This window comes from Mycobacterium colombiense, from assembly GCF_003284935.1.
GTDB classification, from domain to species: Bacteria; Actinomycetota; Actinomycetes; order Mycobacteriales; family Mycobacteriaceae; genus Mycobacterium; species Mycobacterium arosiense_A.
The window spans coordinates 113,811-169,388 of the sequence record NZ_QMEV01000003.1; the positions used below are offsets into that span (position 1 = coordinate 113,811).

Annotated in this window: 57 protein-coding genes and 3 pseudogenes (2 of these 60 running past the window's edge); 37 read left to right on the plus strand and 23 right to left on the minus strand. The window is 67.6% G+C overall.

What is annotated here, in order from left to right; all coding sequences use genetic code 11:
* The 3 genes and pseudogenes from DQP57_RS02555 to DQP57_RS02565 all read left to right on the plus strand — a co-directional run.
* Window positions 1-349, plus strand: partial view of an ATP-binding protein gene (locus tag DQP57_RS02555; RefSeq protein WP_112631419.1) — the 3' end only. It extends 3,014 nt beyond the left edge of the window; the window shows 349 of its 3,363 coding nt (coding positions 3,015-3,363); its start codon lies off the left edge, out of view; its stop codon occupies window positions 347-349.
* Between the two features lie 97 nt (window positions 350-446).
* On the plus strand, window positions 447-851 hold the full coding sequence (locus DQP57_RS02560; RefSeq protein WP_112631421.1) for a hypothetical protein: 405 nt from the start codon (window positions 447-449) through the stop codon (window positions 849-851).
* 121 nt (window positions 852-972) lie between these two features.
* Window positions 973-1,539 (plus strand): annotated as a pseudogene (locus DQP57_RS02565) (SDR family NAD(P)-dependent oxidoreductase); the annotation flags it as partial.
* A 163-nt stretch (window positions 1,540-1,702) separates the two neighbouring features.
* Here the strand turns inward: DQP57_RS02565 and DQP57_RS27075 are convergent.
* A complete protein-coding gene (locus DQP57_RS27075; protein ID WP_112631423.1) occupies window positions 1,703-2,011 on the minus strand; it encodes a hypothetical protein in 309 nt (102 codons plus the stop codon).
* 206 nt (window positions 2,012-2,217) lie between these two features.
* Here DQP57_RS27075 and DQP57_RS02575 point away from each other — a divergent pair.
* Window positions 2,218-2,926 (plus strand): annotated as a pseudogene (locus DQP57_RS02575) (DUF899 domain-containing protein).
* Window positions 2,923-3,396 carry an SRPBCC family protein gene (locus DQP57_RS02580; protein WP_112631424.1) on the plus strand — a complete coding sequence of 158 codons (474 nt, stop codon included), beginning with the start codon at window positions 2,923-2,925 and terminating at the stop codon, window positions 3,394-3,396. Before DQP57_RS02575 ends, DQP57_RS02580 begins: the two are co-directional and overlap by 4 nt.
* Before the next feature lie 12 nt (window positions 3,397-3,408).
* Here the strand turns inward: DQP57_RS02580 and DQP57_RS02585 are convergent, their stop codons facing one another.
* Window positions 3,409-4,194, minus strand: a complete 786-nt coding sequence (locus tag DQP57_RS02585; RefSeq protein WP_112631553.1) for an ArsR/SmtB family transcription factor — start codon at window positions 4,192-4,194, stop codon at window positions 3,409-3,411.
* A gap of 64 nt (window positions 4,195-4,258) precedes the next feature.
* Between DQP57_RS02585 and DQP57_RS02590 the strand changes: the two genes are divergently transcribed.
* The 6 genes from DQP57_RS02590 to DQP57_RS02615 all read left to right on the plus strand — a co-directional run bounded on the left by DQP57_RS02590 (window position 4,259) and on the right by DQP57_RS02615 (window position 10,082).
* Window positions 4,259-4,702: a nuclear transport factor 2 family protein gene (locus DQP57_RS02590; RefSeq protein WP_165821735.1), complete on the plus strand. Its 444-nt coding sequence runs from the start codon at window positions 4,259-4,261 to the stop codon at window positions 4,700-4,702.
* 60 nt (window positions 4,703-4,762) lie between these two features.
* Window positions 4,763-6,085, plus strand: a complete 1,323-nt coding sequence (locus DQP57_RS02595) for a cytochrome P450 (protein ID WP_112631426.1) — start codon at window positions 4,763-4,765, stop codon at window positions 6,083-6,085.
* 273 nt (window positions 6,086-6,358) lie between these two features.
* Entirely contained in the window at window positions 6,359-7,822 is a 1,464-nt protein-coding gene (locus DQP57_RS02600) for a biotin carboxylase (RefSeq protein ID WP_112631557.1), read from the plus strand.
* A complete protein-coding gene (locus tag DQP57_RS02605; protein ID WP_112631428.1) occupies window positions 7,819-8,997 on the plus strand; it encodes a serine hydrolase domain-containing protein in 1,179 nt (392 codons plus the stop codon). Before DQP57_RS02600 ends, DQP57_RS02605 begins: the two co-directional genes overlap by 4 nt.
* Window positions 8,998-9,125: 128 nt before the next feature.
* The gene (locus DQP57_RS02610) at window positions 9,126-9,479 is read left to right on the plus strand and encodes a DUF732 domain-containing protein (protein WP_430917718.1); all 354 of its coding nucleotides are present in this window, start codon (window positions 9,126-9,128) and stop codon (window positions 9,477-9,479) included.
* Between the two features lie 45 nt (window positions 9,480-9,524).
* The gene (locus tag DQP57_RS02615; RefSeq protein WP_165821736.1) at window positions 9,525-10,082 is read left to right on the plus strand and encodes an FKBP-type peptidyl-prolyl cis-trans isomerase; all 558 of its coding nucleotides are present in this window, start codon (window positions 9,525-9,527) and stop codon (window positions 10,080-10,082) included.
* Between the two features lie 30 nt (window positions 10,083-10,112).
* Here the strand turns inward: DQP57_RS02615 and DQP57_RS02620 are convergent, their stop codons facing one another.
* Both DQP57_RS02620 and DQP57_RS02625 read right to left on the minus strand, forming a co-directional pair.
* The gene (locus tag DQP57_RS02620) at window positions 10,113-10,556 is read right to left on the minus strand and encodes a limonene-1,2-epoxide hydrolase family protein (RefSeq protein WP_112631434.1); all 444 of its coding nucleotides are present in this window, start codon (window positions 10,554-10,556) and stop codon (window positions 10,113-10,115) included.
* 98 nt (window positions 10,557-10,654) lie between these two features.
* On the minus strand, window positions 10,655-10,846 hold the full coding sequence (locus tag DQP57_RS02625; protein WP_165821729.1) for a SpoIIE family protein phosphatase: 192 nt from the start codon (window positions 10,844-10,846) through the stop codon (window positions 10,655-10,657).
* A 17-nt stretch (window positions 10,847-10,863) separates the two neighbouring features.
* Here DQP57_RS02625 and DQP57_RS02630 point away from each other — a divergent pair, with 17 nt between their 5' ends.
* Window positions 10,864-11,517 carry a heme oxygenase (biliverdin-producing) gene (locus tag DQP57_RS02630; protein ID WP_112631438.1) on the plus strand — a complete coding sequence of 218 codons (654 nt, stop codon included), beginning with the start codon at window positions 10,864-10,866 and terminating at the stop codon, window positions 11,515-11,517.
* Window positions 11,518-11,585: 68 nt separating this feature from the next.
* On the opposite strand, the gene DQP57_RS02635 is transcribed toward DQP57_RS02630, so the two are convergent.
* Together DQP57_RS02635 and DQP57_RS02640 are read right to left on the minus strand one after the other, a co-directional pair.
* Window positions 11,586-12,347: an SDR family NAD(P)-dependent oxidoreductase gene (locus DQP57_RS02635; protein ID WP_112631440.1), complete on the minus strand. Its 762-nt coding sequence runs from the start codon at window positions 12,345-12,347 to the stop codon at window positions 11,586-11,588.
* A complete protein-coding gene (locus DQP57_RS02640; protein ID WP_205869011.1) occupies window positions 12,328-12,561 on the minus strand; it encodes a hypothetical protein in 234 nt (77 codons plus the stop codon). The genes DQP57_RS02635 and DQP57_RS02640 overlap by 20 nt, the downstream gene beginning before the upstream one ends.
* 284 nt (window positions 12,562-12,845) lie before the next feature.
* Between DQP57_RS02640 and DQP57_RS02645 the strand changes: the two genes are divergently transcribed.
* From DQP57_RS02645 to DQP57_RS02655, 3 genes are all read left to right on the plus strand, one after another.
* Window positions 12,846-13,529, plus strand: a complete 684-nt coding sequence (locus tag DQP57_RS02645; RefSeq protein WP_112631442.1) for a GAP family protein — start codon at window positions 12,846-12,848, stop codon at window positions 13,527-13,529.
* A 52-nt stretch (window positions 13,530-13,581) separates the two neighbouring features.
* On the plus strand, window positions 13,582-14,349 hold the full coding sequence (locus tag DQP57_RS02650) for a class I SAM-dependent methyltransferase (protein ID WP_112631444.1): 768 nt from the start codon (window positions 13,582-13,584) through the stop codon (window positions 14,347-14,349).
* Window positions 14,350-14,441: 92 nt separating this feature from the next.
* Window positions 14,442-15,899 (plus strand): aldehyde dehydrogenase family protein, encoded by a 1,458-nt coding sequence (locus DQP57_RS02655; RefSeq protein WP_112631445.1) that lies wholly within the window; start codon window positions 14,442-14,444, stop codon window positions 15,897-15,899.
* A gap of 5 nt (window positions 15,900-15,904) precedes the next feature.
* Here the strand turns inward: DQP57_RS02655 and DQP57_RS02660 are convergent, their stop codons facing one another.
* Both DQP57_RS02660 and DQP57_RS02665 read right to left on the minus strand, forming a co-directional pair.
* Entirely contained in the window at window positions 15,905-17,140 is a 1,236-nt protein-coding gene (locus DQP57_RS02660; RefSeq protein ID WP_112631447.1) for an osmoprotectant NAGGN system M42 family peptidase, read from the minus strand.
* A gap of 81 nt (window positions 17,141-17,221) precedes the next feature.
* Window positions 17,222-18,103, minus strand: a complete 882-nt coding sequence (locus tag DQP57_RS02665) for an HpcH/HpaI aldolase/citrate lyase family protein (RefSeq protein WP_112631449.1) — start codon at window positions 18,101-18,103, stop codon at window positions 17,222-17,224.
* Between the two features lie 184 nt (window positions 18,104-18,287).
* Here DQP57_RS02665 and DQP57_RS02670 point away from each other — a divergent pair, with 184 nt between their 5' ends.
* The gene (locus tag DQP57_RS02670) at window positions 18,288-19,211 is read left to right on the plus strand and encodes a class I SAM-dependent methyltransferase (RefSeq protein WP_112631451.1); all 924 of its coding nucleotides are present in this window, start codon (window positions 18,288-18,290) and stop codon (window positions 19,209-19,211) included.
* A 32-nt stretch (window positions 19,212-19,243) separates the two neighbouring features.
* On the opposite strand, the gene zwf is transcribed toward DQP57_RS02670, so the two are convergent.
* A complete protein-coding gene (zwf, locus tag DQP57_RS02675) occupies window positions 19,244-20,740 on the minus strand; it encodes a glucose-6-phosphate dehydrogenase (RefSeq protein ID WP_112631453.1) in 1,497 nt (498 codons plus the stop codon).
* Between the two features lie 134 nt (window positions 20,741-20,874).
* Here zwf and DQP57_RS26770 point away from each other — a divergent pair, with 134 nt between their 5' ends.
* Window positions 20,875-21,057 (plus strand): hypothetical protein, encoded by a 183-nt coding sequence (locus tag DQP57_RS26770; protein WP_197497982.1) that lies wholly within the window; start codon window positions 20,875-20,877, stop codon window positions 21,055-21,057.
* Between the two features lie 31 nt (window positions 21,058-21,088).
* On the opposite strand, the gene DQP57_RS02680 is transcribed toward DQP57_RS26770, so the two are convergent.
* The 3 genes from DQP57_RS02680 to hrpA all read right to left on the minus strand — a co-directional run bounded on the left by DQP57_RS02680 (window position 21,089) and on the right by hrpA (window position 27,699).
* Complete coding sequence (locus DQP57_RS02680) at window positions 21,089-22,066, minus strand: hypothetical protein (protein WP_112631455.1); 978 nt, start codon at window positions 22,064-22,066, stop codon at window positions 21,089-21,091.
* Between the two features lie 91 nt (window positions 22,067-22,157).
* On the minus strand, window positions 22,158-23,633 hold the full coding sequence (locus tag DQP57_RS02685) for an FAD-dependent monooxygenase (protein WP_112631457.1): 1,476 nt from the start codon (window positions 23,631-23,633) through the stop codon (window positions 22,158-22,160).
* Window positions 23,634-23,787: 154 nt separating this feature from the next.
* Window positions 23,788-27,699, minus strand: a complete 3,912-nt coding sequence (hrpA, locus tag DQP57_RS02690) for an ATP-dependent RNA helicase HrpA (protein WP_112631459.1) — start codon at window positions 27,697-27,699, stop codon at window positions 23,788-23,790.
* A 138-nt stretch (window positions 27,700-27,837) separates the two neighbouring features.
* Here hrpA and DQP57_RS02695 point away from each other — a divergent pair, with 138 nt between their 5' ends.
* The 4 genes from DQP57_RS02695 (at window position 27,838) to DQP57_RS02710 (ending at window position 30,900) form a co-directional block, all read left to right on the plus strand.
* A complete protein-coding gene (locus DQP57_RS02695) occupies window positions 27,838-28,860 on the plus strand; it encodes a YihY/virulence factor BrkB family protein (protein WP_112631461.1) in 1,023 nt (340 codons plus the stop codon).
* A 59-nt stretch (window positions 28,861-28,919) separates the two neighbouring features.
* Window positions 28,920-29,693, plus strand: coding sequence for an enoyl-CoA hydratase/isomerase family protein (locus DQP57_RS02700; protein ID WP_112631463.1), 774 nt, complete (start codon window positions 28,920-28,922; stop codon window positions 29,691-29,693).
* A gap of 78 nt (window positions 29,694-29,771) precedes the next feature.
* Entirely contained in the window at window positions 29,772-30,131 is a 360-nt protein-coding gene (locus DQP57_RS02705) for a DUF3253 domain-containing protein (RefSeq protein WP_240631654.1), read from the plus strand.
* Between the two features lie 106 nt (window positions 30,132-30,237).
* Window positions 30,238-30,900: a cutinase family protein gene (locus DQP57_RS02710; protein WP_165821738.1), complete on the plus strand. Its 663-nt coding sequence runs from the start codon at window positions 30,238-30,240 to the stop codon at window positions 30,898-30,900.
* A gap of 6 nt (window positions 30,901-30,906) precedes the next feature.
* Here the strand turns inward: DQP57_RS02710 and DQP57_RS02715 are convergent, their stop codons facing one another.
* Complete coding sequence (locus tag DQP57_RS02715; protein ID WP_112631467.1) at window positions 30,907-31,566, minus strand: IF2 family translation initiation factor; 660 nt, start codon at window positions 31,564-31,566, stop codon at window positions 30,907-30,909.
* A 27-nt stretch (window positions 31,567-31,593) separates the two neighbouring features.
* Entirely contained in the window at window positions 31,594-32,151 is a 558-nt protein-coding gene (locus DQP57_RS02720) for a CsbD family protein (protein WP_112631469.1), read from the minus strand.
* A 275-nt stretch (window positions 32,152-32,426) separates the two neighbouring features.
* Here DQP57_RS02720 and DQP57_RS02725 point away from each other — a divergent pair, with 275 nt between their 5' ends.
* The 4 genes from DQP57_RS02725 to DQP57_RS02735 all read left to right on the plus strand — a co-directional run bounded on the left by DQP57_RS02725 (window position 32,427) and on the right by DQP57_RS02735 (window position 33,870).
* The gene (locus DQP57_RS02725) at window positions 32,427-32,681 is read left to right on the plus strand and encodes a hypothetical protein (RefSeq protein WP_112631471.1); all 255 of its coding nucleotides are present in this window, start codon (window positions 32,427-32,429) and stop codon (window positions 32,679-32,681) included.
* Window positions 32,682-33,094: 413 nt separating this feature from the next.
* The gene (locus DQP57_RS26775) at window positions 33,095-33,316 is read left to right on the plus strand and encodes a DUF6480 family protein (protein WP_165821730.1); all 222 of its coding nucleotides are present in this window, start codon (window positions 33,095-33,097) and stop codon (window positions 33,314-33,316) included.
* Window positions 33,317-33,406: 90 nt separating this feature from the next.
* Window positions 33,407-33,622, plus strand: a complete 216-nt coding sequence (locus DQP57_RS02730; protein WP_112631473.1) for a DUF3072 domain-containing protein — start codon at window positions 33,407-33,409, stop codon at window positions 33,620-33,622.
* Window positions 33,619-33,870, plus strand: a complete 252-nt coding sequence (locus tag DQP57_RS02735) for a hypothetical protein (RefSeq protein ID WP_112631475.1) — start codon at window positions 33,619-33,621, stop codon at window positions 33,868-33,870. The genes DQP57_RS02730 and DQP57_RS02735 overlap by 4 nt, the downstream gene beginning before the upstream one ends.
* Window positions 33,871-33,902: 32 nt before the next feature.
* On the opposite strand, the gene DQP57_RS02740 is transcribed toward DQP57_RS02735, so the two are convergent.
* The 3 genes from DQP57_RS02740 to DQP57_RS02750 form a co-directional block, all read right to left on the minus strand.
* On the minus strand, window positions 33,903-34,748 hold the full coding sequence (locus DQP57_RS02740; RefSeq protein ID WP_112631477.1) for an MOSC domain-containing protein: 846 nt from the start codon (window positions 34,746-34,748) through the stop codon (window positions 33,903-33,905).
* Between the two features lie 60 nt (window positions 34,749-34,808).
* Window positions 34,809-35,582, minus strand: coding sequence for a C39 family peptidase (locus tag DQP57_RS02745; protein WP_112631479.1), 774 nt, complete (start codon window positions 35,580-35,582; stop codon window positions 34,809-34,811).
* A 136-nt stretch (window positions 35,583-35,718) separates the two neighbouring features.
* On the minus strand, window positions 35,719-37,098 hold the full coding sequence (locus DQP57_RS02750) for a PPE family protein, SVP subgroup (RefSeq protein ID WP_112631481.1): 1,380 nt from the start codon (window positions 37,096-37,098) through the stop codon (window positions 35,719-35,721).
* A 467-nt stretch (window positions 37,099-37,565) separates the two neighbouring features.
* Between DQP57_RS02750 and DQP57_RS02755 the strand changes: the two are divergent.
* Together DQP57_RS02755 and DQP57_RS02760 are read left to right on the plus strand one after the other, a co-directional pair.
* Window positions 37,566-38,733, plus strand: a pseudogene (locus DQP57_RS02755) (glycosyltransferase).
* 60 nt (window positions 38,734-38,793) lie between these two features.
* Window positions 38,794-39,837, plus strand: coding sequence for a class I SAM-dependent methyltransferase (locus DQP57_RS02760; protein ID WP_112631483.1), 1,044 nt, complete (start codon window positions 38,794-38,796; stop codon window positions 39,835-39,837).
* A gap of 14 nt (window positions 39,838-39,851) precedes the next feature.
* On the opposite strand, the gene DQP57_RS02765 is transcribed toward DQP57_RS02760, so the two are convergent.
* Both DQP57_RS02765 and DQP57_RS02770 read right to left on the minus strand, forming a co-directional pair.
* The gene (locus DQP57_RS02765) at window positions 39,852-41,342 is read right to left on the minus strand and encodes an FAD-dependent oxidoreductase (RefSeq protein ID WP_112631561.1); all 1,491 of its coding nucleotides are present in this window, start codon (window positions 41,340-41,342) and stop codon (window positions 39,852-39,854) included.
* A gap of 62 nt (window positions 41,343-41,404) precedes the next feature.
* Window positions 41,405-42,247, minus strand: a complete 843-nt coding sequence (locus DQP57_RS02770; protein WP_112631485.1) for a hypothetical protein — start codon at window positions 42,245-42,247, stop codon at window positions 41,405-41,407.
* A 156-nt stretch (window positions 42,248-42,403) separates the two neighbouring features.
* On the opposite strand from DQP57_RS02770, the gene DQP57_RS02775 reads away from it, so the two are divergent.
* From DQP57_RS02775 to katG, 3 genes are all read left to right on the plus strand, one after another.
* Window positions 42,404-43,690, plus strand: coding sequence for a L,D-transpeptidase (locus DQP57_RS02775; protein WP_112631487.1), 1,287 nt, complete (start codon window positions 42,404-42,406; stop codon window positions 43,688-43,690).
* 90 nt (window positions 43,691-43,780) lie between these two features.
* Window positions 43,781-44,221, plus strand: a complete 441-nt coding sequence (locus DQP57_RS02780; protein ID WP_112631489.1) for a Fur family transcriptional regulator — start codon at window positions 43,781-43,783, stop codon at window positions 44,219-44,221.
* A gap of 48 nt (window positions 44,222-44,269) precedes the next feature.
* Window positions 44,270-46,510, plus strand: a complete 2,241-nt coding sequence (gene katG / locus DQP57_RS02785) for a catalase/peroxidase HPI (protein ID WP_112631491.1) — start codon at window positions 44,270-44,272, stop codon at window positions 46,508-46,510.
* A gap of 75 nt (window positions 46,511-46,585) precedes the next feature.
* Here the strand turns inward: katG and DQP57_RS02790 are convergent, their stop codons facing one another.
* A complete protein-coding gene (locus DQP57_RS02790) occupies window positions 46,586-47,404 on the minus strand; it encodes a DUF1906 domain-containing protein (RefSeq protein ID WP_112631493.1) in 819 nt (272 codons plus the stop codon).
* A gap of 321 nt (window positions 47,405-47,725) precedes the next feature.
* On the opposite strand from DQP57_RS02790, the gene DQP57_RS02795 reads away from it, so the two are divergent.
* From DQP57_RS02795 to DQP57_RS02805, 3 genes are read left to right on the plus strand one after another with little or no spacing between them, the layout of a single operon-like run.
* Window positions 47,726-48,976 carry a glycosyltransferase family 4 protein gene (locus DQP57_RS02795; protein ID WP_112631495.1) on the plus strand — a complete coding sequence of 417 codons (1,251 nt, stop codon included), beginning with the start codon at window positions 47,726-47,728 and terminating at the stop codon, window positions 48,974-48,976.
* Window positions 48,970-49,728: a class I SAM-dependent methyltransferase gene (locus tag DQP57_RS02800; RefSeq protein WP_112631497.1), complete on the plus strand. Its 759-nt coding sequence runs from the start codon at window positions 48,970-48,972 to the stop codon at window positions 49,726-49,728. The genes DQP57_RS02795 and DQP57_RS02800 overlap by 7 nt, the downstream gene beginning before the upstream one ends.
* Complete coding sequence (locus tag DQP57_RS02805) at window positions 49,715-50,791, plus strand: prenyltransferase (RefSeq protein ID WP_112631499.1); 1,077 nt, start codon at window positions 49,715-49,717, stop codon at window positions 50,789-50,791. The genes DQP57_RS02800 and DQP57_RS02805 overlap by 14 nt, the downstream gene beginning before the upstream one ends.
* Window positions 50,792-50,803: 12 nt before the next feature.
* Here the strand turns inward: DQP57_RS02805 and DQP57_RS02810 are convergent, their stop codons facing one another.
* Entirely contained in the window at window positions 50,804-51,466 is a 663-nt protein-coding gene (locus DQP57_RS02810; RefSeq protein ID WP_112631501.1) for a class I SAM-dependent methyltransferase, read from the minus strand.
* Window positions 51,467-51,585: 119 nt separating this feature from the next.
* On the opposite strand from DQP57_RS02810, the gene DQP57_RS02815 reads away from it, so the two are divergent.
* The 3 genes from DQP57_RS02815 (at window position 51,586) to DQP57_RS02825 (ending at window position 53,862) form a co-directional block, all read left to right on the plus strand.
* The gene (locus tag DQP57_RS02815) at window positions 51,586-52,284 is read left to right on the plus strand and encodes a cutinase family protein (protein ID WP_205869012.1); all 699 of its coding nucleotides are present in this window, start codon (window positions 51,586-51,588) and stop codon (window positions 52,282-52,284) included.
* 154 nt (window positions 52,285-52,438) lie between these two features.
* Window positions 52,439-53,125, plus strand: a complete 687-nt coding sequence (locus tag DQP57_RS02820; protein WP_112631505.1) for a TetR/AcrR family transcriptional regulator — start codon at window positions 52,439-52,441, stop codon at window positions 53,123-53,125.
* Between the two features lie 95 nt (window positions 53,126-53,220).
* On the plus strand, window positions 53,221-53,862 hold the full coding sequence (locus DQP57_RS02825; protein WP_112631507.1) for a carboxymuconolactone decarboxylase family protein: 642 nt from the start codon (window positions 53,221-53,223) through the stop codon (window positions 53,860-53,862).
* Between the two features lie 45 nt (window positions 53,863-53,907).
* Here DQP57_RS02825 and DQP57_RS27080 read toward each other — a convergent pair whose 3' ends face one another.
* Together DQP57_RS27080 and DQP57_RS26550 are read right to left on the minus strand one after the other, a co-directional pair.
* Entirely contained in the window at window positions 53,908-54,363 is a 456-nt protein-coding gene (locus tag DQP57_RS27080; protein ID WP_240631655.1) for a hypothetical protein, read from the minus strand.
* 180 nt (window positions 54,364-54,543) lie between these two features.
* Window positions 54,544-54,747 (minus strand): hypothetical protein, encoded by a 204-nt coding sequence (locus DQP57_RS26550; protein WP_133259216.1) that lies wholly within the window; start codon window positions 54,745-54,747, stop codon window positions 54,544-54,546.
* Between the two features lie 257 nt (window positions 54,748-55,004).
* On the opposite strand from DQP57_RS26550, the gene DQP57_RS02835 reads away from it, so the two are divergent.
* Window positions 55,005-55,578, plus strand: partial view of a glycoside hydrolase family 16 protein gene (locus tag DQP57_RS02835; protein WP_112631509.1) — the 5' portion only. 275 nt of this gene lie beyond the right edge of the window; 574 of the gene's 849 nt are visible here — the first part of the coding sequence; the start codon lies at window positions 55,005-55,007; the stop codon falls past the right edge of the window.

The following is a 55,578-nucleotide window of genomic DNA, read 5'->3' on the forward strand; positions in this document are numbered from 1 at the left end:
GGCCGGGGCGTTGAGCTTCAACCTGGCCAATCCCGAAAGTGCCGACAACAAGCCGGTTTTCGCTCAGCTGATGCTCGATGAGGCGTTTTCCAAGTCCGACCCGCAGTTCGCTCAGCAGGCTTTGCAGGCGTTCCGCAAGTTCGGCTTCCAGCTCGTCATCGTGGCGACCGTGCAGAACGCCACCACCATCCAGCCCTACATCGACAGTGTGGTGATGGTGTCCAAGCGCGAAGCCACCGGCCGCAACTCGCGCCCGGTGGCGACGGTGACCACGAAGACGATCACCGACTTCGCCGCGTTGCGGCACGAGATGCGGACGTCGGCGGCGCTGGTCCCGGCCGGTGTGTGATGCGCTAACCCCTTGTTGGGATCGGTAGCCGCGCCAAAGCGCAAAAATTTCGCGAGTTTCGGCGTTGAATTTCCGATACCTGCGAAAGGGCACTGCTGTGGACATCCATCGAGTGGCGAAGAAAATCGTTGGCGCGGCGCTGTTGTCGGGCGGTGTGGCGGTGACCGGGCTGGGGCTCGCCCTCGGTCCCGCACAGGCCCAGCCGGGTCCCGTGCCGCAGACGCATGGCTTCGCGCCCGAAGACGGGCCGGTACCACCGGGTGCAAGCGGGCCATACACCTGTTGCCCCGAAGACCAGAAGACCGGGCTGCACCCGCAGACCGGCCGCGGTTGCCCGGGAACGCAAGTCGACTGGGACGCCAGCCAGTGCCACACCTGGTACGGCGTCGTCTGGGGGCACGGAAACGCGGCCCCCGGTGTCTGGGAGGGTGGTCCCCCGCCGCCGGAGGCGACGCGCAAGCCGTGGTGCGGGTTTCCGTTCATGTGCTCGGGAACGCCGTGATGTGCCGGTTGGTTCGGAGCAACGCCCGCGGCACTAGGCGGCCCACGGCCGCTTAGTTTCTGCGCCACGCGGGATCTACATCTTCGACCGCTTCAAACTGCCGTTTGATCTAGGAGGATGTATGAGCATCGCTGGCAAGACCGTTCTGGTGACCGGCGCCAATCGGGGCATCGGGAAGGCCCTGGTCGAGGAGGCGTTGCGTCGAGACGCCAAAAACGTGTACGCCGGCACCCGGCGACGGGCGGTGCATCCGGACCCGCGGGTGATCGCCGTGAGCCTGGACGTGACCGACGCCGCGCAGATCGAGCAGATCGCGATAAAACTCGAATCCCTCGACATCCTCGTCAACAACGCCGGCGTGTCGCTCTATGACGACCTGAGTGATCGCGCGGTGCTCCAACAACACCTCGCCGTCAATCTCTTCGGCACCTCCGACCTCACTCAGGCCTTGCTGCCGTTGCTCATTCGGTCTCGGGGTGCCATCGTGAACAATCTCTCGGTTAACGCGCTCGCGCCGCTACCGCTGATTCCGGCCTATTCGATCTCGAAAGCCGCCGCATTCAACTTCACCCAGTCGTTGCGAGTTCTTCTCGCAGGACAGGGCGTACGCGTTCACGCGGTCCTGACCGGCCCGGTGGACACCGATATGACCCGAGGCCTCGACATACCCAAGTCCTCAGCGGAGTCCGTGGCGCGCGCCATTTTCGACGGGGTGGAGCAAGGGGCCGAAGAGATCTTCCCCGATCCGATGTCACTGTCGGTCTCGCCGAGCTGGTATGGCGGTGCGGCCAAGGCCCTGGAACGCCAGTACGCCGCTCTGCTGAATCAGTCGGGATCCCGCCGTCTAGGTGCTAGCCGGCCGGCGGACGGCATTCATTGGTGCCCGGATCCCACCACCAGCCGTTGTCGCATGCGAGCGGTTGGGGGCCGACACCCAAGGGACGACACACATTGGCCGTCGGGTCCCACCACTGGCCCGGGTCGCACGCCAAGGGTTGCGGCCCGACCCCCAGCGGCCGGCAAACCTTGCCGGTCGGGTCCCACCACTCGCCGTCGGCGCAGTCGGCCTTGCTCACCGCCGGTGTCAACACCGTCACGGCCGCCATCGATGCGAACGCCAGCATGACGATGACGACTGCTTGGCGAATGAATGTCCTCACGGGGACCTCCCCTCGTCACTATCCGTTCATCGAACCCAACCCCGGCCGTGGAGGTCAATAGCGTTTTCGGCGCTCGAGCAAACGCGGGCGACTCCCGACTGCCGGGGTCCGCAAATGGACGGTTGACGGGCCGGTGCGCCGATGAAGTTCGGACGCGCGAGCGGTCAGACCTTTCGGACGGACAAATCGAGAGCAAAGGTGGAGCCATGTCCCCCGAACACACGGCGTTGCCGCCAGTCGTCGATCACCAAACCTGGCGGGCCGCACTGGACGAACTGCGCAACCGCGAGAAGGCCGCCACCCGCGAATTGGATGCGATCGCCGCCCAGCGGCGACGGCTGCCGATGGTCGAGTTGCCCGACTACACCCTGGTCGGTGCCGATGGACCCCTCCGGTTGGTCGATGTGTTCGACGGGCGATCCCAGCTGATCGTCTATCACCACATGTGGTCCGACGGCGCGGAATGGCAGTGCAGCGGGTGCACCGGATTCACGTCGCAATTCACCCGACTGGAATTCCTCGAGAACTACGACGCCCGGTTCGTCATCGTCACCAACGGACCGATCGAGGAAGCGCTGGCCTACAAGCGGAAAGTCGGCAACCGGATGGAGTGGTACTCGTCATCGCAGAGCCCGTTCGCCGCCGACATGGACGCGCCGCCCGGTGGCGGTTTCGGCGTGAACGTTTTTCTCCGCGACGGCGACACTGTGTATCGCACGTGGCATACGAACGGGGCGAGGCACCGAGCAACTGAGTCACTCGTTCGGGCTGATCGACATTCTGCCGTGGGGTCGTCAAGAGGATTGGCTCGATTCGCCGGAAGGGTGGCCGTCGCGGCCCACCTACTCGGGGTGGCTCGACTCCCCCGCTATTGCAGCCGCTTACGGATCCACGACGACCGAGGCCACGCTATGAGCGCCGCCGAAGGTTACGTTGTCACCCGCACCATCGCTGCCACCCCGGCCGAGGTCTTCACGGTCCTCGCCGACCCGTCCCGGCACCAGGACACCGAGCCAACGGATTGGGTCCGCAATGCGGTGGACACAGCCCCGATCACCGGCGCGGGACAGATGTTCGCGATGAACATGTACCTCATCGCCGCGGGCGGCGACTACGTCACGCACAACCTGGTGCATGTGTTCGAGCGGGACCGCGCCATTGCCTGGATGCCGGGGGCGCTCGACGACGCGGGCAACCACACGCCCGGCGGCTGGTTCTGGCGTTATGACCTTGTGCCGAACGGTGACCGCACCGACGTCACCCTCACGTACGACTGGAGCGGCACGCCGCAGGCTTTCCGAGACCGCGTCGGTGAGATGCCCATCTTCGGCGAGGATTACCTCGCCACGTCGCTGGCCGCTCTCGAGCGCTCGGTCGCGGGTTGACCGGCTAAACGGTCAATCCCAATTCGCGGGCAGGCCAAAGGTCTGGCTGAGTCCCTGCCGTCCGGCATCGGTGAGCACCACCGCGCGGCGTTGATTGATGTGCCGGATCCAGTCCAGGTCGAACAGGCGTCGGGTAAGCGCGGCCCCGAGCGCGCCGGCCAGGTGGTGGCGTTGTTCGGACCAGTCCACGCAGTAGCGGATCATGACTTTGCTGCGATCGACAGCGGCAAGGTCTATTCCCAAGGTGCTCAAGGTTTCTCGTCCATCCGCGGTGAGTTGGTAGGTCAGGTCCGCTCCTGGAGCCGACAGCCGGTCGGCGACCGCGAGACCGGGACGGTAGCGTCCGTCGCCGCCGGCGAGCAGTCCCCGGTCGAGCATCGCGCTCATGATCGCCAACCCCAGCCGCCCGGCGAGGTGGTTGTAACAGGTGCGGGCGCGCCGCAGGGCGTGCGCACGCGTCCCTTGGCGCAGGGAACGGATCGGCTTTGGCGCAGCGATTCGGGCGAGCGCCTCCAAGGCTTCGGCGACCGGCGGGCCGGCCAGACGGAAGTAGCGGGCGCGGCCTTGGCGGTGCACCGTCAGCAGGCCGGCATCGACCAGTCGGGCAAGGTGTTCGCTGGCCGTCGAAGCGGCCACCCCGGCTTCGCTGGCCAGCACGCTGGCGGGCAGCGCGCGCCCGTCGAGCAACGCCATCAATACCCGTGCACGGGCCCGCTCGCCGATCAGTGCGGCAACACTGCCGATATCGGCGTCACCGCCGTGCCGGACGGCGATCGCCTGTGCGGGATCGCTGGGCATGCCACCACGATAGGCGGCGGACATTTCGGGCGGCACCGAAGCAATACGGCGTCACGATGGGCCGATGGACACCGAAGACACCGCGGCAAACACGACAGCCCCGCGGCGCGCGATCGAGGCAGTGGTGCAGGCGTGGGAAGACGCCCTGGCAGCTCATGACCTGGACGCGCTGCTGGCCTGTTACGCCACCGATGCGACCCTGGAAAGTCCGCTGGCCGCCCACATCACCGGCAAGGAGGGAATCCGCCGGGGGCACCCGCAGCTACGGCCCTTTCTCGCCGAGGTGGTAGCGCGCACGCCGACGCTGCGCGCCTATCACCGGGCAGGCTTTTTCACCGACGGACGGCGCGTGACGTGGGAGTATCCCCGTGCGACGCCGGACGGCGAGCAGATGGACTTCGTCGAGGTGATGGAGATCGAGGGAGGCCTGATCCAGGCCCACCGGGTGTATTGGGGCTGGCGCGGCGTCGATGTCCTGATGAAAGACGAATACCACCGAGACACCTAGCCTCGGCGACGTTGACGCGCGCCTCTATCCATCCGGCGAGGTAGGGGCGAACAATACGGAATGGCGCTCAAAACCCGGTCGCACTGGCTGCTGGGATACGGACTGGCTCGCGCGACGCTGAAGCTGCTGGCTCGCCGAGGCGACCCGTTCGCCCGCTTGGTGATCGACAACAACCGCCCCGACAACGCGCATCACCTCATTGAGCAGATCCGCGAACGGGGGCGCCTGTCGGAGGTGATCGGCGGCTGGGCCACCGCCGATGCGCGAATTATCCGAGAGGTGTTGCGGGACGATAGGTTTCGGACCGCCAAGCCCCACGATCGGTCACCGTTTCGTATGGCTCAATGGGCACTTGCGAAAACGAATCCCGGCGTACTGAACGGCCTCGAACCGCCGTCTCTACTGGTCATCGACCCACCCGAGCATGAGCGCCTGCGACGCTTGGTGTCGCGGGCATTCACCCCGCGGGCCACCGATAGGCTGCGCCAACGCATTCAGGAGATAGTCGACGCCCTGCTCGACGACCTCGGCGGCAACGCTCACTGCGACCTGATCGCCGACTACGCCTCTCAGATTCCCATCCAGGTCATCGCCGAGCTGCTGGGGATTCCGCGCGAAGAAATTCCTTATCTCTACGGTATGGCCGACCCGGGCGCCAAGCTGCTCACCACCACGGTGCCCTCCTGGCGTGACTTCGAGACCGCCCTCGCGGCGCTGCGCGAATTCGAAGGCTATCTCGAGGCGCACATCGAGCGGCTGCGGCGCAGCGGCGGCGATAACAGCGTCTTGTCTGCCGTGCTGCAGGACAGTGATCTCATCGCACTCGAAGTCAAGATGTTCGCCGGGCTGTTGCTCGGCGCCGGATTCATCACCACCACACACGCTTTCGGTAACGCCGTCACCGCGCTCCTCGATCACCCCGACCAGCTGGCCCGCCTCCACGCGCAGCCCGAGGGCTGGCCCAACGCCGTCGAAGAAACCCTGCGCTACCGCTCCGTCGCCCAATTCGGCGCCCGGGTGGCGGCCCAAACGCTGCAGATCGGCGGCCACACCGTGCGGGCGGGCTCGACCGTCTTCCTCAGCATCGCCGGCGCCAACCGCGATCCGGCCGTCTTTGATCGTCCCGACGAATTCGACGTCACCCGGGTCAACGCCCGCGACCACATCGGCTTCGGCACCGGTGTCCACGCCTGCCTCGGCGCGCCGCTCGCCCGGATGGAACTCAACATCGGTTTGCGCGCGCTCTTCGAACGATTCCCCGAACTCACCCTCGCGGACGAACCGACCCCGAACGACAGCACGCTGTTGCACGGAATCAAGCACCTCCCGGTCATGCTCGGACCCGCCAGGGTCGGCGCGGGCCGGCCCGGCGCTGCCGACTAATTCGCGGCGACACCCCGGCCGATATCCACCCGGGACACACCAAACGCGCTGCGGGGCAACGGCCTAAACGCCGGCCACGGCCCTTGGGCCCAGGCGTATCGTCCGGCTCGCTGTCTGCATTCGGGACTGTTTCCCCTTCGACACTGGCGCCGACAGGGCGCACACTTGTCGAATGGAGATACGCCATTGCATCGACGTTGCGCCGAGCGCGCCACGTCCGGCCGCGCCGCCACCCTCGCCCGGGGTTCGGGCCTCGATGTCACCGCGACAGACGTGACGGGGCCCGAGCCGCGCCGGACGCTGAACGGCCTCTCGGACATACGCGCGTTCTTTCACACGAACAAGGTGCCGCTCTTCTTCATCTCGCCCACGCCGTTCAACCTCCTCGGCGTTGATCGCTGGATACGAAACTTCTTCTACCTGACCTACTTTGACTCTTTCGAAGGCACACACTCGCGCGTGTTCGTGCCCCGGCGGCGCGACCGCCGCGATTTCGATTCCATGGACGAGGTGTGCAGCCATCTGCTATCCGATCCCGAGACGGTCGAGTTCATCGCCGGTAAAGGTCCCGGCGGCAAGTGCTGCTTTGTGATGCTGAACGAGGAGATTCAGGCGCTCGCGCGGTCGGCAGGCCTCGAAGTCATGCATCCGCCGACCGAGTTGCGCCAGCGCCTGGGTTCCAAAATCGTCATGACGCGCCTGGCCGACGAGGCGGGGGTGCCCAGCGTGCCTAATACGATCGGCCGGGCCAGCTCCTATGACGAGCTGCTGGCGCTCGCGGACAACGCCGGATTGGGAGATGACCTCGTCATCTCGATCGCCTACGGCAACGCCGGCAGCGGCACGTTCTTTGTGCACGGTCAGCGCGACTGGGACCAGCACGCCGGTGACCTGGTGGGGCAAGAGCTCAAGGTGATGAAACGGATCCGCAACGTCGAGGTGTGCCTCGAAGGTGCCGTGACCCGGCACGGCACGGTGGTCGGGCCCGCGATGACGAGTCTCGTCGGATATTCGGAACTCACTCCGAGCCGGGGCAGCTGGTGTGGCAATGACATCTGGCGCGAGGTGCTGCCGCCCGCCCAGACCCACGCCGCCCGGGAAATGGTGGCAAAGCTGGGCGATGTCATGCGCCGCGAGGGTTACCGCGGCTACTTCGAGGTGGACCTGTTGCACGATCTGGACGCCGACCAGCTCTACCTCGGCGAGGTGAATCCCCGCCTGAGCGGTGCCAGCCCGATGACGAACTTGACCACCGAGGCCTACGCCGACATGCCGCTGTTCCTCTTTCATCTGCTCGAGTACATGGACGTGGACTACGAGCTCGACATCGATGAGGTCAACTCGCGCTGGGAGCGGGGCTATGGCGACGACGAGGTCTGGGGCCAGGTCATCATCACCGAGACGTCGTCGGATATCGAGCTCTTCACCGCGACGCCACGCACCGGGGTGTGGCGGATCGACGACGACGGGCGGGTCTCCTTTTCGCGGACCGCTAACGACTGGGCCACGCTGCTTGACGGCTCCGAGGCCTTTTACATGCGGGTCGCCGCACCTGGCGACTTACGTTCGCAGGGTGCCCAACTCGGCGTGCTCGTCACTCGCTCACACCTGCAGACGGATGACTATCGGCTCAGTGAGCGCTGCCAGCGCTGGGTCAAGGGGATGAAGGCGAAGTTCGTCTCAACCCCCTTGACGCCGGCCGCGCCGATCGTTTCTCGGCTCGTCGCACGAGCGTGAAACGCGCCCCGGCCGGTATCGCACTGGACAACTGGCTGTCGGCGCCGTACGCGCGATGGTCGTTCCAGCACGTCGAAGATTTCGTACCGACCGCGGTCATTTCGCGCGGGACCGGGCCGGTCGCGACGGTGCCCGCAGCTCCTGCTGATCTGTCGGCGATCCCGCTGATCGGCACGGACGGCGCGGCCACTACCGTCGGCGCGGTGCTGGCCGGCGCCGGCACTGACGGGTGGGCCGTCGCCTTCCGCGGTGCGATGGTCGCCGAGGAATACCTCAACGGCTTGGACGCCGGAAGCCCGCACCTGCTGTTCTCGGTGAGCAAATCGCTCATCGGCGCGGTGGCAGGCGCGCTGCACGGGGACGGTGCGATCGATCTCGACGCGAAGGTCACGAAATACGTTCCCGCCCTGCAGGATTGCGGCTATGCCGGTGCGACGGTGCGCCACCTGTTGGACATGAGGTCAGGCATCGCGTTCTCGGAGAACTACGACGACCCGGCCGCGCAGATACACCTGCTCGACCAGGCAATGGGCTGGGCGCCCGGCAGAAGTCCGGACGCTCCCGCGACGCTGCAGGAGTTCCTGTTGAGCTTGCGCCAGAAGCGCGCCCATGGTGGTCCGTTCGAATACCGTTCGTGTGAAACCGACGTGCTGGGCTGGATCTGCGAGATCGCCGGTGGCCAACGGATGCCGGAGCTGATGTCGGAATTGTTGTGGAGCCGCATCGGCGCGCAATGCGACGCCACGATCGGCGTCGACGCCGAGGGCACCGGGTTCTTCGACGGCGGCATCAGCGCGTGCCTCACCGACATGATCCGGTTCGGGTCACTGTTCTTGCGGGACGGCGTCTCGTTGACCGGCCGGCACGTGATGCCGTCGGCGTGGATCGCCGACACCCTCGACGGCGGACCCGACTCGCGTCAGGCGTTCGCCGCCAGCCCCGACGACAACGAGATGCCCGGCGGCATGTACCGCAACCAGATGTGGTTCCCCTACCCGGGCAGCAATGTCGTGCTCTGCCAAGGCATGTGCGGTCAGATGATCTACATCAACCGCGGTGCGGAGGTGGTCGCCGCCAAGTTGTCCACGCAGCTACAGACTCACGAGCCGCACATGTCAGACACCCTGCGCGCCTTCGATGCGGTGGCACGCGAATTGGCTGGCGTCACCGGCTAGCCGACCCGCGCGGGCGAAACTTTCGGCGAGCCGTTGGGGTCAGCTGCGGCTATGCTGCATCTGTCTTGTATTGGAGCAGCACGCTTTTGGCGGCCTCGATCGCGCCACCAGGACAGGAAGGGAATCGCATGCCCTCAACTCGTTGGCCGGCCGCGCTTGCCATGTCCCTGCTGGCCGCTGCGGCACTGGTCAGCACCGCCGGCACCGCGGCCGCGACTCCCCAAGATGACGCGTACCTCGCGCAACTGCGGGCCGCCGGCCTCACCTGGCCGCCGAAGACGGACGAGGCGCTCATCGCCGAGGCGCACGACGTGTGTTACGACCTGACCTGGGGCTGGACGCCGCAACAGATCGCCGACGACCTGCACGCCCGCTTGGACACCAAGGGCGTCACGCTGTTGGACGTCGGAAGCCTGGTCAACGCCGCCCACTCGATCTATTGCCCCGGCAATGTCTGCGACGCCCCCAGCCTTTGCACCTGAGGACCCCCGCCGAGCGACGCAATAACTGGCTGTAGCGTGACGGCGGTGAAGTCCTCCCGGATGTTTTCCTCCGTCGCGCTCGCGGCTTGTGTCGCGGCAACCGTTCTGACGCTCGCCGGAGCCGGCCCGGCCACAGCGGCCGGCTCGTGCCCCACCGCGGCGCCGCAAAACGGTGCCACGCCCGACTGGACGCTGAGCGGCACCACGGGCAGCGTCTCGGTCACCGGATCCACCGACACCGCCGCTCCGCTCGTGAAGGTGACCACGCCGTTCAGCGTGGGCCAGACCCAGGTGCACACCCTGCACGCCGGAGACGGGCCGGTGGTCTCGAACACCGCCAGGGTCTCCGTCTGCTACATGGGTGTCAACGGACGTGACGGGTCCGTCTTCGACAGCAGCTACCAGCGCGGCGCGCCGGTCGACTTCCCGCTTACCGGAGTCGTGCCGGGCTTTCAGAAGGCCATCGCGGGGCAGAAGGTCGGGTCGACGGTGGCCGTCGCGATGGTCCCCGCGGATGGCTACCGCGAGGGCCAGCCCAGCGCCGGCATTCAGCCCGGCGACTCGCTGGTCTTCGCGATCAAAATCCTCAGCGCCAACGGCTAGCTCGGCCCGCCAAATCCTCTGCCCCGCAGGCTAATCGCCCAACGGCGCGAACATCAGCGCGGGATCTATGCCGAGCTGTTGAGCTACGTGACTGGTGTCCCAGTACTCACGCCAGTGCGTGATCGCCCCGTCGCGAACCTCGAAAATCGCGGTGACGTGGAACGTGACGGCCACGCCGTTCATGGCGTTCACGTCGACTCGCTCGACGACGACGGTGTCGTGATCGGACACCATCGTGCGGATTTCACTCCCCTCGATCATGCCCGTCGCCAGGGTGTTGTGCTTCTCGAGTTCGGCGCGCGCCGCGTCACGGCCCCGCACGACCGGCGACAGCGGCACGTGCAGCTGCCACACGAAATCGTCGGCCATGAGCGCGGTCATCGCGTCCACGTCCATGCTCGTGCCGTAAGCGGCATGGATAAAGTCGACCACGATCTTTTCGTTGTCGTTTTTGGTTGCAACACTTTTCGCCATCGTATTGTCCTTTAGTGGTCAATGCAGCTCGCTATTTGTCGAACTGTAGATGGCCGCCGCTCGATTAGGCGCTGATATACGAATCGCTTAGCGGGAGTTCAGGGACGAAGCAGCGTGATGATGGTATGCCCCGCGCCCAACAGATCGAGCCCGCCGTCGATCCGCTCGCCGCGACGTTCCACCAGGCCGTCGGAGAACAGGACCAAGCCGTGTCCGGGTTCGACGGTGAAGGCACCGCGGCGTCGACTCCGGTTGGCCCCCGCGGTGACCGGTCCCGCCGGGACGACCAATGTAATCTGAGCAGGTCATGTGCTCGGTCGCCGTCCCCACCAGTCGCCGTCCGTCGGTCGCGATGAAGCAGGGCTCGGCGGCCGAACACGACGCCGCCGAGCAGAGCCCGTTCATGACCGAACTGCTGGCCGGCCGGATCGGCGCATCGGGCTATTCCGAGTACCTGCTTCGGTTGCGTGTCGTGTACGCCGCCCTGGAGGACGCCGTGCGAGCCCGTCGCGACGATGCCATGGTGGCCGCCGTGTACGACCCCGCGCTGGAGCGCCTGAGCGCTATCGACGCCGACCTCGATCACTGGCTGGCCCCGGGCGCCGCACGCGACGTCGACTCCCCCGCGGCGGCGGCCTACGCCGAGCGGTTGGGCACGCTCACGTGGGGTGGCGCGCTGGTGGCCCACCACTACACACGCTGTCTCGGGGACCTCTCCGGAGGCCGGGGCATCGGCAAAATCCTGGATCGCACCTTCAATCTCCGCGGCGCCGGACTGGCATTCTATGAATTCCCGGTGCGGCCCAAACCGTATAAGGACGCCTATCGGGCTCGCCTCGACGCGCTGCGTCCCGACGCGGGCGACATCGATCGCATAGTCGGTGAGGTGAAATACGCGTTCGGCCTGAACCAGGCCCTATTCGATGAACTGTCCGACAGCGCGCCGAGGCGTCGCCGCTGAATCACACCCGAGCCGAACCCCCGCCATAGGCCGGCGGGTGCCATCCGGGTATTGACCCGGCGAACGGGTCAGACCTGGTTGAATCCGCCGTCGGCGGTGACGGTGGATCCGGTGGTGAAGCTGGACAGATCGCTGGCCAAAAACACTGCGGCATTGGCGATCTCGGTCGGGTCGGCGAAGCGGCCCAGCGGGATGGTGGCGATGCGCCCGGCGCGGAACTCCTCGATCGAGGCGTCGGGATCGGTCTGCGCGGCCAGCGCGTTGCTTCCGGGGGTGGCTGTGGACCCGGCCACGATGACGTTGACCCGGATGTTGCGGTCGGCGAGTTCGTTGGCCCAGGCGCGGGCCAGGGATCGCACGGCGGCCTTGGTGGCGGCGTAGATGCTCAGCCCGGGGCGGCCGCGGTCGGCGGTGGTGGACCCGGTCAGAATGATCGACGCGCCGTCGTTGAGCAGCGGCAGCGCCTTTTGCACGGTGTAGACGACTCCCTTGACGTTGGTGGTCAGCAGCGCGTCGAGGTCGTCGTCGGTGATCTCCCCCAGCCGCGCCACCCGGGTCGATCCGGCGTTGGCCATCACGATGTCGAGTCCCTTACCGGCGGCCGCGACCTCGGCGTAGAGCCGATCGAGATCCTCCGGCGTTCCGACGTCGCCGCGCACCGCGCTCACGCGAGGGCCCAATGTGCGTGCCGCAGCGTCGAGTTCGGGCTGGCGCCGGCCGGTGATGAACACCCGTGCGGCGCCTTCGGCGAGAAACCGCTCGGCGGTGGCCAACCCGATCCCGGAGTTGGCGCCGGTGATGACGGCGATCCTATGGTCGAGCAATCCCATTCGGCTCTCTCCTCGAGTCGGTGCGGCCCGCGTAGGCCAGATAACCCCTTGCCGCCGTGGCCAATTCGTCGTCATCGACGTGAAGGTCGCCCAGGACGAACGGGGCACGGTCCGCGCGCATGTTGGAGCCGTCCACCTCGGAGCTTTGGTAGGACTCCAACGTCCAAGCCCCGGCGAGGTATTCGCGTCGATCCCGCGCGGTAAGCGTGGTCATGGCTGCCACCCCTCCATGATGTGCCGTTCAACCGTGGCCGCGACTACGCGCCCCACCGACGCCTCGATGATGCCGTGGATGACGTGCGCCGACGCCGTCGCCCCCCCGCGTCCCGCGCGGCGAGCACGTGATCACCGGTGCGAACCGCAAGCCTCACCCCGCACGCTTTCACCCGAACTCGTATTGTCTGCAGCATGATCGCCGCCTTGGTCCTCTCGCCGTGGTCAGTGCGCAGCCCGCTGTGGGCGGCCCGTAAATCCGCACGCTAGGCCCGGTGCTGACGCGTGGTGGCTTTGGCACTGGCGCTTGCCGGACTCGCGTTTCTCGACTCGCTCAACGTGCTCAACGTGGGAGTGGTCTCGGCCGTCATCTTCGACAGCCGGCTGGGGCGTCGGTCTCCGGTTCCCGGCGCCCTGAGTTACGTCGCGGGCGTGTTCGCGGTGACGACCACCTTCGGCGTGTGCACGGTGCTGGGCATCGGCTTCATCACCGAGGTCCTCGACTTTCACCTGACACCGGCGATTCGCTTCCGGGGCGAACTGCTGCTGGGGATCGCGCTGATCTGTTTGGCTTACTTTCCATTGACCGCGCAGTCGTCGGCGCCCGGCTGGGCGCTGGCGGCGATGCGCCAACGACCCTGGCTGCTCGGGTTTCTGGGGCTGGCGGTGGGCAGTGGCCAAGCTCCGACCGCCGTGCCCTATCTCACCGGCTTGGCGATGCTCGCGGCGCTACACCCGCGCCCGCCGCTCTGGCCGTTGATCATCCTCCTCTACTGGGCCATCGCGCTGTCGCCGCCGCTGCTGATCCTTGCCCTCTCGATGAGAAGAACCATGCGGGCCAAGCGCATTCAGCGGGCGATCGTGCGTGCCCTGACCCGCTACGGCCCGATGTCGGTGCGCCTGTTGTTCCTGGTTTTCGGAACCGGGCTCATCGCGGACGCACTCGTCAATCACAGCGCGCTGTGGTGAGGCGGCACAACTTCTCATGGCTTGCACAGCGAGCTGGATTACCTTGTCGCGTGTGACTGATCGCCAAGAACGCGCGATGTCCTTCGGGTCGATCGCGCAGGACTACGACGGGCTGCGGCCGCAGCCCCCGCGGCAAGCGGTGGACTGGCTGCTGCCGGCCGACTGCGAGATGGCCGTCGACGTCGGTGCGGGCACCGGACTGTTCACCCGCACGCTCGTCGGCCGGGCGTCGCACGTCGTCGCCGTCGAGCCCGATGCGCGGATGCGGGCGGTGCTGGCCGAACGGTCCCCCGAGGTTCGCGCCATGGCGGGCACCGGTGAGGCCATTCCCCTCCCGGACCGCTGCGCCGACGCGGTCTTCGTCTCCTCCGCATGGCACTGGATGGATCCCGACCGGGCCGTCCCGGAGATCGGCCGGGTACTGCGCGACGGCGGGCGGTTCGGGCTGATCTGGACCAGTCGGGACCGTGACGTCGACTGGGTCCGCGACCTCGAGGTGCTGCCCAAGGACGACTCATCCGAATTGGATGCGCCCGACCGGTTCCGCCGGCGCCACGAGAACGTCGTGCTGCCGGACCCGCAGATCTTCCACAACATCGCCCGGGAGACGTTCGAATTCGCGCGGACGATGACCGTCGACGACGTCGTCGCGATGCTGGCCACCTACAGCCGGGTGATCATCGGCTCTCCAGACGACCGCGCGCAGCGGCTCGACAACGCCCGAGCCATCTTGACCGAGCGTTTCCCCGGCGCGGAGACGATAGACGTCCCCATGCAGTCTCGGTGCTGGCGCGCCGATCGGATCCCCCGCGGCCGTTAGGCGCCGCGGCGCGTGGACGCTCCTTGTGCCGGATGTCGTAGACAGCAAGGGGTTAAGCGCGTAACTTCTGCCGCATTCACTGAGGAGACGCAATGACGGTGCAATCCGTGTTGGACGAGGTCCGAGAACGCCCGGGTACCGGTGACGTGATCCCGGTCTTCGATCCCTCCACCGAGGAACAGATCACCGAGTTCACCGACTGCGGCACCGAAGCCGTCAACGAGGCGGTCGCGCGCGCGAAGGCCAGCGCCGAGTCGGGGATCTGGTCCGGAAAGCCGGACTACGAGCGGGCGAAGATCTTGTGGCGCGTCGCCGACCTGATCGACGACAACGCCGAGTTGCTCGCCGAGCTCGAAATGCTCAATGCCGGAATGTATCCCGCTCAAGCGCAGATGCAGGTGAAGATCGGCGCCGAGTGGTTCCGCTACTACGCGGGCTGGTGTACCAAGATCGACGGGATTGCGCGCGACGTGAACACCGGCGGACTGACCGGCGTCGACTCGCACATGCACACCTATACGGTGCGCGAGCCCTACGGCGTGGTCGGACTGATCTTCCCGTGGAACGGGCCGGTGTTCAACTTCTGCGCCAAGCTCGCGCCCTCGCTGGCGGCCGGCTGTAACAGCGTGGTGAAACCCGCTGAGGAGACGCCCCTTTCGGCACACGTGCTGATGCGCCTGCTGGCCGAGGCCGGGGTGCCCGACGGGGTCGCGAACCTGGTCAACGGTTACGGGCACACGGTCGGCGCGGCGATCACCGCGCACCCCGACGTGGAGAAGGTCGCCTTCACGGGCTCGACGGAGGTGGGCCGCGCGATCGTGCACGCCGCGGCCGACAGCAACCTCAACAAGGTCACCCTCGAACTCGGCGGCAAGTCACCGGTGCTGATCTTCGATGACGCGAAACTGAAGAAGGCCATCCCCATGTCGGCGTTCGGCACGTTCGTGCACTCGGGGCAGGCCTGCGTGTGTGGTTCGCGCATTTTGGTGCAGCGTGGCGTGTACGACCAGGTCGTCGAGGGTATGGCGATGGTCGCGAATGCCATGAAGATGGGCGGCCCGAAGGAAGAGGGCACCATGAGCGGGCCGCTGATCAGCCAGAAGCAACTCGACCGTGTGCTCGGTTACCTGGAGCAGGGCAGGTCCGATGGCGCGGAGATCGTCACCGGCGGCCACCGGCTCGATCGGAAGGGGTACTTCGTGCACCCGACGGTCGTCACCAACGTCGATCCCGACACCAGCCGGCTGTTCCAGGAAGAGATCTTCGGGCCGGTCGTCACGATCCTGCCCTTCGATGACGAGGACGAGGCCGTCGCGTTGGCCAACAATAGCACCTACGGGCTGGCCGCCACGGTGTGGACCAAAGACCTGGGCCGCTCCCATCGGCTGGCCAAGCGCCTGGCGGCCGGAACCGTCGGGCTCAACTGCGCGTTCCCCTACGACCACTCGATGCCGTTCGGCGGCTACAAGCAGTCCGGCTGGGGCCACGAGTCCGGCAAGGCCGGCGTCGAGGCCTACCTACAGACGAAGATCGTCTGGGCCCAGATGTAGCGGCATCAGGCCTGGGGGCCTTCCGAGGGTGGCCAGACCGTTCCGGGCGACGCTTCGCCGGGGCTTTCGAAATCGCCGCGGGCCAGCGGCACCCACCGCTCGCTGGGCGCGGGCTGCTCCGACGACGGGAAGTCGCGCAGAGCGCCCGTCGGCTTGGCGTCCCATTTGGCGAACGTCAACGGTGTCTGCAGCCAGCAGTGCAGGAGGTTGTAGGCGGCTTCCAGCGAATCGATGTGCGTGCGCTCCCAGCCATGACTGCCGTCGAGGCCGAAGCCGACGAGCGCCGCGCGGGTGTTGGCCCCGGCCTCGATGGCCGCCGCGGCGTCGGAGCGGTAGTAGCGAAAAATGTCGCGGGCGAACGGGATTCCATGCTCGTGGGCGAGCCGGCAGAGTTTGCGGGTCAGGTGGTAGTCGAACGGGCCGTGCATGTCGGCCATCGGGATCGTCACACCGTCCTCGAGGGAATGCTGGCCCGGCGCGCACACCGCGTTGTCCACCGAAACCAGCTCGGCGACATCGGCGGGCAGGCCGTGGCTGGCCCCGTGGCCGACCTCCTCGGTGATGGTGACCATGATGGTGGTGCGGTGCGGCAGCACCACCTTGTTCTCGGAGAAGTTCTTGGCCAGCGCGAGCGCGATCGCGACACCCGCCTTGCCGTCCAGGTGGCGCGACACGATGAAACCGTCGGCGGTGAGCTCGGGGCTGGTGATCAACGCCACGAAATCGCCGACCTGCAGGCCGAGCCGAACCAGGTCCTCTCGCGAGGACACCTTGCGGTCGATGCGGACCTCGGCGTGCTCCCAGTTCGTGGGTTGCGTGTCGATCTCGTCGCCGAACGCATGCCCGCTGGCCTTCAGCGGCATGACCGTGCCGGTGATGAATTCCTCGGGGTCGTCGATGAAGATGCGCACCCGGGCGCCCGCGGCGAACCGCGCCGAAAACGTGCCCACCGGAACCAGTTGGAGGCGGCCGTTGTCCTTCAGGTCGCGAACCATGCAGCCGATGGTGTCGGAGTGAACCACCAGGGCCCGGTCGATGGTGGCGGACTCACCCGGCAGTTCGGCGGTCAGCGCCCCGCGCCGGGTCAGCGTGAATGGCACCCCGAAGTGGTCGAAGATGTCGCCGATCACCTGCATCACCGCGTCCGTGCGTCCCGACGGGCTCGGGGTCTGCAGCAGCGCCAGCAGGGTGTCGATCATCCAGGTGCGGTCGGCCTCGGCCATGGCCGCGGTCTGGCCCACGTTTTCTCCTCTCGAGTCGCCTCCGGACGCGTTCAACCTACCGTGTGAGCGGCATCGAACGCCCGTCGCGGGCCGCCGGCCCTAGGAAGCGGATTCCATCTCGGAGATCAGATCGGCGAGGGTGAGGATGCGCTGGGCGTCACGCACATGCAGGCTCTCGATCATGCGGCCGTCGACGGTGATGACGCTGGTGCCGGCCGCCTGGGCCTCCTCGTAGGCCGAGACGATCTTGCGGGCGTCCTCCACGTCTTTGTGCGACGGCCCGAACAGCTCGTTGGCGGGGGCGATCTGCGACGGGTGGATCAGCGTCTTACCGTCGAAGCCCATCTCGCGGCCCTGCTGGGCCTCGGCCCGGAATGCGCCCGCGTCGGTGATGTCGTTGAACACACCGTCCAAGATGACCTTTCCGGCCGCCCGTGCTCCCAACAATGCCAAGCCGAGGGCGGGTACGGCGGGCGCGCGCCCGGGGACGTGCAGGCCGTGCAGCTCATTGACCAGGTCGTTGGTGCCCACCACCAAACCGGCCAGGCGATCGCTGGCCGACGCGACCTCCTCGGACCGCAGAAAGGCCCGGGGCGTTTCGATCATCACCCACAGCTGCAACGACTTCGGCGCTCCCAAGGCGTCCAGCGCGTCGGCCAGCGCTTGAACCTGTTGGCCCGTCTCGACTTTCGGCACCAGCACGCCGTCGGCGCTCGATCGGGCCACGGCCGCCAGGTCATCGTCGTGCCAGTCGGTGTCCAGGCCGTTGATGCGCACCACGACCTCGCGGGGGCGGTAGCTCTCCGACGAGATCGCGTCGCACACCGTCGTCCTCGAATCGGCCTTCGCGTCGGGACCCACGGCGTCCTCGAGGTCGAAGATCAGCACGTCCGCCGGCAGCGTCTTACCCTTTTCCAGCGCGCGTGGCTTGTTGCCGGGCAGGTACAGGGCGGATCGGCGCGGGCGCAGGGTGGGTGCCATGAAAGCGGTTCACTTCCTGTGGTCGAGGAGCGGGACGGGAGTCACGGGCCTGCGCGGTGGGTGCGGGGTGCGCTCGGCATAGGCAGAAAGTACCCTTCGGTACCGGTGGTGCGGTCGCCGGTGGTGTGCGGCCAGGCAGGCGAATTGGGCGACGCGTCTAGTGGATCCCGGAAGGGGAAAGCGAATGTCATCATTTGGTTCGGCGCGTAGCGAGGGCGACAGCTGGGACCTGGCCTCCAGCGTGGGGGCGACCGCGACGATGGTGGCGGCCTCCCGGGCGCTGGCGTCCCGCGAGCCAGACCCATTGTTGGATGACCGATTCGCCGAGCCGTTGGTGCGGGCGGTCGGTCACCCCTTCTTCATCCGCATGCTGGACAACGACATCCCGCTGGAAAGCGACGACATGCCGATGACGCTGCAACAGCGGCGCGAACAGATGACGGTGCGGACGAGGTTTTTCGACGACTTCTTCGGCGCCGCCACCGCCGCCGGGATACGGCAGGCCGTCATCTTGGCCGCCGGGCTCGACGCGCGGGCCTATCGGTTGGCATGGCCGTCGGGCACCGTGGTTTTCGAGGTCGACCAGCCGCAGGTGATCGCCTTCAAGACCGACACGCTGACCCGGCTCGGTGCCGAACCGACCGCGGAACGGCGGACCGTCGCCATCGACCTTCGCGAAGATTGGCCGACGGCATTGCGCGACAGCGGTTTTGACGCCGGCTCCCCCACCGCCTGGATCGCCGAGGGCCTGCTGCCCTACCTGCCGCCGGACGCCCAGGACCGGCTGTTGGACAACATCACCGCGCTCAGCGCGCCGGGCAGCCGGCTGGCCACCGAGAACATCACCGACATGAGCGTGTTCACCGACGAACGCGCCCGGGCGATGCGCAACACCTGGCGTCAGCACGGGCTCGACATCGACGTCGCCGAGCTCGTCTGGCTCGGCGAGCGACGGCCGGCGGCCGAGCACCTGGCCGACACCGGCTGGAACGTCACCCGCCGCCCCACCGAAGAGGTCTATGCGGACTACGGATTCGTGCTACCGGACAACGAAATCCTCAAGCAATTCCGTCACTCGATCAGTTACCTCAGCGCCGAATTGACCTGAGCCTTAACATTTTCGGCGGGCGAGCGGTTCCGTTAGGACTTGGCTTCGCGCCACCCCCGCTCGAACGGCAGCCGCCATGCGTTGGGCGCGATGAGTTGGTGAATAGCGTTGGGGCCCCACGTGCCTGGCTGATACATCTTGGCGGGGGGCGGATCGGTGAGCAGATCTTCGGAACGCTCCCACAATGATTCGATGCCCTCAGCGGTGTTGAACAGCGTGTGGTCGCCCCGCATCGCGTCCAGGATCAGGCGTTCGTAGGCCTCGAGGACGTCCACGACGGTGTCGATCTCCTGCGAGGAAAACTGCATGGACAGCTTGTCCAGCTTCATGCCCGGGCCGGGTCGCTTGCCGTAGAACGACAACGAGACCTTCGAGTTGTCGGCGAGGTCGAATGTGAGGTGATCGGGCCCCTGCGTGCCCACCCCGGACCCGGGCGGAAACATGGTCCGCGGAGCCTCTTTGAACGCGATCGAGATGATGCGGATCCCCTCGGCCATCTTCTTGCCGGTGCGCAGGTAGATGGGCACCCCGGCCCATCGCCAGTTGTCGATGCCGACCTTGAGGGCGATAAAGGTCTCGGTGTCGGAATCCTTTGCCACCCCGTCCTCGTCGCGATATCCGTTGTACTGACCCCGAACAACGTTGGACGGCTTGACCGGCAGCATCGACCGAAAGACCTTGTTCTTCTCTTCGCTGATGGCGAACGGTTCGAGCGCGGTCGGCGGCTCCATCACCACGAACGCCATCACCTGGAACAGATGGGTTACCACCATGTCCTTATAGGCCCCGGTCTCTTCGTAGAAATTCGCCCGCTGATCCAGTCCCAGGGCCTCGGGAATGTCGATCTGAATGTGGTCGATGAAATTGCGGTTCCAGATCGGCTCGAAGAGACCGTTGGCGAAGCGGAACGCCAGGATGTTCTGCGCGGCTTCCTTGCCCAGGAAGTGGTCGATGCGGAAAATCTGTGATTCCTCGAAGGTTTCGTGCACGAAGTCGTTCAGCGCCACCGCGCTGGCCAGATCGGTGCCGAACGGTTTCTCCATCACCACCCGCGAACGCTCGACCAGCTTGGCGTCGCGCAGCATCGTGATCACGGCCCGCGCCGCCTTGGGCGGAACCGACAGGTAGTGCAGGCGTCGAACGTTGGGACCCAGATTCTCCTCGGCCTGGGCCACCGCCTCGGCCAGCCCCTCGGGTCCGGCGCCCTGTGGGACGTAGCTGACGATGCTGGCGAAGTTGGCCCACTGTTCGTCCGAGAGCTTGTGGGTGCCGAAGGAATCGATCGCCTCCTTCGCGAGCTCGCGGAATTCCTCCTGGCTCAGGTCCTCCAGCGACGTGGCGACGATCTGGATATTGGGCGCCAATTCCGACTGGTCCAGATAGGCCAGACCGGGGATCAGTTTTCGTTTGGCCAGATCGCCGGTCGCCCCGAAAAGGACGATGACGTGTGGGTCGAGCGAATCGGCGTGGCGGCGATGCGGGCGCGCGTCGGCGGGGTAAGCGATGGTCTGAGGTTTCTCGGTAGCCACTCTTGCGATACTTCCACCGTCGCGGCGCTGTGTCTCGTCTGTCTCGCGGCCGGCCGGTTCTGGTTAACAACCGCTCGATCGGGTATTGAATAGCGGCGGGTTCCCGGCGCCGGGTCCCGTCCCCACCCACGCCATTGGAAAGCGATATGACCAAACCGGACAAAGACCCGCTGAGCCGCGCGCAGGAGCTGGAGAACATCGTCGATCAGCTCGAGGAGAAGGTCACCGAGGAAAGCGAAGCCGAAGGCGTTCCCGGAAACCGCAGCGACCGGGAACAGGCGGCTGTTCGAGGTGCCACCAACGAGCCGCCGGACTGAGCGGTCGCTGGCCTGGCTCAGACGAGCACCCTCATTCGCTCGGGAAGTCGACGGCGTGCGCCTTCAGCGTCGCCAGCAGCTCGGGCGTGGGCCATTCGTTGGCCCGGTAGCGGACCGGGCTGATTCCCGCCACGGGCAGGATGCCCACCGCATCGACGACGGTGGCGAATGGCACGGTGAACTTGTCGGAAACGTTGGACGGATCGCCGACCAAAAAGGTCACGTAGTCGGTTTGCGGCAGCTCCCACGGGATCCCCTGCCCCCACGCCACGGTGGTGCGCCGGCCCCAGGCCGTCTCGATCACCTGCGCTTCGCCGACGTATTGCGGGAACAATTCGCGCTCATAGTGCTCCCGCAAGAATTCGGTTTGATGGCGGTATTCCTGTGTGGCCAACAAGGTTCGGGCCCGTAGCGCCAGCTCGCGCAGGGGATGCGGGCCGGCCTGGTCGAACGGCGCGATGACGGTGCCCTCGATCGTGTAGCCCTGTGGCGAGATGGGCTGTTCGGCATCGAGGTACATCTGCTCGGCGACCTCGAAGAGGTTCGCGGCGTCGTCGGGTGCGTCGGTGCCCAGCAGCAAGACGCCGTCGCCGGGGAAGAACACCAGCGGACGGGGGCCGCCGGCCACCGCCAGCGAGCCCAGCCAGCCGGTGGCCAGGATCATCGATTCGATATAGGTGCCGCCGTCGGCATCCTTCAACAGGAACTTCTCGCCCGGGGCGAAGGTCTGTTGACGCGCCGACAGGTTCTCCCTGGCCACCGCGAAGGCCTCATCGCCGGTGATGCCCCACGCTGAAGTCTCCGCCGGTGTCACCATGGCCCGCACGGTGGGCAGGTCGACCACGACCATCTCGTTGATGAAGGGAAACACCGGGCGCACCCACGGCTGACCGCCGGCGTTGACCAAGTAATTCACGTAGCTCTGCGGTCGCAACACCGGCCTGAGCAAGGGTTGGGCCTCGGCCCAATCCTCCGGCGCCGCCGGCGGTTGCTCGGTTGCGATATCCACGGTGCGTGCTTCCTGCTCTTGAACAGCGAACACGCACGTTACACCCTGCGCCGGGCGGCACAAGTCACCTTTTTCGGCGCGCGTACCGCCCTCACGTTGCGACGGGCGGTCCGAACCAGGTGCCGAGGGCCTCGCGCAGCGCCGCGTCGGCTCCGGCGCCGACCCAGGCGACGTGTCCGTCCGGCCGGATCAACGCCGCAGTCGGTGCGCTCACCGCGCCCAGCGCCGGAAGCTGCCATGTACCAACATGTTTCGCGTCGACGAGTCGCACCCGGTGCGCCCAGGATGCGATGTCGATGCGGCCGGCCTCCCCGAAATTGAGCAGCACCGGGCGGGCATCTCGCAGGAGGTCGAAGACGCGCGACGAACCGTCGGCGGTGAGCAGATCCAGGTCGGGCATGCGTCGCCCCACCAGGGGGTGCCCCTCCCCCAGGTCGTACCGGATGTCCAGGCCCGACATCATCGCTGCGAAGCGGGCGCGGGGTTCGTCCATCTCGAGAAGCTCGGTCACGGTGTCGCGCAGCGCCTGGGTGCGTTCGTCGGGGCGAAGGAGCGCCATCTGCGCCAGCGCATTGCGCAGCACGCGGCGAGCGACGGGATGCCGTTCGGCGTGATAGCTGTCCAGCAGGCTGTCGGGCGATGTCTTGTCGACCACCTGGCCCAGCTTCCAGCCCAGATTCACCGCATCCTGCACCCCGGTGTTCAGGCCCTGCCCGCCCACCGGGTGATGGATATGTGCGGCATCGCCGGCCAGCAGAACCCGCCCGCGCCGGTAGCTGGCGGCCTGGCGCGCCGCGTCGGTGAACCGGGAAATCCATGCGGGACTGTGGATCCCGTAGTCGGTGCCGTACACGGCGACCAGGGCCTCGCTCAACTCGCGCAGCGTGGGTTCGGTGGGCGGCCCGAGGCGCCGCTCGGTGACCATGATCCGAACCGGTCCCCCCTCCTCGGCAACCGAGAGGGCATGGACACCGAGCGCGTCGTGATGGATGCCCCACTGCGGGGATTGCCCGGCCCCCGAATCCAATTCGGCCTCGGCGAGCAGATAGCTCGTCGTCGCCTCCCAGCCCGGAAAATCGATGTCGGCGGCTTTGCGGACGACGCTGCGTCCGCCGTCGCACCCCACGACATACTGGGCCCGCAGCACCCGGCCATCGTCCAGCCCGAGGTCCACGCCATCGCCGTCCTGCGCGACGGTCGCGACCTCTTGACCGCGATAGATCGGCACGCCGAGTTCGTCGACCCAGTCCGCCAGGATGCGTTCGATCTCGTTCTGCCACAGCGCGAGTCCGTAGGGATGCCGGGTGGGAAAGTTACTGATGTCCAGCCGGATCTGGGAGAAGCCGGCGACCTGCGCCACCTGGCCCCGCGACAGAAACCGATCGGCGATGCCACGCTGATCGAGAACCTCGATGGTGCGGGCGTGCAGGCCGCCGGCCCGCGTCCCCACCAGGTCCTGGTTGGTGCGCCGCTCGACGATGGCGGCGTCGATCCCCGCCAAGCCCAGTTCGCCCGCCAGCATCAGCCCCGTCGGCCCGCCGCCGGCAATGAGCACCGCGTGCTCCATGCCGCCGCGCGAGCTCTCCGCTGATCTCGAAACACCCACTTCGCCACCCCGATTCGCCTGAATTCCGGTTGAGGACAGCGATTTTGCAACACCACCCGGGCCTTGCGGCAAGCCCCCGGGTGCGCTATAGGTTGAAAGTGGCGGGGAACATCCATCACCAGCGGTCGCGCAGGGCATCGATCGCGCGGTAGATCCGCTGCTCGCTGACCGGGCGGGGCGTGCCGAGTTGCTGGGCCCACAGGCTCACCCTGAGTTCCTCGATCTGGCGGGAGACATCGCGAACGTCGGGGGCCGTGCTGGCCTCCTGGGGCAGCGCACGCAACAGCTCGGCGTAGGCGTCCTGCACGGCGTGCACCCGCTGCATGCGCTCCCGATCGGCCTGGACCGCACGGGCCAGGCTCTCGAGGCGGCGGCGGATCGCGATCAGGTAGCGGGTGAGGTCGGCGAGGTGCGCGGCCCCGGTGCTGGTGACGAATCCCGCCGGCAACAGCCGACCCAGCTGCGCGCGGATGTCGGCGACCGCATCGGCCTGCGCGGCCGGCGGATTCGCGGGCACCAGCAGTTGCACGTCCTGAGCGGCGGCCAGCACCTTCTCGACCCGTCCCACAACGTCGACGGTGGTCGGCGACAAAGACTTTGCCGCCCGCTGCTGCAGCTCGGTGAACTCCGCGCGAGTCCATACCGGCGCCGGCACGAGCACGTCGGCCGCGGCGTCGGCGCAGTCGTCCAGGAGTGCGGACAGGTCGCCGTCCGGATTGGTGCCGAGAACCAACCGGGTGCGCGGATCAAGTTGACGCGCAATCGCTTTGGCCGGGGACGCGACGCTGAGGCGCACCAATCGCCGGATGCCGGGTCGCATCGCCTGCTCCTGTTCGGACGACGTGGCGAACACCCGCAGGCTCACGCCGCCGTCCGCGTCGACGAATGCGGGAAATCCCCGCACGGTGCGCCCAGCGACCGTGCGTTCCACGACCCGCGGCAGTTCGTCGAGGTCCTCGGGCCAGCCGCGCAACCCGGTTCGCTCCAGATCACCCGCGACCGCACGGGTGACGGCCTGCCGGGCCGGCGTCGTGAGCCGCTCTTGCAGTGCCCGCAGATCCTTGCCGCGCGCCAGCTCGCCGCCGTCACCGGACTCGACCGCGAACGTCACCCGCAGATGCGACGGCAGCTTGTCCAGGTCGAAGGCGTCGACGGGGACCAGCACCCCGGTGCGACGGCGTAACTCGCGTTGCAGCGCCGGCAGCAACGGTTCCCCGCCCGGGTCGATTGCCGCCAGCACCGCGCGGGCGGTGTCGGGGGCGGGAACGAAGTTGCGGCGCAAGTCTTTCGGCAGTGAGCGGATGAGCGCGGTCACCAGCTCCTCGCGCAGCGCCGGCACCTGCCAGGCGAACTCGTCGCCGCCCAGGCGCGCCAGCACGTCGATCGGCACGTGCACGGTGACCCCGTCGTCGGCGGCGCCAGGATCGAAGCGGTAGGTCAACGGCAGCGCGACGTCGCCCGTCCGCCACGTGGTGGGGCGATCGGCGTCCGCCGTCTCGTGCGTGCGCAGCAGGTCGGCGCGGGTGAAGGTGAGCAGGTCCGGCGTCTTGTGGCGCTGCTTTTTCCACCAGGCGTCGAAGTTTCGCGCCGAGACGACATCGGCGGGGATGCGGGCGTCGTAGAGCGCGTAGATCTCGTCGTCGCCCACCAGCAGGTCGCGGCGGCGTGCCCGCTCTTCCAGGTCTTCGAGCTCGGTGCGCAGTCGCGCGTTGTCACCGAAGAAGCGATGACGGGTGTGCCAGTCGCCCTCGACCAGCGCGTGGCGGATGAACAGTTCGCGCGCCACCGCGGGCTCGATGCGTGCGTATCCGACGCGGCGGCGCGCGACGAGGGGCAGCCCGTACAGCGTCACCCGCTCGTAGGCCATCACCTCGCCGCGCTGGGCGTCCCAGTGCGGTTCGCTGTAGGCGCGCTGCGCCAGGTCGCCGGCGACCCGCTCCACGACTTCGGGCTGGATGCGGGCGGCGGTGCGCCCGTACAGCCGGCTGGTCTCGACCAGCTCCGCCACGACGACCCAGCGCGGGGGCCGCTTGGTGAGCGCCGAGCCGGGCGCCAGCACGAAATGCGAGTTGCGCGCGCCCAGATACTCGCGGGTGTCTTCGCGGCGCATTCCCACATGCGACAGCAGCCCGGCGAGCAGCGCCGCGTGCACCCGGGCCGGATCGGCCGGCGCATCGGACGGGTCCTCGACGATGCCCAGGTCGCGGGCGATGCTGCGCAGCTGCCCGACCAGGTCCTGCCACTCCCGGATGCGCAGGTAGTGCAAAAACTCCGAACGGCACATCCGCCGGAATGCATTGCCCGATAACGACTTCCGCTGCTCGCGCAGATAGCGCCACAGGTTGAGGTAGGACATGAAATCGGAGTGCTCGTCGGCGAAACGGGCATGCTTTTGGCGGGCCGCCTCCTCGCGGTCGCTCGGCCGTTCCCGCGGGTCGGGGATGGTCAACGCCGCGGCCAGCACCAGCATTTCGGGCACGCATCCCTCGGTTTGGGCCTGCAGGATCATTCGGCCCAGCCGCGGGTCGACGGGCAGCCGCGCGAGGCGGCGGCCGAGGTCGGTGATCGCGCCGTGCTGGTCGAACGCGCCCAGTTCCTGCAGCAGCTGCACTCCGTCGCGCACGCTGCGGCGGTCCGGCGGATCGAGGAAGGGGAACTTCTCGATGTCGCCGAGCTGCAGCGCCGCCATCTGCAACAGCACGGCGGCGAGATTGGTCCGCAGTATCTCGGGGTCGGTGTAGCGCGGCCGGGCCGCGAAGTCCTGTTCGGCGTAGAGCCGGATACACACCCCGGGCGCGACGCGGCCGCACCGGCCGGCGCGCTGGGCGGCGGACGCCTGCGAGATGGGTTCGATCGGCAGCCGCTGCACCTTCAGGCGCCGGCTGTAACGCGAGATGCGGGCGTTGCCCGGGTCGATCACGTAGCGGATCCCCGGCACGGTCAACGACGTTTCGGCGACGTTGGTGGCCAGCACGACGCGGCGCCCGGTATGGGGCGCGAACACCTTCTGCTGCTCGGCGGTGGGCAGCCGGGCGTACAGCGGAAGCACCTCGGTGTGTTTGAGGGCACCGCCCAAAGCCTCTGCGGTGTCCCGGATCTCGCGTTCGCCCGACAGGAAGACGAGGATGTCCCCCGGCGGCTCGGCCTCCAGTTCGGCGATGGCGTCGACGATCGCCTCGACCTCGTCGCGGGTCTCGGTGCGCACGATCTCGTGGTCGGGGTCGTCGGGATCGTCGCCCGACGCGGCGGGCACGGCGACCTCCAGCGGTCGGTAGCGCACCTCGACCGGATACGTCCGCCCCGACACCTCGATGATCGGTACGCCGCCGCTGAAGTGGTCCGCGAACCGCTGCGGCTCGATGGTCGCCGAGGTGACGATCACCTTCAGGTCGGGCCGGCGCGGCAGCAGCTCGCGCAGGTAGCCGAGCAGGAAATCGACGTTGAGGCTGCGCTCGTGGGCCTCGTCGAGGATCAGGGTGTCGTAGCGCAGCAGGCGACGGTCGCGCTGGATCTCGGCGAGCAGGATGCCGTCGGTCATCAGCTTGATCAGCGTGCGGTCGCTGACCTGGTCGGTGAACCGCACCGTGTAGCCGACGATGTCGCCGAGCGGGCTGTCCAGCTCGTCGGCGATGCGCTGCGCGACGGTGCGCGCGGCCAGCCGGCGGGGCTGGGTGTGCCCGATGGTCCCGCGGATGCCGCGGCCGGCCTCCAGGCAGATCTTGGGCAGCTGGGTGGTCTTCCCGGACCCGGTCTCCCCGGCGATCACCACCACCTGATTCGCGCGGATCGCCTCGGCGATTTCCTGCCGCCGCTCGCTGACCGGCAGGTCGGGATAGGCGATCGCGGGCACGGCGGCCTGACGGGCCGCGACGACCGCATGCGCGGCCGCGATCTGGTCGGCCAGCTGGCGCAGCTTCTCGGGTGGGCCCCCGTGCAGATTCCTCAGGCGCCGGCCGAACCGCGCGGCGTCACGCAGCGTCACACCGTCGAGCTGAGTGCGCAACTGCGCTGCAGACGGTTCGGCCACCCCGCACAGAATAGGCACCCGAACGGCCGTCACCCCAACGCGCCGGGGCGGCCGGCGGGGTTGGCGGCAGCCGAATCCGGGTATCACGTGCCGAGTGCATCGAACGTAGATGCCGGCTTGCGGGGGAAGTGATCGGCGATGGTCGGTTGGCTGGACAGGCTGCAGCGACGGAATCGCGTCGTCGGCGTGATCGTCGCTGTCGTCTACAAATACAACGACGACCAGGGCGGTTATCTCGCGGCCCTGATCACCTATTACGGGCTGGTGTCGCTGTTTCCGCTGCTGCTGCTGTTGACCACCGGCCTCGGGGTGGTGCTGGCCGGCAGACCCGATCTCCAAGCACAGGTGCTGCACAGCACGTTGAGCCAGTTCCCGGTGCTCGGCGACGAGCTGCATCACCCCCAGGGGCTCAGCGGCGGAGCGGTGGGCGTGGCCGTCGGGCTGCTCGGCGCGCTCTACGGCGGGCTGGGCGTGGGGCAGGCCCTGCAGAACGCGATGGACACGATCTGGGCGGTGCCGAAACACAAGCGCCCCAACCCGATTCTGTCCCGGCTGCGCAGCCTGCTGTTGCTGTTGCTGCTCGGCTCGGCCGCCATCGCGGCCACCGTGTTGGCCGCGGCGGGCCACGCCACCGGAGCGCTTGGCGTGTTCAGCAAGATCGGCCTTGCACTGGCCGCCGTGGCGATCAACGCAATGATCTGCCTGGTGGCCTTTCGCGTCACGACCGCGCGCGCACTGACATACAGGCAGGTGTGGCCCGGAGCCCTTGCCGCCGCGTTCATTTGGCAGATGCTCCAGTGGTTCGGCGCCGGCTACGTCGCGCACACCGTCAAACGGGCCAGCGCCACCAATAGCGTGTTCGCGCTGGTGTTGGGGGCATTGGCGTTTCTGTTCCTGGCGTCGGTGGCGCTGGTGATGTGCGCCGAGGTCAACGTCGTCTTGGTGGAGCGGCTCTACCCGCGCGCGTTGCTCGGCGCATTCAGCGACGACGCGGATCTGACGATGGCGGATCGGCGAACCTACACCAAAAAGGTCAAAGCCGAACGGGTCAAAGCCTTCGAGCGGGTCCATGTGCATTTCGACGACATCAAACGGTTGCCCTCGAAAACCGTTGGGCGCCTTGGCGTTTTTCATGACTTTCGCCGCCCGCGCACGCCATGACCAGGGATTGTTCCCCGGCTCATGGCAAGGGCGCGGGCGTGGCGCAATAGTCTGCAGTGATGAGTCTGGTCACCTATGAGCAGCACGACCACGTTGCCACGATCACCCTGAACCGTCCCGAGGCGCGCAACGCCATCAACGGCGCGCTGCGCCAGGACCTCAACGCCGCCTGGGATCGCTTCCGCGACGACCTGGACGCCTGGGTCGGAATCCTGACGGCCAACGGCGGCGTCTTCTGCGCCGGCGGCGACCTCAAGGACGGGGAGGGCTCGGTCGGCACCTTCGGTGGCACCTTCTGGGAGAAGCCGACGATCAACTCGTTCGAATCCGGCATGGAATTGTTCAAGCCGACCATCGCCGCCGTGCACGGCCCCTGCATCGGCTACGGGGTGACCGGGGTGTTGTTCTGCGACTTCGTCATCGCCAGCACCGAGGCCACGTTCTGTTTTCCCGAGGTGTCGATCGGGGTGCCCACCATCGTCGGGGCCATCCGGCTGCCCCAGCGGGTGGGCTGGGCCAACGCCATGGAGTTGTTGTTGACCGGAAAACCCATGAGTGCCGAGCGGGCCAAGGAGATCGGCCTGGTCTGGAAGCTGGTCGAGCCCGACCAGCTGCAGGCCGAAGCCCAGGCGTGGGCACGCACCCTCACCGAGGCGGCGCCGCTGGCCCAGCGGGCGACCAAGGAGGTGGCGTGGCGAACCGCGGACATGGGCTGGATCGAATCGGTGCGGTTCGGCGAGACCATGCGCAAGGTGGCCGGTGCGACCGAAGACGTCGCCGAGGGGCTGCGGGCCTGGGCGGAGAAGCGCAAACCGCAGTGGCGCGGCCGCTGAGGCCTGCGGGCGGTGCCAGAACGCGTGGCGCAGCCGGCCGGGCCCGGTTCGACCGGGTAGTGGCGAATGGGCGGCGCCGTGGCCTTGACTGGTGGGGTGGGTCAGCGGTCGCGTGACGAACTGGTTCGGGTGCTCGGCGGTGGCGGCCGCGGCGCCGATCACGCCGAGATCGCCCTCGGCGACGGACCGATCGGGCGCCGGCTGGAGGCGGCTATCCGCGCGTTGACCGAGCATCGCGGGCCCCGGAGCAGCATCTGCCCGTCGGACGCCGCCCGCGCGCTGGGCGGCGACGACTGGCGGGAGTTGATGGACGACGCCCGCGAGTCCACCCGGCGGCTCGCCAGGTCGGGTGAGGTGGAGATCACCCAGCGTGGCAACGCCGTCGACCCCGACGGTGACTGGTCCGGACCCATTCGCATCCGCGCCATCCGCTCGTAGCCCATTGACGTTGGGCGGCAAGGTTATTCGCCAGATCCAAGGCGCCCGGCCGCGCCAGCGCCAACCGCCGGGACCGCCGGAACCGGCGATATGACAGGATTTCGGCATGAGTGCACGCGGACTTGCTCGCTTGGTTGGTATCCCGGTTCTGATGGTGTGGGCGCTGCTGAGTGCACCCATCGGCGGCCCCACCGCCGCCGCCGATCCCTGCTCGGACGTCTCGGTGGTTTTCGCCCGGGGCACCCATCAGGAGCCCGGCCTGGGCAACATCGGACAGGCCTTCGTCGACTCGCTCACCTCGCAGCTGGGCGGTAAGTCCGTCGACGTCTACGCGGTCAACTACCCGGCCAACGACGACTACCACAACAGCGCCAACGCCGGCGCCAACGACGCAAGCGCGCACATCCAGGACGTCATCGCCAGCTGCCCGAACTCCCGCATCGTGCTCGGCGGCTATTCCCAGGGCTCGACGGTGATCGACCTGGCCACCAACGCGCTGCCGCCGTCGGCGGCGAACCACGTTGCCGCCGTCGCCCTCTTCGGCGAGCCGACCAGTCAGTTCTCCACCATGCTGTGGGGCGGTCAGCCGCTACCGACGATCAATCCGGCGTACGGCGCCAAGGTCACCAGCCTGTGCGCGCCCGACGACCCGATCTGCTCCGGCGGCGGCAACATCATGGCCCATGTCTCCTACATCGACGCCGGGATGACCGCCCAGGCCGCCACGTTCGCGGCCAACAGGATCAACCAGGCTTCGCCGCAGACCTGAGGCGCCTCAGTCGTTGGCCCGCTCCTCTTGCCGTTGCCGCTTCTCGGCGGCCGCCAGCTCGGCCACACGATCCGCCTCGGCCCGCTTGCCGGCCGCTTCGCCGAGCTTGTCCTCGGCTTCGTCGACCTTGGCCGCGGCCTTCTCGGCGGCCTGAGTCCGGTTTTCCACCTGGCGCTTGGCTGACTCGACCCCCTGCTTGCGCTTGGCGGCCGCCTCGTCGGCGCGCTGCTTGGCCGCGGCGCTCTGCTGCTGCGCCGACTGCGCCGCTTCGCGTTTGCGCCGCTCGGCGTCGATGCGCGCCTCTTTGACCTCCTGTTTGGTGGCGTCCTGCGCCTCCTCGCGCTCGCGGACCGCCTCGTCGCGGGCGTCCTTGAGCTTCGCGTCGGCCTGTTCCTTCCGGGCCGCAGCCCTGGCGTCCAGTTGAGCGGCCCGTCCCAGCGCGTCGCTGCGATCGACCAGGGCGGCGCCCCGTTCGACGATCGTCGGGTCGCCGAGCGCGTTGCCCACGGTGCTGTCGAGCATGCCCAGTGAGCGCTCATAGAGCAGTCGGGCGGGTGCTTCGGTCGGGATCCGGTTGACCACACGATCCTCGATCAACTGCAGCGGGAACCGGGCGAGTTGGTAGTGAAACCGCAGAACTGCCAACGGGACTTCGGAAATTTTCATCAACTTCTCCTGTGTGAGGCCCCGCCGTCAGGGCAGGTCGGCTTCGTCGGTCACGTTCTGGGCATGGCGTCGCAGTCGCTCGGCTTCCGACTGGTCGTTGCGGGCCACCTGGACCGAGGTCTGGTGTTCGGCGACGGCGTCGATGATGCCTTCGGACGCTTCGCGGATCTCCGCCCGCTCTTCGGCCCTGGCTCGTTGAATGTCGCGCTGCGCGTCCACCTCGGCCTGGGTCTTTGCGGCGGTGGCCTGCTGAAGCGCCGCGCGGTCGGCCGCCCGCTTCTGCGCGGCCTCCTGGGCCTCGATCGAATTCTCGGCGGCCACGGCCTGGGCGTTGGCCGCCAGGCGTTGCTGGGCGCCTTCGATCCTGGCTTCGGCCGCATCCTCTTGCGCCTGCTTGACCTGGGCTTCGGCCACCGCCTCCGTCGCGTTCGCTTCCTTGCGTGCGTGCGCCTGGGTCTGCTCGAGTTGCCCCTCGGCGGTCAGCGATTCGTTGCCCGTAACAGCGCCGACGACCTCTTTTGCCTTGCCTTTGATCGAGTCGATCAGGCCCCTGCGCGCTTCGTCGGCCTTGTTGTGCTCACTCATCGAAATACTCCTTGAGGGTGGCCAGGAACGTTCGTCCGTGCCAGGTGTGTGATTCCACGGACTGAGCCGCTCAAACATTGGCGTGTCGCGGGTCACGCGTCGACGACCGGGGTCGGCCGCGCGATTCGTGATGAATCACCAAGCACCACCGCAGTTTTCGCCCCGGGCGGGCCCGGTATCGGGCATAAAACGAACGAAATGGCCCCCTCGAGCGGGTCGCCGAGGCCTACCGGGCCATGGGCGCGCGCCGCGCCGGTTCGGCTAACGTCGACCTTATGTCCAAAGTGTCCGGCAACGACCTGATCGACGACGTCACCCCTGGCGACATCATCGCCGTGGACCGCGGTTCGGGTGAACAGCCCTACAAAGTCGTCTTCAAAGACGCCAGCGACGCGGGATATCTCCTCACGTTCGAGACCGACCGCGGTGAGACCTTTCAGCTCGACCTGCCCGCCGGCACCAGGGTGACGAGATCGCTCGAGGCCAAATGGGAGTCCGCGCAAAGTCCCACCCCGAACTCGGAGATCTGAGGCCGCAGTCAGGCGCCCACCCCGGGACCTGTTGAGCGACAGGCCTTTCGAACGATCCCCGCCCGCCCTGTGGGCCGGCGCGCGCTGACACCGCCCATGGCGCCAATCGGCGCCGGCAACTGGCGGCTGCGCGCTCGGTTTGGATGGCTCGTGGGCGGGTACCGCCATGCCCCGACGGAGGGAGCACGCGGTGAGCTATCTACAGCCAGCCAAAAACGAAGTGCTGGGCGCGGTCAACACGGTGATCACCTGCCATCCCCGATGGCCAGGGCGCGACCGGTCACCATCGCCTGCCCCGTCGAACGGGTCGCGCAATCGTGGTGCGACCCCGACCAACTGTCGGTGGGGCATTCGGGTGGCGATGCGACCGAATGTCCCTCACGCCGCCCGCGACGAAAGGGCCGGAGTCGATCATGACTGCGCAACCGCCCGATCCTGACCCGACGCAGATTCCCGGGCTGGAGCCCGGAGGGGGCAGCGCGCCGGGCGCCACTCCCCCGGCCGCGCCCCAGACCTCGGGGGTGTCCGCACCACAGCCGCCGAACACCCGCCGCTTCACTCCCAGTTTCGTGCTGACCGTGGTCGCCGTGTTTTCTTCGTCGTCGCGTTCATCGCGGTGGCGGTGCTGCTGGTGATGAAGATGACCGGGGCGGCCGGCTAGCGTGCGGAAACCGTTTGCAGCGGCTCGCGATTACGTTGGTCCGCTAGCGGGCATAGCCAAGTGCATGGCCGACGATGCCGCGCAGGCGCCACAGGAGAATCCGGAAAAGGACCAGTCGCAGTGGGTGACCGGCGATGAGCCCATGACCGGTCCGCAGCGCAGCTACTTGAACACGCTGGCGCAAGAAGCGGGCGAACAGGTTCCCGACAGTCTCACCAAGGCGCAGGCCTCCAGCCTGATCGAAGAGCTGCAACGACGAACCGGACGGGGCGGCTCGTGACCATCGGTGCAGACGACGTCCGCCGATTGCTCGCCAGCCAGGACGGGGACACGGCGCTGGTGGTGATCGAGGGGCGTGCCGCGGTCGTCACGCCGGCGGAGCTGAACTCGGACGAATACCGGGGCGCCCTGCAGGTTGCGACGCGCCAGGAGCTGGTACAGCGAGTCGGGCACGCAGAGCTGTCCGACCGCGAGTTGGCCGAGCAGGCAGAGGAACTCGACACGGCGGTGCGCAACCTGGGCGGGTGACGCCGCGTCGCGCCGCCGACGCAGACGGTGGTCTATGGCCCCAGGGTGACCGCGTCACCGACGCGGATGACGCCGTTGGTCACCACGGCGAGGTAGACCCCCGCGCATGGCTGTTTACCGTGACCGCCTGTGTCCAACCGGTTTTCGGCCGCGGGGATCCGAAGAGCCTGCGGCGCCCGGGGCAACGGTCCGTGCTCGAGCGTGGGAACCACGCAGCGCGACGTGGCCGTGAGGACGCGCAGCCGCGCCTCGCCCACGGCGATTTCGCTTCCGACCCAGTCGTTTTCGGCATAAGGCGGATAGCCCGGCGGTGTCGCGATCACCACATTCGGGCGATAGCGCAGCGCCTCCACACCGATGTGCTCGAGAGTGGCCGTCGTGACCGCGTGCAACGGGGCCTCGTCGGTGAACGACTCGCCCGGGGTGGCCGCGGCGATCCGCAGGATGCGGCCCCCGACCTCGGCGTCGAGACCGAGTTCGAGCAGTTGCTCCGGATCGGGGCGCACCAGCGTCGCACCGTCGGGACGCTGGGCGATCAGTCGGACCCGCCGTCCCGTCAACCTCGAGATCAGCTCGTCGACGCCGGGATCATCGGCGGCCACGTCGGTCCCATCGGGCAGCCGGATGCGCACCCCCTGGACGTCCGCATGCGCGGTGCACGTCAAAAGATCACGCCACAGCCGGGGATTCTTGGCGCTGGCGACATGCCCCGTTTCGCCGTCGAGCAGTGCCAATCGCCGGTCGCCGTCGGCGCCGCGCTCGTCGACCGGCAGGCAATCGAGGGTCTCGCCCAGCATCGACTTCACCGGATACCGAAGCAGCGCCTGCACTCGCATCTGCACCGCGCCAGCAGCGTCGGGGGCGGACGACTTCTCCATCAGGCACCTCGCTCGGTAGTACTGCACACTGTGCCCGAAACCGCCTGGCGCTACCAGTGATCAGCCGCGGGCCGCCGTGACGACGATGGACTGATCACTGGTCTGCCACGCCGTCATGAACGCGGTGACGCCGACTTGTTCGTCGGCGTGGTCGATACCGGGATCGTTGAGATGAACAATATCTCTGTCGGTGTCGATGCCCGTCACGACCAGGAAGTGGTCGGCCTTGGCGCGCTGGTCGTCGGCGTTCAAGATCACCGACGAGTTGACGAACGCGATGACCTTGCGGTCGTGCGCCAGGTACTGCTCGAGGAGGGGCAGGCCGTTGCGGTCCCGGTCGGACTCGGCGGTCATCTCCGATTTGATACCGAAGTGATCGAGCAGGATGACCAGGTCCGACATGGAGATGCCGTTGTCGGGCCCCGAATGGCTCGGGTCGTTCCGCGGCGCGTAGATCGGCCCCGGATTGACCCCCGAGGGCGTCGACTCCGCCAGGTCCAGCATCTGCCGTTCGGTCGGTGCGGTGCCGGTGAGTTCACCGACCACATCGGCGACCGAGATGAGGCCGCAGTTGTCCTCGAGTGACTGCGCCGCCCAATACTTCGCCGCGGCCGCGGGGTCGCCGTACATCCCGGGGGCGCTCGAGGGCGCGGGCCCGTGCGTGCGCGCAGCTGACGTACTGCTCTGTGCGGCAACGACTTTGGTCACCGAGGTGGTAGCGTCCGGGGTCGCAGGCGGCGCGGAGCCGCACGCCACCAGCGGAACCCCCGCCACAGCAATGAACGCGCCCGCCACCCCCGCGCGGGCTGCGGGGGCGAGCCGGAACCTGAACATGTGGGCTACCGAATCCCGTCGACGGTCGGATGGCCAGCAAACGGTAGCACCGGCAAGGCGGCGCCACGGCCGAATCACCGCTGAATCGTTGACCCCGTGCGGATCGAGTGACGAACGCGCGGCCGCTGCGTCCGAATCAGCCGGGCAGCAGGCGCTTTTTCTGCTCTTCGAATTCCTGCTGCGTCAAAATTCCCGCGTCGCGCAGCGATGCGAGTTCGCGCAGTTCGGCGGCGATGCTGGTGATCGGTCCGCCCGGGGCAACCTGCGGCGGTTCCGTCGGCTCGGTCGTCGGCTCCTTCGGCGCCGAGCGCGTCGCCTTCTCGAACTCACCGGCCCGGGCCCGTTCGCGGCCCAGGGCGCCACCGGTGCCGGCCATCGCGCGCCCGGCCATGCTGGCCGTAGCCATCTGACCGAGCAGGCTTCCGGTGCCGGTGGAAGCCGCCGCGGCGGCGGCCGGTGCGGCGGCGCCGGCGGTGGTGGCCGGAAGCACCAAGGCGGCCGGGCGAATCGCGGGGGCGGCGGCCGCCCAGCCCGGCGGGACCGACAGGCCGCCGACCGTGTTGGCCTGCCCGAGCCCGGCCGACGCCAACGTTCCGAATCCGCCCGCCGGGTTCGTGATGACCGGGAATGGTGATGGCGGCACGGCGCCGGTGCCCGGCCAGGACTGCACCCCGGCCCAGCCGCTGACGATGTCGTCGGTGTGGAAACCGGTCAACGCGCCGGCGATGTCGAAGGGCAGGGCGATCGTGGCCGTGGGCGCGTCGACGCCCATCCCAACCACGCTGCCAGGTGCGTCGAGGAAAACCGTGATGAGATCGGCCTCGAGGTTCAGCAGGTCCGTCGCCGACGTCGGGTCGACGGCGGCCGGACTCAGCGCGGCATTCGACAGCAGGTTGGGTACCGCCGAGAACGATTGCTGCACGGCGTTACGCGTGCTCCCCGCTGCGGTTCCGGTCGCCTGGGCCACCGCGTCGGATTGCGCGACGTCGGAGTTGGTCGTCTGGTCGGGCTGCGTGAAAGGGGTCAGCCGCGTCGCCGCCGCCGTGGACCCCGCGTAGCCGAACATCGCCGCGCTGTCCCGCGCCCACATCTCGGCGTACTCCGCCTCGGTCGTGGCTATCGCGGGCGTGTTCTGGCCGAGAACGTTCGTGGCGACGAGCGTCGCCAGCAGGGTGCGATTGGCCGTGACCACCGGGGGCGGCACCGTCTCGGCGAACGCCGTCTCGTAGGCGAACGCCGCGGTTCTGGCCTGGTTGGCGGCCTCTTCGGCCTGCGCGCCGGTGGTCCTCATCCACTCCAGGTAGGGGGTGATGGCGGCGACCATGGATGCCGCCGACGGGCCCACCCACGGGCCGGAGGTCAGCGCCGTGATCTCGGCCTCGTATGCGGTCGCCGTCGATTGCAGCGCGGCGGCCAACTCGTCCCAGGCCATCGCGGCGGCCAGCATCGGTCCCGACCCCGGACCGGCGTACATCCGCGCGGAGTTAACCTCCGGCGGGAGTACCGCGAAGTCCATGTCGTTCTCCTCCGATTGCCATCATGACCGCGAGGGCGCTCGACGACGTCGATGCGCGTCGTATGGGGATAACCAGCCGAGCAGCAAACAAATCGCTTTCCCTCCGGTGCTGCCAGTGCCGCGAACGAACACGGCCGAATAAGACCGTCCCCAGCGGTAGCGGACCGGTCTTACGCGTTGCAGGTGCTCCCACGTCAACGAATACAGCGAAATTGTTGCCGTGGGTTAACGATAGGTTACCTGTACATGACATCGGAACCTCACAAGGGTTCTGCGCGGACTGCGCAAATCTCCCTCAGCGGGTTCTCAACCGGATGGGCGCGGACCGCGCCCACCGCACCGGAGCGGCCGTCCGCGGCGCAGCCGTCCGCAAAAGCCTTGGTCAGCTGGGTCCGCGCGCGCCCGGCGAGTCGGGCTGCCTCGATTCTGCTTGGATTTGTTCCCATCCCCGCGAGTGAGGTCTGTTGATGAAAATTGTGCTGGCCGCCTACGGCAGCCGCGGCGACGTCGAGCCCTGCGTCGCCGTCGCCCGGGAGTTGCACGACCGAGGACACGACGTGGTGATCGCGGTCCCGCCCGACAAGCTCGACATGGCCGAGTCGGTGGGGCTTGCGGCGATCGCCTACGGGCCCGACAGCCGCGAGCAGATCAACATGGCCACCACGTTCGTCCGCAATGTGCAGAACCCGATGAGCGCGTTGCCGCAAGTCATCGAGCGGGTCACCGCGGTATGGATGGGCAAGAGCGAGACGCTGGTCTCGTTGGCGGCGGATGCCGAGCTGCTGGTGGCCGGGATGAACGAGCAGCGGCTCGCCGCCAACGTCGCGGAACATTTCGGCATCCCGCTGGCGGCGCTGCACTTCTTTCCCGCCGAGACCCTGGAGCTGGGCGGGCTGCAGTCAGACGTCACCGGCGCGGCCGAGAGCGCGCATGCGCCGAGCGCTCGGCCTGCCCGACGCACCGCCGGCGCGATCGCCGCTGGAGATTCAGACCTACGACGAGCTGTTGGCGCCCGAGCTGGCACAACAATGGGCCGGCTCGGGATACCGGCGGCCCTTCGTCGGGTCGCTGACCCTCGGACTGCCCGCCGAGGTCGACGACGACGTGCTGTCCTGGATAGCCGACGGCACGCCGCCCATCTATTTCGGATTCGGCAGCACGCCCGTCACCTCACCCGCCGAGACGGTCGCCGTGATCAGCGCGGCCTGCGCGCAGATCGGCGAGCGGGCGCTGATCTGCAGCGGCCCAAACGATTTCACCCGTATCCCGCCCGCCGACCACGTGAAGATCGTGGAGACGGTGAACCATGCCGCGGTGTTTCCGGCTTGCCGAGCGATCGTGCACCACGGCGGCGCGGGCACCACCGCCGCGGGCCTGCGGGCCGGCGTGCCCATGCTGATTCTGTGGCTCTGGCTCGATCAACCGATCTGGGCCGCCGCGGTCGGCAAGCTGGAAGTCGGCGTGGAGCGGGCGTTCTCCGCCTCCACCCTGGACTCGTTGGTCGCCGACCTGCGCTCGGTGCGCTCTGCGCACTACCTCAGCCGGGCCAGGGAGGTCGCCACCCGGATGACCAAACCCACCGAAAGCGTCGCGGCGGCGGCCGATCTCCTCGAACGCGCCGTCCGCCGCGCGTAGCCGGAGCGCCAGTTGGCCCGAGCGGTGGTGTAAAGCCAGAAGGTCATGTAAAAGGTTCTGGTGCAGGATCCGCCGAATGCGTCGTTCGACCCGCCGATGCTGCGCGAAGCGATGATCAGGCGGCTGTATCGGCGCTTGTCGGCCGAGGGCCACATCAGGGTGCCCGCGGTGCCTGCCCTCCTCGACGAGTACGTCCAGCTGTGCGGCAACGTCTGCGCCACCCTGGGCGTCTGGTACACCCCGGAAAACTCGGCACGGTTGCGGGCCGCGCTGGAAGTCGAGTTGGCGAAGGCCTTCAAGGCCTCCCCCCGCTCGGAGGTGTTGATCTCCTATCAGGCCCCGTTCGGGACGGACGTGAATTTCCGGGTCCAAGCCGACTGGCGCACGGTCGAGGCCGACTATGACCAATGGGTTCAGGTCCGCCCGCCGCCGCTGTTCGGCACCGAACCGGACGCACGCGTGCTGGCCCTGGCGGCGGAGGCGGCCGATCCTTCGGCCTATCGGGTGCTGGACGTCGGCGCGGGAACCGGACGCAACGCGCTGGCGCTGGCCCGGCGCGGACATCCGGTCGACGCGGTCGAGATGACCGCCAAGTTCGCGGAGGTGATCGTTGCCGACGCGGCGGGCGAATCGTTGAGTGTGAACGTCCTTCAGAGCGATGTCTTCACGGCGATGGAGGGCGTGCGGGAGCGGTACCAGCTCATGGTGCTCTCCGAGGTGGTGTCCGACTTCCGGACGACGCGCGAGTTACGCGGCATGTTCGAACTCGCCACCGATTGCCTGGCCCGCGGCGGCCGTTTGGTTTTCAACACCTTCCTGGCCCGCGACGGCTATGTTCCCGACGACGCCGCGGTGCAATTCAGTCAGCAGTGCAACAGCATGATCTTCACCCGCGACGAGGTGGCCGCGGCGGCGGCCGGCCTGCCTTTCGAACCGATCGCCGACGACTCCGCCTACGAGTACGAGAAGGCACGATCAGCTTCGGACGCCTGGCCGCCCACGGGATGGTTCGAGGGCTGGGCCGGCGGACTCGATGTGTTCGACGTCGAGCGCGACGATTCTCCAATCGAGTTGCGCTGGCTCGTCTTTGAAAAGACGGCCTGACTTCGGCGTCCGGTCTACGCGGTCAGATCGCGGGTGGCCGGCCCTTCCAGCAAGGTGCCGTCGGGCGCGAACCGCGACCCGTGCAGCGGGCACTCCCACGCCTTGTCGGCGTCGTTCCAGTTCACGATCCCGCCCAGGTGGGGGCACACCGGCGAGACGCGATGCTCGGTCCCGTCGACGCGGCAGCGCGCCTCCAAATGCCATGGCGGGCCGCTCACCACACCGCCTTCCCCGTCGACCGGGCTGCGGCGGTGCATCCGTATCGCCGGGGTGATCCACCCCTTCGTCAGGTTGAAGCCGACCTCGAGGTTGGCCTGCAGGGCGGTCGTCAGACCCGACAGCTCGTGCGGACTCCAGCTGGCGAACGCGCGGGCCCAATCCATCCGCCCGCCCAGGATGCGGCTCGACAGCGCCAGCGCAGCGGCGGCGCCGTTGGTCATGCCCCACTTGTTGAATCCCGTTGCGACAAAGATGCTTTCGGTGCTCGGCAGGATCGGGCCCACATAGGGCAGATGGTCGATGGGCGTGTAGTCCTGTGCCGACCAGAAGTGGGTCTGCACGGCACCGGGATAGTGCTTGCGCGCCCACGCCGACAGCTCGTCCAGCGCCTGGGACGGACTCTTCTCCCGCCCCACGGTGTGACCGGCCCCGCCCACGATCAGCCTCTCCCCGTCAGCGACCGGGGCATACCGCACCGAACGGGTCGGCGAGTCGGTGGAAATCATCATCGGCCGGGTGATGTTGCCCGGCACCGTGAAGGCCAGGCAGTAGGAGCGGCTGGGCTTCACCCGCGCGAAGTACCCGCCGCGATCCAGGATCGGGATGCCGGTGGCGAGCACCAACTGGTCGGCCTGCAGCTCGACGTCTCGCTCGTCGGCGTCGTTGACCTGCACGCGCACCTTCTTGCCGCGCCAGGAGACCCGCCGGACCCGGCTGTGCTCGACCAGCCGTCCGCCCCGGTCGAGCAGTTCGACGGCCAGCGAGTCGAGGAATGACATCGGGTCGAACTGCGCCTGGTCGGCCAGTCGCACCCCGCCGTGATACGCGAACGGCACGTCGGCGTCGTCGTCCCACACCGCCGGCAGGCCCACCGCCTGACACGCGGCCAGTTCCGCGCGCGCCGAGGGGACACCCCGGACGGACTGGGCATAGGTGTAGGCGTCTTCGCGCTGCACGGCCACGCCGTTGGCCTCGCAGTGGTCCAGCACCCACTCCTGGCCTTCGCGGTTGCCGTCCACGTACGCGCGTGCCACGTCGCGGCCGTGCCGCGGTAACACCTTGGAAAGCTGACTGCCCTGCAGCAGACTGATTTTGGCGGTGGTGTTGCCGGTCGCGCACGCCCCCACGGTGCGCGCCTCCAGCACCAACACGTCCTTGCCGGCGCGGGCCAGCAGGACCGCCGTCATCAGGCCGGTGATGCCGGCGCCCACGACGATGACATCGGCGGACGAGGTGCCTTGGTCAAGCCGGCTTGCGGTCCAGGGCTGTTCGGTTCGTTCTGTCATCCACAAAGAGGTCACGGCTTTGCTGATACCCCGGCCCGGCCCGGGGAAACGCCCGGCCGGGCTCACACCCGCTTCAACCGCGCTTTGGCCTCCTGCACCGATGCCGCCGCGGCCCGGCTCACTTGCCGGGCCTCGTCGTAGCCCTTTTCGGCGGTGGCGAGTTCCTTTTCGGCGGTGCCGAGTTCCCGTTCGGCCGCCCGCAGCGCCCGCGCCGCATCGTCACGGCGCCGGCGGGCGGCCTCTCGCTGGGCCTGTCGCCGCGACAACACGTCGTCGGCCTCAGCTTTGACGCGTTGGGCGGTGTCGACGGCCGCGCTCAACTTCTCTCGCCGTTGGGCCTTCGCCCCGGCGTCCGCCGACTGTGCCGCGGGCCGCTTGCGCGCCGGCGTGCCGGGGCGCTTCGCCGGTTCGCGCGGGACATCCGCCGATTCCGGAACCGCGCCGCCGAAGGCGCCGAAGCCCGACCACTGCTCGGGTCGGGTCAACCGGCCCAGGCGTTTTCCGACCTCCGGGTCGGCGATGGCGGCCTGCAGCGTGCTGGTCAGGTCTTCGCGCACGGCCGCCGAGGGTTGCTTGAGACCGGCCGCGTCGAGCGCCTTGCGGGACAGCTCGTCGATGAGCTTGCGTTGCTGGGCCGTCAGGTCCCGGATTTGGCCGCCATCCATCGCCGCGTGCGCGGCGCGGAGCCGCGCCCCCAGGTCGGCGAGTCGCCGTCGGGTATCCGTGTGCCGCAGCGCCAACCGGTTGACGATCCACGCGGCCGTCGTCGGCTTGTTGGCGGCGGAAATCCGTTTCGCCGCGGCGGTATCACCGCGCTGTTTGGCCGCGGCGGCCAATTTGGTGCGTTGCGCGGTGAACTCCGTCGGCGCCACCTCGTAGAGGCTGTCGAGTTCGTCATCGGCCATGAAGCCATGATCTCTCGTGAAGCGCCCGTTGCAGGCCGGGTGATGCCCGGCGGTTTAGAAACCGCATGTCGCGGGATATCTCATCTACAACATCGACTTCGCTGGGCAGAACGTTCCACGCCTGCGAGAACCAGAAGGCAGGGATTCGGCAGCCCCATGATGTCCAAGAACAGTGACCAGCTCGTCGGCCGGATCCTCCGGGTCAGCCGGCCGCGCCGACTGCTGCTCGCGGTGTGCGTGCTCGTCGCCGCGGTGGCCGCGATATACGTTGCGTCGACCACACATTGCCCCGGCGGCCATTGCGGTCAAAGCGGTGCTCCCACGAAAACCGCTGGGCCGGCCCAAATCACGATCACTCCCGCCCCCGACTCGCATGACGTCGACCCGGTCGCCCCGGTCACGGTCAAAGCCGAGAACGGAACCCTGACCGGCGTCGACATGGTCAACGAGAGTGGCAAACCGGTCGAGGGTGTCATGACCCCCGACAACACGGTGTGGAAACCGACCGTCCCGCTGGGCTACGGACGCACCTACACCCTCACGATCACCAGCAGCGGCGTCAGTGGTGTTGCGGCCAAGCAGGTTTCGTCCTTCTCCACGCTGAAGCCGTCCAACCAGACCAAGGTGTCGTTCACCGCTACGTCGGAGGCCGCGCTGCACGACGGTGGCACCTACGGCGTCGGGACGGTGATCGTGGCGCACTTCGACGAGAAGATCGCCGATCGCGCCGCCGCCGAGCGACAGCTGTCGGTGACCACCAACCCGAAAGTCGAGGGATCCTGGTACTGGGTCGACGACCAGAACGCCCATTGGCGGCCCGAGCACTACTACGCCCCCGGCACAACCGTCATCGCCGAGGCGAAAATCTACGGAATCGCGTTGGGCGACGGCCTGTTCGGGCAAGACGACACCAAGGTGTCGTTTCGAATCGGCGACGCACACGTCTCGATCGCCGATGACGCCACCCACCAGGTCAGCGTCTTCGACAACGGAACCCTGGTGCGCACGATGCCCACCAGCATGGGGATGGGCGGCACCGAAGACGTCGGCGGCAAGACGATCTCGCTGTGGACGCCCTCGGGGATCTACACCGTGCTGGACAAGGGCAATCCCGTCATCATGGACTCGTCGACCTTCGGGCTGCCCAAGAACTCCAGGCTCGGATATCGCGAGACCATCAACTGGGCCACCAAGATCAGCAGCGACGGCATCTATCTGCACGAGCTCGACGCGACGGTATGGGCCCAGGGCCATCGCGACACGTCCCATGGCTGCTTGAATCTCAACGCCGACAACGCGAAATGGTTCTTCGACTTTTCGGTCCCGGGCGACGTTGTCGAGGTCCGCAACAGCGGCGGACCGCCGCTGACGCTGGCGCAAAACGGCGACTGGACGCTGAGCTGGGACGACTGGCGCAAGGGCAGCGCCCTCAAACCCACCTGAGGGTGACCCAGCCCATTCGTCACCGTCCGTTGTGCCCCACTTCACAATAAAGTCTTGACTCGTTCCAAATAAGTGCGTCATATTGGTGGCGTGTCATCGACGGCCGATTACGCGGACAGGTTGCGGATGGCCGACCTGCGGGTGACGCGGCCCAGGGTTGCCGTGCTGGAAGCCGTGGACGCCAATCCGCACGCCGACACCGAGACCATCTTCTCGGCGGTCCGGGTTGGCCTGCCCGATGTTTCGCGCCAGGCCGTCTACGACGTGCTCAATGCGCTGACCGCCGTCGGTCTGGTCCGGCGCATCCAGCCGCTGGGCATGGTCGCGCGCTACGAGTCGCGGGTCGGCGACAACCATCACCACGTCGTGTGCCGATCCTGCGGGATCATCGCCGACATCGACTGCGCCGTCGGTGACGCTCCCTGCCTCACTCCCTCCGACGACGACGACGTTCTCGATGGCTTCGTCCTCGACGAGGCCGAAGTCATCTACTGGGGCCTGTGCGCCGATTGCACGACGGCAGGCTCTTGATCACAACCGTGATCGCAGCCCGTTTCACCCACCCTCGAAAGGAATGCTGTGTCATCTGATACATCCGCTAGCCGTCCACCCGAGCCCGGCGCAGGGACGGCGAGCCACAGCGAAAGTGAAAACCCAGCAATCCCTTCACCGCAGCCGAAGTCGAGTGCGCCACGGACAAACCAGGACTGGTGGCCCAACCAGGTAGACCCGTCCAGGCTGCACCCGCATGTCGCGCAGTCCAACCCGCTCGGCGAGGACTTCGACTACGCAGAGGAGTTCGCCAAGCTCGATGTGGAGGCGCTCAAGGCCGACATGATCAAGCTGCTGACCACCTCGCAGGACTGGTGGCCCGCCGACTACGGCCACTACGGGGGCCTGTTCATCCGGATGAGCTGGCACGCCGCCGGCACCTACCGCATCTATGACGGCCGCGGCGGCGGCGGACAGGGCATGCAGCGCTTCGCGCCGCTCAACAGCTGGCCGGACAACGCGAGCCTGGACAAGGCGCGCAGGCTGCTGTGGCCGTTGAAGAAGAAGTACGGCAATAAGATCTCCTGGGCGGACCTGCTGCTGTTCGCCGGGAACACGGCCCTGGAATCCATGGGATTCAAGACGTTCGGTTTCGCCTTCGGCCGCGAAGACGTCTGGGAGCCCGAGGAGATCCTCTTCGGTGAAGAGGAAGAGTGGCTGGGCACCGACAAGCGCTACTCGGGCGAACGCGATCTCGCGCAGCCATACGGCGCCACCACCATGGGTCTGATCTACGTCAATCCGGAAGGCCCCGAAGGCAAGCCGGACCCGGTCGCGGCCGCGATCGACATCCGGGAGACCTTCGGCCGGATGGCGATGAACGACGAGGAGACCGCCGCGCTGATCGTCGGCGGCCACAGCTTCGGCAAGACCCACGGTGCCGGCGACGCCGACCTGGTCGGTCCGGAGCCCGAGGCCGCCCCGATCGAACAGCAGGGGCTGGGCTGGAAGAGCTCGTTCGGGAGCGGCGTGGGCAAGGACGCCATCACCAGCGGCCTCGAGGTGGTCTGGACGCCGACGCCGACCAAGTGGGACAACTCCTTCTTGGAGACGCTGTACGGCTACGAGTGGGAGCTGACCAAGAGCCCCGCCGGGGCCTGGCAGTTCACCGCCAAGGACGGCGCGGGCGCCGGGACCATCCCCGATCCGTTCGGTGGGCCGGGGCGCGCCCCGACGATGCTGGTCACCGACATCTCGTTGCGGGAGAGCCCGATCTACCGCGACATCACCCGGCGCTGGTTGGACCACCCCGAGGAGCTGGCCGACGCCTTCGCCAAGGCCTGGTACAAGCTGCTGCACCGCGACATGGGACCGGTCACCCGCTTCCTGGGACCGTGGATTCCCGAACCGCAGCTGTGGCAGGACCCGGTGCCGGCGGTCGACCACGCGCTGGTCGACGAGAAGGACATCGCGGACCTGAAGAGCAAGGTCCTCGCGTCCGGTCTCTCCGTCCCGCAGCTGGTCAAGACCGCCTGGTCGGCCGCGGTCAGCTACCGCAACACCGACAAGCGCGGTGGCCCGAACGGTGGACGGCTGCGCCTCGAACCGCAGCGGAGCTGGGAGGTCAACGAGCCCTCCGAACTCGACAAGGTGTTGCCGGTGCTGGAGCGGATCCAGCAGGACTTCAACGCCTCGGCCTCCGGCGGCAAGAAGATCTCGATCGCGGACCTGATCGTGCTGGCCGGTTCCGCCGCGGTCGAAAAGGCCGCTAAGGATGCGGGCTACGAGATCTCGGTGCACTTCGCCCCCGGCCGCACCGACGCCTCGCAGGAGACCACCGACGTGGAGTCGTTCGCGGTGCTCGAACCGCGGGCCGACGGGTTCCGCAACTATGCGCGTCCCGGCGAGAAGGCGCCGCTCGAGCAGCTCTTGCTGGACCGGGCCTACATGCTCGGCGTGACCGGTCCGGAGCTCACGGTGCTGGTCGGCGGATTGCGGGCGCTGGGCGCCAATCACGGCGGCAGCAAGCACGGTGTCTTCACCGACCGGCCGGGCGCGTTGACGAACGACTTCTTCGTCAACCTGCTCGACATGGGCACCGAGTGGAAGGCCTCGGAGACCGCGGAGAACGTCTACGAAGGGCACGACCGCGCGTCCGGCGCGCTCAAGTGGACCGCGACCCCGAATGACCTTGTGTTCGGCTCGAACTCGGTGCTGCGTGCGCTGGCCGAGGTTTACGCCCAGGACGACAACCACGGGAAGTTCGTGGAGGACTTCGTCGCGGCGTGGGTGAAGGTGATGAACAACGACCGGTTCGACCTCAAGTAAGACCCGGTCACCGACGAAAAGCGGCACCCCGCGAGCGGATGGCTCGCGGGGTGCCGTTCTTTCATGCCGTGCGGTTCAGCGGTCCAGGTCCCACTGCCCGAAATCGGCGGCGAGGACGTCGTCGACGTCCACATTGATGCCGCCGAGTAGCGGCCCCGGATTGCCCGGGCTGTTCACGACCGTCTGGTAGAGCACCGCCGCGGGTTCGCGTTCGCCGTGCGACCACGACCTCGTCTGCCATGCCCACTGGTGCCCGGCGCTGGTGGACGGCCCGATGACGCCGTCCCTGATCGCCCACCCGCACGCCTGGGCATGTCCGTAGATGCCGGTGCGGCCCACGCCCAACACCGAGTTGATGCCCCGAAACCATTGCATGGCAAGGGTATTCCACGTGTTGGCGTCGATGTCATCGTCGACGCTGAAAAAGATCGGGGCCGAGTTCGGGCCTCCGGCCGCCGAGTGCAGCTCCATGGCCGTGCGTGCGTCCGCCACGCCGCCGTCATAGCCGCGGGTCAGATCCGACGGATCGGGCCACCCGGGCTTGCCGTATTGAAAGTTGCTGACGATATGCAGGCCCGCCGCGCGCAGTGCATCGGCGTACTGCCGGGTCAGCGGTTTGGCTTCGAAGTTGGCGCCCGGCCGCGACTGCGACACGTAATTCACCACGCCGTCATAGCCCGCCGACTTGATTTCCTCCGGTGCGATCCTGCGCTCGGCGAAATCGATCAGCTTCATCCCGGCCGCCGAGGCCCTCGAGCCGTCCGGGCCTGCGGCCAGCGCGCCCAGGCTCAGCAGGGCCGGCGCCACGACATAGGCGCCGGCGTATTTGAGGACCTCGCGCCTGGACGGCGACCGCGCATCGCCGCGTGCACTCGGTCCGGCCGAATCCCGCACCGCGCGATGGTAGCAAAAGCCCCGCGCCCGCCCCCGGGCGATCGTCGCCGGTCAGCGCCCATCAACGTCGGCGTCTCGCGTTCGTAACCGACCGGTCGGAAAGATGGCGGACACCGACCAGTGGCATGATCTTTGCGTGTCGGACATCCCGGGGGCCGCCTGCGCGAGCGACGGCGAATTCCCGGCTCGTTGCGCACGATTAGGTGATCGAACTATAGTCTGGACACATGTCCAGTTTGCTGTCGCGGAGTTCGGGAGTCCGTTGACCGCGATGTATTCGGCGCCATTCCGCGGTCATTTTCCAGCAAAGAAGAGTTGAGTATGCGAATTGCCCTGCTGTCCTACCGTAGTAAGACCCATTGCGGCGGACAGGGCGTCTACGTGCGCCATCTCAGCCACGGTCTGGTGGAACTCGGTCACCACGTCGAGGTGTTCTCCGGCCAGCCGTATCCCGACCTGCTCGATCCGCGGGTCCGGCTCACCGAAGTGCCCAGCCTCGACCTCTACCGGGAACCCGACCCGTTCCGGGTACCGCGGCCCAGCGAGATTCGCGACTCGATTGACGTCAGGGAATTGCTCACCACGTGGACAGCGGGCTTTCCCGAACCGCGGACGTTCACGATGCGGGCCGCGCGGCTACTCGCCCAGCGCACAGCCGATTTCGACGTCGTCCATGACAACCAGAGCCTGGGCACCGGCCTGCTGCGCATCGCCGAGGCGGGACTTCCGGTGGTGGCCACCGTGCACCACCCGATCACCCGCGACCGGGTGCTGGATCTGGCCGCCGCGCGGTGGTGGCGAAAACCGTTGGTGCGCCGTTGGTATGGGTTCTTGGACATGCAGCAGGAGGTCGCCCGCCACATCCCCGACCTGTTGACGGTCTCGTCGTCGTCGGCCTCCGACATCGTCGCCGACTTCGGCGTCGCGCCGGAACAGCTTCACGTCGTGCCGCTGGGCGTGAACACCGAGCTGTTCAAACCGGGATCCGGTCCCCGCGAGCCCGGCCGCATCATCGCGATCGCCAGCGCCGATACCCCGCTCAAGGGCGTCCGCACCCTGCTGCATGCGGTCGCCCGGCTGCGCACCGTGCGCGATCTCGAGCTGCGGTTGGTTGCCAAGGTCGAACCGAACGGCCCGACGCACAAACTCATCGCCGAACTCGGGATCTCCGACATCGTGCACATCACCAGCGGACTGTCGGACGCCGAGCTGGCCGCGCTGTTCGCCTCCGCGGAGGTCGCCTGCATTCCGTCGCTCTACGAAGGCTTTTCGCTGCCCGCCGTGGAAGCCATGGCCAGCGGGACCCCGATCGTCGCCAGCCGCGTCGGTGCCCTGCCGGAAGTCCTTGGGACCGATGGTGCGTGCGCCGAACTGGTGCCGCCCGCCGACGTGGATGCCCTGACCCACGCGCTCGGGGAGCTCCTGGACTCGCCGGAAAAGCGCCGCAGCCTCGGCAAGGCGGGACGAACCCGCGCCGTCAACGTCTTCAGCTGGGAAGCCGTGGCAGCCCAGACCGTTCGGGTCTACGAGCGGGCGATCGCCCGCAACGCGCAGAGCGGAGCGCCATGCTGACAGTCGATTTCGACCGGCTCGGGATCGGGCCGTCGAGCAAGGTCATCGACGTGGGATGCGGAGCCGGCCGGCACGCGTTCGAAGCGTATCGCCGCGGCGCCGACGTCGTCGCCTTCGACCGCGACGAAGCCGAATTACGTTCGGTGGACACGATTCTGCGCGCGATGGCCGAGACCGGCGAGGCGCCGGTCGGTGCGTCGGCGAAGGTGGTCGTCGGCGACGCGCTGAGGTTGCCCTACGCCGACGAGACATTCGACTGCGTCATCGCGTCGGAGATCCTTGAGCACATCCCTCACGACGACGTGGCGATCGCCGAGCTGATCAGGGTGCTCAAAGCCGGTGGCACGCTGGCGGTCAGCGTGCCACGGTGGCTACCCGAACGGGTGTGCTGGTTGTTGTCCGACGAATACCACGCCAACGAGGGCGGCCACGTCCGCATCTACCGGGCCAGCGAATTGCGCGGCAAGATCGCCGGCGGCGGGATGGAATTGACCCATACCCATCACGCCCACGCGTTGCACTCCCCCTTCTGGTGGCTCAAATGCGCGGTGGGCGTGCAGAACACCGACCACCGCGCCGTCACCGCCTACCACAAGCTCTTGGTGTGGGACCTGATGCAGCGGCCCAAGATCACCCAGCTGGCGGAGTCGCTGCTCAATCCGCTAGTGGGCAAAAGCGTCGCGATGTACTTCGTGAAGCCGCAGGAGGCGAAAACCCAGCCGACTGAAGGATATTCAGTTGCATCGGTCTAATCCGCCCGCCGTCGCGGGGGTGTTGACTCCCGAGCAATGCCGGCAGACCGCGCTGTCCATCGCCGCCACACAGGAATCAACGGGCGCCATCCCCTGGTTCGAGGGCGGGCACACCGATCCGTGGGACCACATCGAGTGTGCGATGGCATTGACCTCCGCCGGGCTGCTGGAGCCGGCGCGGGCCGCCTTCGACTGGTGCCGGCGCACCCAACGCCCCGATGGCTCCTGGCCCATCCAGTTCCGGGCGGGGGTGGTCGAAGACGCCAACAGCGATAGCAATTTCTGTGCCTACATCGGCGCCGGGGTGTGGCACCACGTGCTGGTCACCGGCGACGAGTCGTTCGCGGCCCAGATGTGGCCGGTGGTGCACAAGGCGATCGACTTCGTCATCGACATGCAGGTGGGCTACGGCGAGATCGGTTGGGCCCGAAGCGAAGCCGGTGTACTGCCGGAGGCCCTGCTGACCGGGTGCTCGAGCATTTTCCACAGCATCCGCTGTGCGCTTGCCCTGGCCGCGTTGGTCGACGATCCCCAGCCGGAGTGGGAACTGGCACTCGGCCGCCTGGGGCACGCCATCTCCGCGCATCCCGAGGCGTTCACGGAAAAGGACCGCTACTCGATGGATTGGTACTACCCCATCCTGGGTAGTGCCTTGCGTGGTCCGGCGGCGGCGGTGCGCATCAAGCAGCGTTGGGACGCCTTCGTGGTCGACGGCCTGGGCATCCGGTGCGTCGGCGATCGGCCCTGGGTGACGGGTGCCGAAACGTGCGAGCTGGTGATGGCGCTGGATGCCATCGGGCAGCGTTCGGCCGCCCACCGGCAGTTCGCCGCGATGCAGCACCTGCGCGAAGACGACGGATCCTATTGGACGGGTTTGGTTTTCGCGGACGGAAAACGGTGGCCAGAGGAGCGCACCACCTGGACGGGCGCGGCGATGATCTTGGCGGCGGACGCGCTGTCGAACACCACCGCCGGCGCGGGCATCTTCCGCGGCGACGCGCTGCCGGTGGGTCTGCAGACCGACTTCGACTGCGAATGCGTCGTCACCGGCCCGGGCCGGTAACCCGAATTCCCGCTAGACCGGCTCCCCCGGCTGGCCGCTGACGCGTTCGAGCAGCCGCAGCGATCCGGTGGCCGACACCTCCCGGAACTGTCCGGAATCGATTGCGCGGCAATAGATGTAGTAGGGAGGCCGCCCGCCGTCCTTCGGGTCGGGGAACACGTCGTGAATGACCAGCGCCCCGCCGGGGGCGACCCACCTGGCCCAGCCGTCGAAGTCCTGGTTTGCGGCGGCTTCGCTGTGGCCGCCGTCGATGAACAAGAACTGCAGCGGCGCCCGCCACGCCCGCGCCACCAGCGGCGACTTCCCGACGATCGCGACGACGTGGTCATCGAGCTGGGCGGTGTCGAGCGCGCGACGAAACGCCGGCAGGGTGTCGAACAAGCCCGTCACCTCGTCCACCATCGACGCGTCGTGATACTCCCACCCGGGCTGGTGCTCCTCGGACCCGTGGTGGTGGTCGACCGTGTAGAGGACGCTGCCCGTCTGTTGGGCGGCCGCGCCCAGCAGCAGGGTGGATTTGCCGCAGTAGGTGCCGATCTCGACGCCCAGCCCGCCGCCGAGATACCGGAGCGCGGCGTCGTAGAGCGCGCGGCCCTCGTCGGCCGGCATGAAACCCTGTACCTGCTCGGCCAGCGCGAACAAGCGCTCGGGCGCACTGGCCTCGACGTGACTCATCAGCTGAACCTATCGCCTCGATCGACGCCGCCGACACCGTGGTCGATGTTCGCGCTCAGCGATCACCGGGGCTCTCTTCGACGCCTGCCCAGCGGCCAGAACGGCTTCGCTTTACCATCATGGGCGTGCGCGCCTTGCTTATCCGAAAATTTGCTGGTGTCTGGGTGGCCGCGGTCATGGCCGCGGCCGCCGTGTTGCTGCCCGCCACGGCGCTTCCGCCCGGGGCCCCGGGCGCGGCGCCACCGGCGGCGGCCGCGAACTGCCCACCGGTACAGGTCGTGTTCGCCCGGGGACGTAACGAAGCGGCGGGTCCGGGCGTGCTGGGCAACGCGTTCATCAGCGCTCTGCGCTCCAAGGTGAACAGGACCGTGGGCGTCTACGCCGTGCAGTATCCCGCCGACACCGAGGTCGCCCAGGGCGCCAACGACATGAGCCACCACATCCAGGACATGGTCAACAACTGCCCCGACACCCGGCTGGTGCTGGGCGGCTATTCGCTGGGCGCGGCGGTCACCGACGTCGTGCTGGCGGCCCCGATCGGCGCGTTCGGGTTCGACAGCCCGCTGCCACCGGGCGTCGATCAGCACGTCGCCGCCGTCGCCCTGTTCGGCAACGGCAGCCAATGGGTGGGTCCGATCACGAATTTCAATCCCACCTACAACGACCGGACCATCGAGTTGTGCCACGGCGCCGACCCCATCTGCAACCCGGCCGACCCGAACACCTGGAAGGAAAACTGGCCACAGCATCTCGCCGGGGCCTACATCGACGCCGGCATGGCCAACCAGGCCGCCGACTTCGTCGCGAGCAAGCTCTAACCGGCCTCGGCGACGGAGCCCTAACCCCAGGCCGTACCAACAACGCGCCGGCATGGCATGCCTAACGGCAGGTTGTGGGTGACAAAGCTGACCAGTCGAGTCACCATGAGCGGCCGCGTAGAGAGACGGCTTAATGCTCAGGTCAGGTCGCTCAATGGCGTATTTTGGCAACACCACCACTCGCGGAGGGGGGCCAACGATTCCAGCCGTACGTCAGCAGAGCGACAACGCGCGGCGCCGCCGTGAGCGGCGAAACGCCGACCGCCATGCATCGAACGAGCGGTGGCAAACCATCCTGAAAGGCGCCGCGGCGGTGTTCCGTCGTGAGGGGTTCGCCAGGACGAGGCTCGAAGACATCGCCGTCGAAGTGGGCATCAATCGCGCCTCGCTCTACTACTACGTGGGCACCAAAGAAGAATTGCTGCTCGCCCTCATCGAGGCACCGGCGTACGAAATGACCAGGCATTGCCGCGAAGCGCTCGAGTCGGTCGCCGCGCCCGAGGAGAAGTTGCGTCGCGCCCTGGCGTCCTACATCGAGGACCTGGTCACCCATCCCGAGCTTTTCGTGCTGTTCGGTGAAAGTCAGCACATCGCAACCATTGCGGGGGCGCAAGGCATCGTCAGCAACGCGGAGAGCTACGGCAAGACACTCCTGGCGATCATCGAAGAAGGCGTGACGGGCGGTGTCTTTCGCTCGGACCTGGACCCGCGGCTGGTGATGCTCGGCATTCTGGGCATGTACAACTGGATCCACCGTTGGTATGTCCCCGGCGGACGCAACTCGCTGACCGAAATCGGCGGCACTTTCGCCGCGATGGTGCTCTCAGGCCTGCGCCCCTGAGCTCCCGCGAACTGCGGTGCCGCAGCGGCAGAACCTACGATCGGAAGCAATCCGCAGTCTTGCGAGATTTGTGCCGCCAGCCGAGAGGAGGCGCAATGCCGCGCCTGAAGCCGATCCCGCGGGCCGAAGTCAGCGACGACTTCACACTGAAGATGTACAACTTCATGTTCGGCGATCGAGATCCGGTGGCCGAGCCGGGAACTGTCGGTGGAACCCCCGGCAACTGGTGGACCGTGATGGCGCAGTCCCCCGCCGTCCTGCGCCATGCCGTGCGTGGCTTTCGGCTCTACCGCGAAGAGGTCTCCATCCGGGCCGACCACCGCGAATTGGGCCAGATCAGGGCGGGCTGGGTGGTGGGCAGCCAGTTCGTCTTCTCGCAGCACTGCAAGGCGTGCCGGTCGGCGGGATTGTCCGAGGAGAAGATCGCGGCCATACCGTCATGGGAGACCGCCGAGTGTTTCGATCACACCGAGCGGCTGTTGCTGGCCTACGCGGATTGCCTTGCGGGCCAACAGGGTCGCGTACCCGAGCGGTTATGCACCCAGTTGCGGGAGATCTTCACCGACACCGAGATCCTCGAATTCACCTATACGACCACTATGTACGTGATGCACGCGATCATGTCGCGGGCATTGCGGCTGGAATTCGACGATGTCGACGACCCGATCGTCGAGGTTGACGACCCAGCGGGCGGCGGTGTGCTCGACATCGGCGCCGCGACGTCCGGACGTGACTGACATAAGCGAGATTGTCCGACCGAACGCCACCGGGGCGTTAGCGCGTTACGCGGGTTCGCGACGTCGACCGGCAGGCGCGTCGATGGCCTCGCCGCGTCTGGCGTGCAGACCCACAGAGCCGAGGATCAGCCCCATCCCGATCTCACCGACGGCGGTGAGCCAGGAGAACCAGGTGACGTTGATCCGCGGTCCCGACGTGAAGCTGTCTTGAAAGGCCGGCAGGAATGTCGGCAGCACGTGTGCGTAGACGAACAAGACCGCGCTGCCGAACCCAACGATGATTGCGGCCCGGGGCGCCCACGGGTGATTACGCAAAACCAGCACCACCGCAAGGATCACGAACAATCCCTGAATCGTTCCGCCGACCATGACCGACGGCGGCGACGCCGACATCCCCCGCCGAAAATGATCGGCCGCGTGGAGCGCAAACGCGGCCGCGAAACCGATCATCGCCGCGGTGACCGAACGGTGCGCTGTTACCGAATCCCAGTCGTTGGACATTGGCTTCTCCCGACTAACGGCTACTACGCACAGTAGTAGCCGTGGAGGCGCAAGTAAATACCCTCAACCAAAAGTCGAGGGCTCGGTGAGGGTGGGGTGATAAGCCCTTTAATTCGAAAGTTCCGCGATGCCTTTTCGCACCCGGATGGGCGCCGGGGTCACCACAATTCGTGGCGAAATTCAGGCTGGAGTGTTGCCGCTCGAGTAGAGCTTGAAGTTGCGGACCAGCGGAACGACCGGGTTGCCCGCCGCGGCGCGCTGGCGCGCGCGAAATGAGGGGTGGCGGCGCATTGCTTCGTTGCGTTCGCGTTCGCGACGCTGAGCGGCGGCCCACGCAGGATGGGACTGAAGGAAAATAACCGTGCCTTCTGGTGTATTCGCCACGATCGTCACTCCTCTCAGTACCACCCGCAAAAGCTACAACAGTGTGGTTATCGGATCGTGATTCCAGAATGCCCGCCGAATCCTGAGACCAAACCATCCGCCAAGATGAGAATTGGCCATGAATTTGCGAGTGTAATCCGTTGCCACTGCCGTGCGGTCGTCCACGCTGGTCCGACCGCAATCAGGACGATAGCGACGGGCACCGACAGAATTCCGTTTCAACCCCGTACCCGGTTGGCTGCTAGGGTCCCTTGCTTATGCCGGAGATGGACCGCCGCCGCATGATTTTGACCACCGGGATCGGGGTGCTGGCAGCCACGCTGCCCGCCTCGAAGGCTTGGGCGTACCCGCCCTGCCAGAGCGAGCCCGCCGGCCGAATACCGCCGCCCGCCGCGCCGAGCGGCCAATCCGGGAACTACATCTTCTCGGACGAATTCGATGGTCCGGCGGGCTCGGCCCCCGACGCGTCGAAATGGGCGGTGGCCAAAGCCCGCGAGACGATCAAGGACCCGACCTATTGGGAGCTGCCCGAGCACATCGGGCAGTACCGCGACGACCGCCGCAACGTGTTCGTCGACGGCAATTCCAACCTGGTGCTGCGCGCCGCCAAGGATGGGCCCACCTACTACAGCGGCAAGGTGCAGAGCCTGTGGCGCGGCGGCGTCGGCCACACCTGGGAAGCCCGGATCAAACTGAACTGCCTGACCCCGGGGGCCTGGCCCGCGTACTGGCTCGGCAATGACGATCAGGGCGAGATCGACGTCATGGAGTGGTACGGCAACGGCAAGTGGCCCTCGGCGACCACCGTCCATGCCAAGGCCAACGGCGGCG

What these genes read in the sequence shown, in the direction of transcription:
- DQP57_RS02730 (WP_112631473.1), top strand. Translation starts at nt 33,407, where the DNA reads ATGGCCGACGATGCCGCGCAGGCGCCACAGGAGAATCCGGAAAAGGAC.
- DQP57_RS02595 (WP_112631426.1), top strand. Translation starts at nt 4,763, where the DNA reads ATGGCGCTCAAAACCCGGTCGCACTGGCTGCTGGGATACGGACTGGCT.
- DQP57_RS02820 (WP_112631505.1), top strand. Translation starts at nt 52,439, where the DNA reads ATGGCGTATTTTGGCAACACCACCACTCGCGGAGGGGGGCCAACGATT.
- DQP57_RS02630 (WP_112631438.1), top strand. Translation starts at nt 10,864, where the DNA reads ATGTGCTCGGTCGCCGTCCCCACCAGTCGCCGTCCGTCGGTCGCGATG.
- DQP57_RS02825 (WP_112631507.1), top strand. Translation starts at nt 53,221, where the DNA reads ATGCCGCGCCTGAAGCCGATCCCGCGGGCCGAAGTCAGCGACGACTTC.
- DQP57_RS02740 (WP_112631477.1), bottom strand. Translation starts at nt 34,748, where the DNA reads ATGGAGAAGTCGTCCGCCCCCGACGCTGCTGGCGCGGTGCAGATGCGA.
- DQP57_RS02635 (WP_112631440.1), bottom strand. Translation starts at nt 12,347, where the DNA reads ATGGGATTGCTCGACCATAGGATCGCCGTCATCACCGGCGCCAACTCC.
- DQP57_RS02655 (WP_112631445.1), top strand. Translation starts at nt 14,442, where the DNA reads ATGACGGTGCAATCCGTGTTGGACGAGGTCCGAGAACGCCCGGGTACC.
- DQP57_RS02670 (WP_112631451.1), top strand. Translation starts at nt 18,288, where the DNA reads ATGTCATCATTTGGTTCGGCGCGTAGCGAGGGCGACAGCTGGGACCTG.
- DQP57_RS02810 (WP_112631501.1), bottom strand. Translation starts at nt 51,466, where the DNA reads ATGAGTCACGTCGAGGCCAGTGCGCCCGAGCGCTTGTTCGCGCTGGCC.
- DQP57_RS02800 (WP_112631497.1), top strand. Translation starts at nt 48,970, where the DNA reads ATGCTGACAGTCGATTTCGACCGGCTCGGGATCGGGCCGTCGAGCAAG.
- DQP57_RS02685 (WP_112631457.1), bottom strand. Translation starts at nt 23,633, where the DNA reads ATGGAGCACGCGGTGCTCATTGCCGGCGGCGGGCCGACGGGGCTGATG.
- DQP57_RS02700 (WP_112631463.1), top strand. Translation starts at nt 28,920, where the DNA reads ATGAGTCTGGTCACCTATGAGCAGCACGACCACGTTGCCACGATCACC.
- DQP57_RS02580 (WP_112631424.1), top strand. Translation starts at nt 2,923, where the DNA reads ATGAGCGCCGCCGAAGGTTACGTTGTCACCCGCACCATCGCTGCCACC.
- DQP57_RS02765 (WP_112631561.1), bottom strand. Translation starts at nt 41,342, where the DNA reads ATGACAGAACGAACCGAACAGCCCTGGACCGCAAGCCGGCTTGACCAA.
- DQP57_RS02815 (WP_205869012.1), top strand. Translation starts at nt 51,586, where the DNA reads ATGGGCGTGCGCGCCTTGCTTATCCGAAAATTTGCTGGTGTCTGGGTG.
- DQP57_RS02720 (WP_112631469.1), bottom strand. Translation starts at nt 32,151, where the DNA reads ATGAGTGAGCACAACAAGGCCGACGAAGCGCGCAGGGGCCTGATCGAC.
- DQP57_RS26775 (WP_165821730.1), top strand. Translation starts at nt 33,095, where the DNA reads ATGACTGCGCAACCGCCCGATCCTGACCCGACGCAGATTCCCGGGCTG.
- DQP57_RS27080 (WP_240631655.1), bottom strand. Translation starts at nt 54,363, where the DNA reads ATGTCCAACGACTGGGATTCGGTAACAGCGCACCGTTCGGTCACCGCG.
- DQP57_RS02620 (WP_112631434.1), bottom strand. Translation starts at nt 10,556, where the DNA reads ATGGCGAAAAGTGTTGCAACCAAAAACGACAACGAAAAGATCGTGGTC.
- DQP57_RS02725 (WP_112631471.1), top strand. Translation starts at nt 32,427, where the DNA reads ATGTCCAAAGTGTCCGGCAACGACCTGATCGACGACGTCACCCCTGGC.
- DQP57_RS02640 (WP_205869011.1), bottom strand. Translation starts at nt 12,561, where the DNA reads ATGACCACGCTTACCGCGCGGGATCGACGCGAATACCTCGCCGGGGCT.
- DQP57_RS02610 (WP_430917718.1), top strand. Translation starts at nt 9,126, where the DNA reads ATGCCCTCAACTCGTTGGCCGGCCGCGCTTGCCATGTCCCTGCTGGCC.
- DQP57_RS02750 (WP_112631481.1), bottom strand. Translation starts at nt 37,098, where the DNA reads ATGGACTTCGCGGTACTCCCGCCGGAGGTTAACTCCGCGCGGATGTAC.
- DQP57_RS02775 (WP_112631487.1), top strand. Translation starts at nt 42,404, where the DNA reads ATGATGTCCAAGAACAGTGACCAGCTCGTCGGCCGGATCCTCCGGGTC.
- DQP57_RS02695 (WP_112631461.1), top strand. Translation starts at nt 27,838, where the DNA reads ATGGTCGGTTGGCTGGACAGGCTGCAGCGACGGAATCGCGTCGTCGGC.
- DQP57_RS02665 (WP_112631449.1), bottom strand. Translation starts at nt 18,103, where the DNA reads ATGGCACCCACCCTGCGCCCGCGCCGATCCGCCCTGTACCTGCCCGGC.
- DQP57_RS02745 (WP_112631479.1), bottom strand. Translation starts at nt 35,582, where the DNA reads ATGTTCAGGTTCCGGCTCGCCCCCGCAGCCCGCGCGGGGGTGGCGGGC.
- DQP57_RS02770 (WP_112631485.1), bottom strand. Translation starts at nt 42,247, where the DNA reads ATGGCCGATGACGAACTCGACAGCCTCTACGAGGTGGCGCCGACGGAG.
- DQP57_RS02795 (WP_112631495.1), top strand. Translation starts at nt 47,726, where the DNA reads ATGCGAATTGCCCTGCTGTCCTACCGTAGTAAGACCCATTGCGGCGGA.
- DQP57_RS02590 (WP_165821735.1), top strand. Translation starts at nt 4,259, where the DNA reads ATGGACACCGAAGACACCGCGGCAAACACGACAGCCCCGCGGCGCGCG.
- DQP57_RS02710 (WP_165821738.1), top strand. Translation starts at nt 30,238, where the DNA reads ATGAGTGCACGCGGACTTGCTCGCTTGGTTGGTATCCCGGTTCTGATG.
- DQP57_RS02715 (WP_112631467.1), bottom strand. Translation starts at nt 31,566, where the DNA reads ATGAAAATTTCCGAAGTCCCGTTGGCAGTTCTGCGGTTTCACTACCAA.
- DQP57_RS02585 (WP_112631553.1), bottom strand. Translation starts at nt 4,194, where the DNA reads ATGCCCAGCGATCCCGCACAGGCGATCGCCGTCCGGCACGGCGGTGAC.